This window comes from Brevundimonas sp., assembly GCF_035626535.1.
Classification (GTDB): Bacteria; Pseudomonadota; Alphaproteobacteria; order Caulobacterales; family Caulobacteraceae; genus Brevundimonas.
In genome coordinates this window covers 54892-98152 of the sequence record NZ_DASPNO010000079.1, presented here as the reverse complement: position 1 = coordinate 98152, position 43261 = coordinate 54892, and the positions used below count along the sequence as shown (strand labels likewise).

The 43261-nt window shown below is 69.3% G+C and carries 43 protein-coding genes, 1 tRNA gene and 1 other RNA gene (1 of these 45 cut by a window edge); 31 read left to right on the top strand and 14 right to left on the bottom strand.

Annotated elements, in window-relative coordinates; all coding sequences use genetic code 11:
• Positions 1 to 801: zinc-binding dehydrogenase (locus VEC04_RS12670; protein ID WP_324777350.1), on the top strand; the 801-nt coding region annotated here is incomplete at its 5' end.
• A 14-nt stretch (positions 802 to 815) separates the two neighbouring features.
• The gene (locus tag VEC04_RS12665) at positions 816 to 1268 is read left to right on the top strand and encodes an opioid growth factor receptor-related protein (protein WP_324777349.1); all 453 of its coding nucleotides are present in this window, start codon (positions 816 to 818) and stop codon (positions 1266 to 1268) included.
• 2 nt (positions 1269 to 1270) lie between these two features.
• On the opposite strand, the gene VEC04_RS12660 is transcribed toward VEC04_RS12665, so the two are convergent.
• The 3 genes from VEC04_RS12660 to VEC04_RS12650 all read right to left on the bottom strand — a co-directional run bounded on the left by VEC04_RS12660 (position 1271) and on the right by VEC04_RS12650 (position 3125).
• A complete protein-coding gene (locus VEC04_RS12660; protein WP_324777348.1) occupies positions 1271 to 1663 on the bottom strand; it encodes a hypothetical protein in 393 nt (130 codons plus the stop codon).
• A 116-nt stretch (positions 1664 to 1779) separates the two neighbouring features.
• A complete protein-coding gene (locus tag VEC04_RS12655) occupies positions 1780 to 2784 on the bottom strand; it encodes a DNA topoisomerase IB (protein ID WP_324777347.1) in 1005 nt (334 codons plus the stop codon).
• Positions 2781 to 3125 (bottom strand): hypothetical protein, encoded by a 345-nt coding sequence (locus tag VEC04_RS12650; protein ID WP_324777346.1) that lies wholly within the window; start codon positions 3123 to 3125, stop codon positions 2781 to 2783. The genes VEC04_RS12655 and VEC04_RS12650 overlap by 4 nt, the downstream gene beginning before the upstream one ends.
• A gap of 94 nt (positions 3126 to 3219) precedes the next feature.
• On the opposite strand from VEC04_RS12650, the gene rlmJ reads away from it, so the two are divergent.
• The 3 genes from rlmJ to VEC04_RS12635 all read left to right on the top strand — a co-directional run bounded on the left by rlmJ (position 3220) and on the right by VEC04_RS12635 (position 7340).
• Positions 3220 to 4050 carry a 23S rRNA (adenine(2030)-N(6))-methyltransferase RlmJ gene (rlmJ, locus tag VEC04_RS12645; protein WP_324777345.1) on the top strand — a complete coding sequence of 277 codons (831 nt, stop codon included), beginning with the start codon at positions 3220 to 3222 and terminating at the stop codon, positions 4048 to 4050.
• A complete protein-coding gene (locus tag VEC04_RS12640) occupies positions 4047 to 4748 on the top strand; it encodes a glutamine amidotransferase-related protein (protein WP_324777344.1) in 702 nt (233 codons plus the stop codon). The genes rlmJ and VEC04_RS12640 overlap by 4 nt, the downstream gene beginning before the upstream one ends.
• 63 nt (positions 4749 to 4811) lie before the next feature.
• Entirely contained in the window at positions 4812 to 7340 is a 2529-nt protein-coding gene (locus VEC04_RS12635) for an ATP-binding protein (protein ID WP_324777343.1), read from the top strand.
• Positions 7341 to 7498: 158 nt separating this feature from the next.
• Here VEC04_RS12635 and hemF read toward each other — a convergent pair whose 3' ends face one another.
• Positions 7499 to 8374 (bottom strand): oxygen-dependent coproporphyrinogen oxidase, encoded by an 876-nt coding sequence (gene hemF, locus VEC04_RS12630; RefSeq protein WP_324777342.1) that lies wholly within the window; start codon positions 8372 to 8374, stop codon positions 7499 to 7501.
• Positions 8375 to 8946: 572 nt separating this feature from the next.
• Between hemF and VEC04_RS12625 the strand changes: the two genes are divergently transcribed.
• Entirely contained in the window at positions 8947 to 10203 is a 1257-nt protein-coding gene (locus tag VEC04_RS12625) for a dipeptidase (protein ID WP_324777341.1), read from the top strand.
• Positions 10204 to 10207: 4 nt separating this feature from the next.
• Here VEC04_RS12625 and VEC04_RS12620 read toward each other — a convergent pair whose 3' ends face one another.
• Together VEC04_RS12620 and VEC04_RS12615 are read right to left on the bottom strand one after the other, a co-directional pair.
• Complete coding sequence (locus VEC04_RS12620; protein WP_324777340.1) at positions 10208 to 10639, bottom strand: hypothetical protein; 432 nt, start codon at positions 10637 to 10639, stop codon at positions 10208 to 10210.
• Positions 10636 to 11106, bottom strand: a complete 471-nt coding sequence (locus tag VEC04_RS12615) for a tRNA (cytidine(34)-2'-O)-methyltransferase (protein WP_324777339.1) — start codon at positions 11104 to 11106, stop codon at positions 10636 to 10638. The genes VEC04_RS12620 and VEC04_RS12615 overlap by 4 nt, the downstream gene beginning before the upstream one ends.
• A gap of 195 nt (positions 11107 to 11301) precedes the next feature.
• On the opposite strand from VEC04_RS12615, the gene petA reads away from it, so the two are divergent.
• The 9 genes from petA to VEC04_RS12570 all read left to right on the top strand — a co-directional run bounded on the left by petA (position 11302) and on the right by VEC04_RS12570 (position 20752).
• Positions 11302 to 11838, top strand: a complete 537-nt coding sequence (petA, locus tag VEC04_RS12610) for a ubiquinol-cytochrome c reductase iron-sulfur subunit (protein WP_324777338.1) — start codon at positions 11302 to 11304, stop codon at positions 11836 to 11838.
• 17 nt (positions 11839 to 11855) lie between these two features.
• A complete protein-coding gene (locus VEC04_RS12605) occupies positions 11856 to 13184 on the top strand; it encodes a cytochrome b (protein ID WP_324777337.1) in 1329 nt (442 codons plus the stop codon).
• Between the two features lie 8 nt (positions 13185 to 13192).
• Positions 13193 to 14068: a cytochrome c1 gene (locus VEC04_RS12600; RefSeq protein ID WP_414642677.1), complete on the top strand. Its 876-nt coding sequence runs from the start codon at positions 13193 to 13195 to the stop codon at positions 14066 to 14068.
• A 116-nt stretch (positions 14069 to 14184) separates the two neighbouring features.
• The gene (locus VEC04_RS12595) at positions 14185 to 14763 is read left to right on the top strand and encodes a DUF1579 domain-containing protein (protein WP_324777336.1); all 579 of its coding nucleotides are present in this window, start codon (positions 14185 to 14187) and stop codon (positions 14761 to 14763) included.
• A gap of 80 nt (positions 14764 to 14843) precedes the next feature.
• The gene (locus VEC04_RS12590) at positions 14844 to 16505 is read left to right on the top strand and encodes a M28 family metallopeptidase (RefSeq protein WP_324777335.1); all 1662 of its coding nucleotides are present in this window, start codon (positions 14844 to 14846) and stop codon (positions 16503 to 16505) included.
• A gap of 109 nt (positions 16506 to 16614) precedes the next feature.
• Complete coding sequence (locus VEC04_RS12585; protein ID WP_324777334.1) at positions 16615 to 18243, top strand: M28 family peptidase; 1629 nt, start codon at positions 16615 to 16617, stop codon at positions 18241 to 18243.
• A gap of 5 nt (positions 18244 to 18248) precedes the next feature.
• On the top strand, positions 18249 to 18629 hold the full coding sequence (locus VEC04_RS12580; protein WP_324777333.1) for a RidA family protein: 381 nt from the start codon (positions 18249 to 18251) through the stop codon (positions 18627 to 18629).
• Positions 18630 to 18689: 60 nt separating this feature from the next.
• Positions 18690 to 19115, top strand: a complete 426-nt coding sequence (locus VEC04_RS12575) for a thiol-disulfide oxidoreductase DCC family protein (RefSeq protein WP_324777332.1) — start codon at positions 18690 to 18692, stop codon at positions 19113 to 19115.
• A complete protein-coding gene (locus tag VEC04_RS12570; protein ID WP_324777331.1) occupies positions 19112 to 20752 on the top strand; it encodes an SDR family oxidoreductase in 1641 nt (546 codons plus the stop codon). The genes VEC04_RS12575 and VEC04_RS12570 overlap by 4 nt, the downstream gene beginning before the upstream one ends.
• Here the strand turns inward: VEC04_RS12570 and VEC04_RS12565 are convergent.
• The 5 genes from VEC04_RS12565 to VEC04_RS12545 form a co-directional block, all read right to left on the bottom strand.
• Positions 20749 to 21891, bottom strand: a complete 1143-nt coding sequence (locus tag VEC04_RS12565; protein WP_324777330.1) for a beta-ketoacyl-ACP synthase III — start codon at positions 21889 to 21891, stop codon at positions 20749 to 20751. The genes VEC04_RS12570 and VEC04_RS12565 overlap by 4 nt on opposite strands.
• A gap of 75 nt (positions 21892 to 21966) precedes the next feature.
• Positions 21967 to 22824: a CoA ester lyase gene (locus VEC04_RS12560; protein WP_324777329.1), complete on the bottom strand. Its 858-nt coding sequence runs from the start codon at positions 22822 to 22824 to the stop codon at positions 21967 to 21969.
• Entirely contained in the window at positions 22824 to 23498 is a 675-nt protein-coding gene (locus VEC04_RS12555; RefSeq protein ID WP_324777328.1) for an SDR family NAD(P)-dependent oxidoreductase, read from the bottom strand. The genes VEC04_RS12560 and VEC04_RS12555 overlap by 1 nt, the downstream gene beginning before the upstream one ends.
• Positions 23495 to 24412, bottom strand: coding sequence for an ROK family protein (locus VEC04_RS12550; RefSeq protein ID WP_324777327.1), 918 nt, complete (start codon positions 24410 to 24412; stop codon positions 23495 to 23497). Before VEC04_RS12550 ends, VEC04_RS12555 begins: the two co-directional genes overlap by 4 nt.
• A 21-nt stretch (positions 24413 to 24433) precedes the next feature.
• The gene (locus VEC04_RS12545) at positions 24434 to 24928 is read right to left on the bottom strand and encodes a GAF domain-containing protein (protein ID WP_324777326.1); all 495 of its coding nucleotides are present in this window, start codon (positions 24926 to 24928) and stop codon (positions 24434 to 24436) included.
• Between the two features lie 265 nt (positions 24929 to 25193).
• On the opposite strand from VEC04_RS12545, the gene VEC04_RS12540 reads away from it, so the two are divergent.
• Both VEC04_RS12540 and VEC04_RS12535 read left to right on the top strand, forming a co-directional pair.
• Positions 25194 to 26681, top strand: a complete 1488-nt coding sequence (locus VEC04_RS12540) for a tetratricopeptide repeat protein (RefSeq protein WP_324777325.1) — start codon at positions 25194 to 25196, stop codon at positions 26679 to 26681.
• 15 nt (positions 26682 to 26696) lie between these two features.
• Entirely contained in the window at positions 26697 to 28196 is a 1500-nt protein-coding gene (locus tag VEC04_RS12535; protein WP_324777324.1) for a hypothetical protein, read from the top strand.
• Here VEC04_RS12535 and VEC04_RS12530 read toward each other — a convergent pair.
• Positions 28194 to 28266 (bottom strand) — tRNA-Ile (locus VEC04_RS12530). The genes VEC04_RS12535 and VEC04_RS12530 overlap by 3 nt on opposite strands.
• 203 nt (positions 28267 to 28469) lie before the next feature.
• On the opposite strand from VEC04_RS12530, the gene VEC04_RS12525 reads away from it, so the two are divergent.
• Entirely contained in the window at positions 28470 to 29273 is an 804-nt protein-coding gene (locus VEC04_RS12525; protein ID WP_324777323.1) for an SIMPL domain-containing protein, read from the top strand.
• Between the two features lie 56 nt (positions 29274 to 29329).
• Here VEC04_RS12525 and VEC04_RS12520 read toward each other — a convergent pair whose 3' ends face one another.
• Together VEC04_RS12520 and panD are read right to left on the bottom strand one after the other, a co-directional pair.
• Positions 29330 to 29599 (bottom strand): hypothetical protein, encoded by a 270-nt coding sequence (locus VEC04_RS12520; protein ID WP_324777322.1) that lies wholly within the window; start codon positions 29597 to 29599, stop codon positions 29330 to 29332.
• Positions 29600 to 29643: 44 nt separating this feature from the next.
• The gene (gene panD / locus VEC04_RS12515) at positions 29644 to 30000 is read right to left on the bottom strand and encodes an aspartate 1-decarboxylase (RefSeq protein ID WP_324777321.1); all 357 of its coding nucleotides are present in this window, start codon (positions 29998 to 30000) and stop codon (positions 29644 to 29646) included.
• A gap of 218 nt (positions 30001 to 30218) precedes the next feature.
• Between panD and sppA the strand changes: the two genes are divergently transcribed.
• The 13 genes from sppA to murD form a co-directional block, all read left to right on the top strand.
• Entirely contained in the window at positions 30219 to 32000 is a 1782-nt protein-coding gene (gene sppA, locus VEC04_RS12510; RefSeq protein WP_324777320.1) for a signal peptide peptidase SppA, read from the top strand.
• A gap of 109 nt (positions 32001 to 32109) precedes the next feature.
• Positions 32110 to 32433, top strand: a complete 324-nt coding sequence (locus tag VEC04_RS12505; protein ID WP_324777319.1) for a hypothetical protein — start codon at positions 32110 to 32112, stop codon at positions 32431 to 32433.
• Between the two features lies 1 nt (position 32434).
• On the top strand, positions 32435 to 33196 hold the full coding sequence (locus VEC04_RS12500) for an N-acetylmuramoyl-L-alanine amidase (protein ID WP_324777318.1): 762 nt from the start codon (positions 32435 to 32437) through the stop codon (positions 33194 to 33196).
• Complete coding sequence (locus VEC04_RS12495) at positions 33193 to 33711, top strand: DUF6678 family protein (RefSeq protein WP_324777317.1); 519 nt, start codon at positions 33193 to 33195, stop codon at positions 33709 to 33711. The genes VEC04_RS12500 and VEC04_RS12495 overlap by 4 nt, the downstream gene beginning before the upstream one ends.
• Positions 33712 to 33718: 7 nt before the next feature.
• Positions 33719 to 34098: RNase P RNA component class A (gene rnpB, locus VEC04_RS12490), an RNA gene on the top strand.
• Between the two features lie 310 nt (positions 34099 to 34408).
• Positions 34409 to 34894 (top strand): division/cell wall cluster transcriptional repressor MraZ, encoded by a 486-nt coding sequence (locus VEC04_RS12485; RefSeq protein ID WP_324777316.1) that lies wholly within the window; start codon positions 34409 to 34411, stop codon positions 34892 to 34894.
• Complete coding sequence (gene rsmH, locus VEC04_RS12480; RefSeq protein WP_324777315.1) at positions 34891 to 35841, top strand: 16S rRNA (cytosine(1402)-N(4))-methyltransferase RsmH; 951 nt, start codon at positions 34891 to 34893, stop codon at positions 35839 to 35841. Before VEC04_RS12485 ends, rsmH begins: the two co-directional genes overlap by 4 nt.
• On the top strand, positions 35838 to 36269 hold the full coding sequence (ftsL, locus tag VEC04_RS12475; RefSeq protein WP_324777314.1) for a cell division protein FtsL: 432 nt from the start codon (positions 35838 to 35840) through the stop codon (positions 36267 to 36269). Before rsmH ends, ftsL begins: the two co-directional genes overlap by 4 nt.
• Positions 36266 to 38005, top strand: coding sequence for a penicillin-binding protein 2 (locus VEC04_RS12470; protein WP_324777313.1), 1740 nt, complete (start codon positions 36266 to 36268; stop codon positions 38003 to 38005). Before ftsL ends, VEC04_RS12470 begins: the two co-directional genes overlap by 4 nt.
• Positions 38002 to 39471, top strand: coding sequence for a UDP-N-acetylmuramoyl-L-alanyl-D-glutamate--2,6-diaminopimelate ligase (locus VEC04_RS12465; protein ID WP_324777312.1), 1470 nt, complete (start codon positions 38002 to 38004; stop codon positions 39469 to 39471). Before VEC04_RS12470 ends, VEC04_RS12465 begins: the two co-directional genes overlap by 4 nt.
• Entirely contained in the window at positions 39464 to 40864 is a 1401-nt protein-coding gene (locus VEC04_RS12460; protein WP_324777311.1) for a UDP-N-acetylmuramoyl-tripeptide--D-alanyl-D-alanine ligase, read from the top strand. Before VEC04_RS12465 ends, VEC04_RS12460 begins: the two co-directional genes overlap by 8 nt.
• Complete coding sequence (gene mraY / locus VEC04_RS12455) at positions 40864 to 41973, top strand: phospho-N-acetylmuramoyl-pentapeptide-transferase (RefSeq protein WP_324777310.1); 1110 nt, start codon at positions 40864 to 40866, stop codon at positions 41971 to 41973. Before VEC04_RS12460 ends, mraY begins: the two co-directional genes overlap by 1 nt.
• A gap of 4 nt (positions 41974 to 41977) precedes the next feature.
• On the top strand, positions 41978 to 43261 hold the 5' portion of the coding sequence (murD, locus tag VEC04_RS12450; RefSeq protein ID WP_324777309.1) for a UDP-N-acetylmuramoyl-L-alanine--D-glutamate ligase. It continues 144 nt past the right edge of the window; only the first 1284 of its 1428 coding nucleotides appear in the window; the start codon lies at positions 41978 to 41980; its stop codon lies off the right edge, out of view.

Here is a 43261-nt window from a genome sequence, read left to right as displayed (position 1 = left end):
AGGGTCGGCCAGCGCGTCTCGGGCGAAGGCCATATCATCGACATGGAAAGCGCGGCGGCGCGGGCGGGCGATTTCCATCTCGATCCCAACACGGTCGGGATCGGCGTTAACCGCCAGGGCTGCTTCGCCGAGTACCTGTCGATCCCGGCCTTCAACGTGGTGCCGCTGCCCGATTACGTGCCCGACGACGTCGCCTCCATGCTCGACCCCTTCGGCAACGCCGTGCACACCGCCCAGCAGTTCGACCTTCTCGGCGAGGACGTGCTGGTCACCGGCGCCGGCCCGATCGGCATGATGGCCGCCGCCGTCGCCCGCCACGCCGGCGCGCGCACCGTCGTGCTCACCGACATCAACGACTTCCGTCTCGAGCTGGCGCAGAAGGTCGCGCCGGGCGTGCGCACGGTGAACACCACCCGCGAGGACCTGAAGGACGTCATGCACGAGCTCGGCCTCAAGGTCGGCTTCGACGTGGCGCTGGAGATGTCGGGCTCGCCGATCGCCTTCAAACAGTGCGTCGACACCCTGATCATGGGCGGCGGCATGGCCCTGCTCGGCATTCCGTCGAAGCCGATGGAGACCGACTGGGGCCAGATCATCCTCAAGGCCCTGACCATCAAGGGCGTCTACGGCCGCGAGATGTTCACCACCTGGCGCAAGATGCTGGGCCTGCTCAAGGCTGGTCTCGACCTGACCCCGCTGATCACCCACCAGATGAGCTACGAGAACTACCGCGAAGGCTTTGAGGCCATGCGCTCCGGCCAGTCGGGCAAGGTCGTGCTGGACTGGGACAAGGCGGCCTAGGACCGCATCGGCCCATGACCAAGCGGCCTGTCGTGGCCTTTCTGGAAGGGGAGGGGACGGACGCGCGCGGACGGACCCTGTTCGACGTGCTCGGTTTCGACGACGCGGCGCTGGAGCGGAACCACGATTTCATCCAGTGGCTGTTCCCGCTGCCGGAGCCGTCGGGCGCCGTGCCGGACGCGCCCGTCCTGACCACCGACGACATGCAGGCGATCCACGACTCGATCCCGGCCCAGTGCGCTCTTGCGGCGGCGACGGACCGGATGGAGGCCTTCTACCGCGGCACCCACGCCTGGCTGCGGCCGCACGACCACAACCACCTGCGCATCACCCGCATCATCCGCTCGCTGCGGCTGTTGCGCGGCGACGAGGAGGCGGACGCCTTCCGCGCCGCCATCCTGTCCATGGTCGAGGCGGCGCGGGCGCCGGTCAGCGCCCGCAGCCGCGGCTACTGGTCGACCGCCTGAGCTCAGGCGGCGGCCGCCTCGTCCTTCTTCATCGTCGCCATGAAGACGATGATGACGAACAGCAGCATCGATCCGACCAGCATGAACTCGGAGGCGATCATGATCGGCATGAAGACCGGCCTGCCCAGGATCATCAGGGCCAGCGACGGCATCAGGATCAGGAACCCGATCACCGACAGGGCGAAATGCGCCATGGGCAGCCAGCCGCGTGCGGCCGCCGGGAACACCCGGTAGAAGAGCCCGAACAGCATCATCGAGGCGAAGCCGAGCAGGTTGATATGGGCGTGCACGGGCCGCAGCACGAAGTCCTGGTTCGCGCCCATCCACACGCCCAGCGACATTCCGACCAGCGCCGACAGTACGCCGAGGCGCAGGAAATTGTTCGATACCGACATCATCTTCGGGTCCCTCCGACAAACAGCGCCCGTTGAGCGCCGTTCTCCCAGGGGATCAAGTTACATCCGATTCAGCCTGTGGGCGCAATCGCGGCGCTCAGCCAGCCCGCGCCGCATCAGTCCCTCAGCACCTTGGCCAGGGCGCGTTCGAAGCTCGCCGCCTCCGCCCCCGGCAGCGCCCCGCAAAGCCGGCCCTGTTCGAACAATTCGAACACCCGCGGATGGACATAGGAGCTCCGGCACACCGTCGGGGTGTTGCCCAGCAGCCCCGCCACCGCCTTGACGCAGACGGTGATCTTCCGCTTCGCATCGGTCGCCGTGGCCGGCGGCTCCATGTCGCGCAGCGCCCGGGCCGCCGAAACCGTCGCCGCCCAGGTGCGGAAGTCCTTGGCCGAGAACTGCTCGCCCATCGCCTCGCGGATATAGGCGTTCACGTCGTCCGAGGTGACGGCGCACAGATCGCCGTTGGCGTCCCGGTATTTGAACAGCTGCTGCCCCGGCAGTTCGCGCAGGCTGCGCACCACAGTCGCCAGCCGCCGGTCCCTGACCTTCACCTCGTGTTCCACCCCGCTCTTGCCCTTGAAGGCGAAGGTCAGCGCGGTCCCCTCGAGCTCCAGATGCCGCTTGTGCAGCGTGGTCAGCCCATACGACCGGTTCTGCTTCGCATACTGGGCGTTGCCGACCCGGATCAGGGTCAGCTCCAGCAGCCGCACCGCCGTGGCCAGCACCTTCTCGCGCGAAATTCCCCGCCGGTTCAGGTCCGCCTCGACCCGCTTGCGCAGCTTCGGCAGCGCTCGCGCGAAATCCGGCAGGCGCTCGAACTTGGTCTCGGCCGCGTGGCTGCTCCAGTCGGGATGGTAGCGGTACTGTTTCCGCCCCTTCACATCCCGCCCGATGGCCTGGATGTGCCCCGAGGCGCGCGGGCAGATCCACACATCGGTCCACGCCGGCGGGATGGCCAGGGCCCGGATGCGCTCCAGCACCTTCGCGTCGGTGATCTCCCGCCCCTTGGGGTCATGATAGTGGAAGCCGTCGCCGGCCGCCGTCCGCCGGATGCCCGGCAGTTCGTCGCTGCACCAGGTCAGGCCTTCGGGGATGGTGGCGGGATCGGTGAGCGTCACCCCTGAACCTCGCGCAGCCGGGCGCGCAGGCCGTCGATCCAGTCCCGCCCCGCGTCGCCGCCCCACAGCTGCCAGGCGATGTAGCCCGCCGACGGCTTCGCCTCGTCGGCCCAGCGACGCCCCCGCCTGTCGACCGCGTGGCGGGCGAAATAGCTGTAGATCGACTTTATGTCCCGATCGCTGAGGGTCTCCTGGCCGCTCAGCTGTTCGGCGCGCCGCACCCCCACCTCCGTTCCGCCGCGCCCATGGTCCCCGCGCAGATCGAGACCCCGACGGGCGGTCTCCGCCACGGCCTTCGGCGGCGTACGGTCCTCGTCGGACAGGGCAGGGTGGTCGATCATCGGCGGCGCTCACGGTCGGCCTGCGCAAACGACAGGCGAAGCCGGCGGTTCCTGAGGCCCTTGACCCCGCGCCCCCGGCGAGGGAACAGCGGCCATGAATTATCGCCACAGCTTCCACGCCGGAAACTTCGCGGACCTGGTCAAGCACGCCCTCGTGCTGTGGCTGCTGGAGCGGCGGCAGGCGGACGGCCCCGTCACGGTGATCGACACCCACGCCGGGGCCGGCGTCTACGACCTGACCGGCGACGCCTCCCGCTCGAGGGAGGCCGAGGCCGGCATCGCCCGCCTGATGGCCGCCGCCGACCGCCCGCCGCTGATCGAGGCCCTGGCGGCGCAGGTGGCCAGGCTCAATCCGCACGGCGGCGCCAATCTCTACCCCGGCTCGCCCCTGCTGGTCGCCGGCCGACTGCGGCCCTCCGACCACTACCTCGGCTTCGAACTGAACCCGCCGGTGCTCGATCTGCTGCGCCAGGCGCTGGAGCCCTTCCCCCAGGCTTCCGCCCGCGGCGGCGACGGCTACGACCAGGCCCGCGCCGAGGCCGCCCGCGCGCCCGGCGCCTTCGTCCTCATCGACCCGCCGTTCGAGCGCCCGGACGACTATCTGCGCGCCGCCGACACGGGCGCCGCCATCGTCCGCGCCGACCCCCGCGCTACGGTCGCCATCTGGACTCCGCTCAAGGACATGGAAACCTTCGACGGCTTCCTGCGCCGGCTCGACCAGTCGCGCGTCAAGCGCGCCCTGGTCGCCGAGGCCCGGCTGCGCCCGATGACCAACCCGATGAAGATGAACGGCTGCGCGGTGGTGGTGCTCAATCCTCCCGCCGGCGCCGAGGCCGCCGCCTCCGAAATCTGCGATTGGGTCGCCGACCGGCTCGGCGGGACGGGCGCGAGGTCCGAGGTCTGGATGACCGGAGATCCGGCATGACGCGCATCGCCATTCTGGAGACCGGCGCCCCGCCTCCAGCCCTGGCGGCCCGCCACGGCGACTACCCCGCCATGTTCCGCGCCCTGCTCGGCGACGGCTACGCCTTCGAGGTGTTCGACGCGCAGGCCGGCGAATGGCCGGACCCGGCCGCCTTCGGCGCCGCCATCATCACCGGCTCCTCGACCGGGGTCTACGAAGACCACCCGTGGATCGCCGGCCTGCTCGACTGGATCCGCGCCGCGAAAGGTCGCACCGGCCTGATCGGCGTCTGCTTCGGTCATCAGGCCATGGCCCAGGCGCTCGGCGGGCGGGTCGAGAAGTCCGACCGCGGCTGGGGCGTCGGCCTTCATCGCTACGATGTCGTCTCCGCCGAGCCATGGATGACGCCGCCGGCCGCGGCCGTGGCCATCCCGGCCTCGCATCAGGATCAGGTCGTCGACAGGCCGGCTGACGCCCGGGTCATCCTGACCAGCGACTTCACGCCCTTCGCCGGCCTCGCCTGGGGCGACGACGCCATCACCCTGCAGGGTCACCCGGAGTTCACTCGGGCCTATGCGGCGGACCTGACCGGCGGCCGGCGCGAGCGTATCGGCGCGGCCATCACGGACCGGGCGCTGGACAGCCTGACCCGGCCCGACGACCGGCAACTGGTGGGCGACTGGCTGCGCGCCTTCATCGCCTCTCGCGCCTCGGGCTGACGGGCCGCCACACTTCGGTTCGCTAAACCTTGCGCAACACATTGTGTGCGACGACGGGGCCTCATGTCGCTCTTTCGTATCCTTGCGGCGAGCCTTGTTGTGCTCGTTGTGCTGGCCGGCGCGCCCCGTGGAGCCGCCCAGCCGGCCCCCGCCGCTGGCCCCGTCGCCGGCCCTGCCGCCGGCCCCGCCGCCGAGGGCGCTGCGGATGCGCTGGCCCTCGCCCGCTTCGTCGAGCGGCGCGCGGCGTCCACCGATTTCGCGGCCCTCGAGCGGTTCGGCATGGATGCCCTCCGGCGCACCGACCGGGAAGGCCTGAACCGGCTCTATCACGTCACCTGGACCATCCTGAACCAGGGCGAGTTCGAGCGCGCCGCCGTGTGGAACCGCCGCCTGCGTGACGCCGCCCGGCGCCAGAACGACGCCCGCTACATCGACATCGCCCATCTGAACGATCTCACCGCCCGCTACGACCAGGGCGACGTCGAGGTGGCCGCCGGGATGCACCGCCTCGCCCGCGAGGGCCGCGACTGGTTCGTCCGCGCCCACGCCTCCCGCCTCGCCGCCCTGGCTTTGATGGACGAAGGCCGCGTCGGCCGCGGCCTCGAGATGCTGACCCGGGCCCAGGCCGATATTCCCGACGGCGAGCCCTTCGCCGCGACCGCCCAGGCGGGCATCTGGGAGGTCGTCGGCATGGGGCTGAAGGACCTCAATGACGTCGAGGGCGCGGCCAGCGCCTTCCGCAAATTCGAGATCGACTATTCCAACCCGGCCTATCCCCGGCCTGATTTCGACAGCCTCTACAACCTGACCATGATGGCGGTGAGGGTCGGCGACGAGGCGCGCGCCGCGGACTACTACGCCGCCCACCACCGGCTCGCCCGGCGTTCGGACCTCCCGACGCTGGCCATCTACGACGCCAGTCTGTGCGCCACGGTCGCCGGCGCGCGGCATGCGCCCCGAGAGGTGCTGGCCTGCCTCGAACCCTATGGCGAAAATCTCGGAGCCGCCGCCTTCCTGTCCCGCGACGTCCTGCCCCTGCGGGCCATCGCGCGCGCCCAGACCGGCCAGACCGCGGCCGCGCGCCGCGATCTGGAGGCCCTCCGGCGTCTGGAGGCCGACGGCGTCAACACCGAGGTCCATCACGTCGAGGCTGAGGTGCTGTTCGCCGAGGGCCGCACGGCCGAGGCGTTCCGGATGCTGCGGGCGCACATGCTGCAGAGCGAGATCGCCTCCGCCCGCAGTTTCAGCGCCGGCATCCACCAGGTCACCGGCGACATGCAGCAGCAGCTGACCGAGCGCCGCGGCCAGCTGGAGACGGCCCGCGCCAACACCAACCTGCAGCGCGCCGTGATCGGCATCGGCGTGGTCTTCCTGCTCTTCGCCATCGGCGCCGTCCTCTGGCAGTCGCGCCAGGCGGATCAGCTGCGGACCGCGCGGCGCAAGGCGGAGGACGCCAACCGGGCCAAGAGCGAGTTCCTCGCCAATATGAGCCACGAGATCCGCACCCCGCTGAACGGCGTGGTCTCGATGGCCGACTCCCTCATCCGCCGCTCCCTGGGCGTGCAGGAGCGGGAGATGGTTGAGCTGATCCGCTCGTCCGGGGTGACGCTCGAACGGCTGCTCTCCGACATTCTCGACAGCGCCAAGATCGAGTCCGGCCAGGTCACCCTCGAGCCCGCGCCCTTCGATCTGGAGCAGGCGGTCAGCGACATCGGCGCCCTGTGGCGAGTCAAGGCCGAGGATAAGGGCGTGGCCCTCGAGGTCGACTTCGATGCCGCCCTTTCGGGACTCGTCGATGGCGACGCCGTCCGCCTGCGCCAGGTGCTCAACAACCTCGTCAGCAATGCGCTGAAATTCACCAGCAAGGGCCATGTCCGCCTGACGGTCACGGCGGCGGGCGACCGCATCGCTTTCCGGGTCAGCGACACCGGCGTGGGTTTCGACAGGGAGCAGCGCAGCCGCATCTTCCGCCGCTTCCAGCAGGCGGACGGCTCGATCACCCGCCGCTACGGCGGCACCGGCCTCGGCCTCGCCATCTCCACCGCCCTCGTCGATCTGATGGGCGGCGCGCTGGACTGCGAGAGCACGCCGGGCGTGGGCTCCAGCTTCTGGTTCGAGATCCCGCTGCCGCGCCTCGGGCAGGCGGCAGCGCCCGCCGCCGCCCCGGAACCGGTCGCGCGCGACGTTGAGAAGGTCTCGCTGCGCATCCTTCTGGCCGACGACCATCCCGCCAACCGCAAGGTCGTCGAGATCATGCTCGGCGCGACGGAGATGGAGCTGGTCGCCGTCGAGAACGGGCGTCAGGCCGTCGACGCCTTCATCGGCGGCGGCTTCGACCTGGTGCTGATGGACATGCAGATGCCGGTCATGGACGGGCTGACGGCGACACGCGAGATCCGCCGCCACGAGGCCGCCCAGGGCCTGAAGCGGACCCCGCTGCTGATGCTGACCGCCAACGCCATGTCCGAACACGTCGAGGCCGGTCGCGCCGCCGGCGCCGACGGTCACCTGACCAAGCCGGTCACCATGGCCGGCCTGTTCGACGCCATCGGCACGGCGCTCGAGCCGGTCCGCGAGCTGGAGCCGGCGTAACCTCCCCCGTCACCCTCGGGCTTGACCCGAGGGCCAGACCATTCGGTGCTCCGTCGACCATTGTTCGGGCGCGATCGACAGGCCACCCCGAACGCACAGCCCGGCCCGACCATCCTTGGGTCAAGCCCGGGGATGACGGCGAAAGGGAGGGAGGGGCCTCAAGGCCACTTCACCACCGGCGGCATCGAACTGAGGATCGACTCCACATTGCCCCCGGTCTTCAGCCCGAACATCGTCCCGCGGTCATAGAGCAGGTTGAACTCCACATACCGCCCGCGCCGCACCAGCTGCTCCTCGCGCTCGTCCGCTGTCCACGGCTCCGCCATCCGGCGCGCGACAATCTCCGGATAGACCTTCAGGAAGGCCTCGCCGACATCGCGGGTGAAGGCGAAGTCGCGGTCCCGGTCGCCGCTGTCCAGATGGTCGTAGAAGATGCCGCCCGTGCCGCGCGGCTCGTTGCGGTGGGGTAGCCAGAAATAGTCGTCGCACCACGCCTTGAACCTCGCATGCCAGGCCGGGTCATGCGCGTCGCAGGCCGCCTTCAGCGCCGCGTGAAAGGCGAGGGTGTCGGGATGGTCGTCGCGCCGGTCGGCGTCCAGCACCGGCGTCAGGTCCGCCCCGCCGCCGAACCAGCCCCTGGTCGTGGCGATGAAGCGGGTGTTCATGTGGACCGCCGGCACGCGTGGGCTGACCGGATGGGCGATCAGGCTGATCCCGGTGGCGAAGAAGCGCGGATCCTCGGCGGCCCCCGGAACCGACTTCGCATAGTCGGCCGGGAAGGTCCCGTGCACGGTCGAGACATGCACCCCGACCTTCTCGAACAGCCGGCCGTGCATCATCCCCATGACCCCGCCGCCGCCCTGGGCCCGCTCCCACGGGGTGCGCACGAAACGGCCCGGCTCGCCCGGGAACAGACCGGCCGGCGCCTTGTCCTCCAGCGCCTCGAAGGCCGCGTGGATGCGATCGCGCAAGGCCTCGAACCAGGCGCGGGCCTCGGTCTTCTGCAGCGCGAGCGGGTCGGCGATATCGGTCATGGCGAGGCTTGTAGGAGGTCCGGCCGGGAGGGTGAAGTGCGGTGTTCACCTCCCCATTTGCGAAGGCGAATGGGGAGGGCGCACCGGCGCGCTAGCGACAATCAGAACGGGGCGGCGCGAAAGGCGGAGGGTTGGCGGATCACTGGCAGGCGCCTGCGCCGCCCCCTCCCGGTCGCTGCTCCGCATCGACCGTCCTCCCCATCGGCCTTCGCCGACGGGCAGGTGAACCGTGACGCTGTGCCGGCAATCCGCGGAATTATAGTCCGATTGCGCGGAAACTCTCCGGCGAATTCAGCCACATCGCTTTTCTCGAAGCGACTTTCCAGCCTGAGAAACCAGCAGGCGCATACTGCACCCGTTCGTCCGCCGGTCTTTGACAACTGAATCCCCAACCGCGCCGCCGGGGCGCACCGACGCCGCACGCCATCGGGCGCGATGTAGACTCTGCCGACTCTGCCATAGCGTTTTTCGCAGATGCCGACTCTGCCGACTCTGCCACAGCGTTTTTCGAGTCGGTTGACGCTCCGCCGTCCTCTGCCACTGTCCCGCTTCGCTTTTCGAGGAGCCCCGTCATGATCCGCGCCGTCCTGCTTGCCACCACCGCCGCCCTGCTGACCGCCGCCGCTCCGGCCATGGCCCAGGACGAGGCTGCGGCCCGGCGCATTCTCGAGCGCACGCCGCTCATCGACGGGCACAACGACCTGCCGTGGGCCCTGCGTTCGCAGCACGGCAATGACCCGCACGCCGTCGATCTGACCACCAACCTCGACGCCTCGACGGCCCTCCACACCGACATTCCGCGCCTGCGCGCCGGCGGCGTCGGCGGCCAGTTCTGGTCGGTCTACGTCCCCGCCAGCCTCACTCCGGTCGAGGCGGCGAAGGCCACCTTCGAGCAGATCGACACGGTCAAGCGCATCGTCGCCGCCCACCCCGACGTGTTCGAGCTGGCCACCACGGCGGCGGACATCGAACGCATCCACCGCCGCGGCAGGATCGCCTCACTGATCGGCATGGAGGGCGGCTATTCGATCGACGATTCCCTCGGCCTGCTGCGCGAGTTCCACGACGCCGGCGCGCGCTACATGACCCTGACCCACTCGACCACCACGACCTGGGCCGACAGCGCCACCGACGCGCCGAAATGGGGCGGGCTCAACCCATTCGGCGAGGAAGTCGTCCGCGAGATGAACCGGCTCGGCATGATGGTTGACATCAGCCACGTCTCCGAGGAGACCATGATGGACGCCATGCGGGTGTCCGAGGCGCCGGTGATCTTCTCCCATTCGTCGGCCCGGGCCGTCACCGCCCATCCGCGCAACGTGCCCGACAGCGTGCTGCGCCTGCTGCCCGAGGACGGCGGCGTGGTCATGGTCACCTTCGTTCCCGGCTTCATCAATGAGGATGTCCGGGCGTGGAGCGCCGCCCGCTCGGCCGAGGACGCCCGGCTGAAATCCCTGAACCCCGGCGACCCCGCCGCCGTCGCCGCCGGCCTGCAGACCTGGATCGCCGCCAACCCGGTTCCCCGCGCCGGGATCGCCGACGTCGTGGCCCACATCCAGCATGTCCGCGACGTCGCCGGCATCGACCACGTCGGCCTCGGCGGCGACTTCGACGGGGTGTCGGCCCTTCCGGACGGCGTGGACGGCGTCGACGCCTATCCCCGCATCCTCGCCGCCCTGATGGCTGAGGGCTGGAGCGAGGCCGACATCCGCAAGCTCGCCGGCGGCAACGTCCTCCGGGTCATGCGCGCCGTCGAGGCCGTCGCCGCCAGCAAGCGCGACGAACGGCCGAACCTCGCCCGGCTGCCGGATGCCGACGCCCCCGAGTAGGGCGCTACCTGAGGTCCTCGAACACGCCCGTGAAAGCCGGAAGCCCGAGGCGACGGCGCTCCGCCTCGAAGGCCGCCTCGTCGAACGGTCCCTTGATGTTCTCGGCCTTCAGCCCGCCCGGGCGGTCGTCGTCAGGGGTGCGGATCACATAGTGAAACTCGGTGACGTGGCGCTCCAGCCCATTCGGAAAGGTCCGGGGATGGCGGGCGTAGACGACGTAGCGTTCGTCGATCCCGGCGGCGAACACCGTCGGTCCATGCAGCATGTCCCCGGCGCAGGCGCTCTGCTCCAGCCGGCGGCACAGCGTCATGTCCTCCCAGGCGTCGACCGCCACCAGTCGCCACGGGCCGTCCAGATGCTGGTCGTGCAGGAAGCCTCCTCCGAAGCAGCCGGCCAGCAGCAGGGCTGCAGATCCGATGACGGGCGCGAGTTTCATGGACGGCTCTCTCCGGAGGACGTGAGGCCGGCAGTCTGCCTCAGCCCCTCCCACAGAGCGATCCCGGCGCTGACCGACAGGTTCAGCGACCGCGCCTCGCGACGGATCGGGATCACCACCCGCGCATCCGCCGCCGCATGGACGAAATCCGGCGCGCCGGTTGTCTCGCTGCCGAACAGCAAGGTGTCGCCCCCCTCGAATCGGAAATCGCCCAGCGGCGTCGCCCCCTTCGTCGTGAACAGCACCAGCCGCCCCGGGCCCCGGTCGCGCTGGAAATCGTCCCAACCGGCGTGCCGCGTCATGTGCCCCAGAGGCCCGTAGTCCAGCGCCGCGCGCTTCATCGCCCGGTCGTCGAAACGGAAGCCGGTCGGCTCGATGACGTGAAGTTCGACCCCGAAACAGGCGCCCAGCCGGATGCAGGCGCCCACGTTCTGCGGAATGGCCGGTTGAAAAAGGGCGAGACGCATTCTAGAGCCCTCATACGCGCGGCCCGGGGGCTTGTCGCGGCTCGAATTGCGAGCGTTTCTCACGAGGCGTCAGCAAGTTGCGGCGATGCGCCGCAAAGCCGGGCCGGGCCAGCCATCCGGGATTTCGCTAAGGAACGACAGCGTTGAAACGGCGCGCCGCTCGGCGTCGCCGCCAACGGCTCAGGAGACGAATCGGTGGCTGCAGACCAGGGCGATCCGAACCATCAGGATCCCAATCGTAGAGACTTCATCCACATCGCAGCCGGCGCGGCGGCGGTGGGAGCCGGGGCCATGGCCGCCTGGCCGCTGATCAACTCGATGAATCCGGCCGCCGACACCCTGGCGCTGTCGACGATCGAGTTCGACCTGACCAAGGTCCAGGAGGGCCAGCAGGTCGTCATCAAATGGCAGGGCAAGCCGGTGTTCGTGCGCTACCGCACCCCGGCCGAGATCCAGCAGGCCCGCGCCGACGACCGCGCCGGCCTCAAGGACCCCCAGATCGACGCCGACCGGGTCAAGCCGGGCCACCAGCAGTATCTCGTGGTGATCGGCTCCTGCACCCACCTCGGCTGCGTGCCCACCTTCGGCGCCGGCGACTACGGCGGCTGGTTCTGCCCCTGCCACGGCTCGCACTATGACACCTCCGGCCGCATCCGTAAGGGGCCCGCGCCGAAGAACCTGGCCGTGCCGACCTACGAATATGTGTCCGACACCCGCGTGAAAATCGGCTGAGGACGGGCGAGAGAACGATGAGCGATCACGAATCCACCTACGTCCCGAAGACCGGCATCGAGAAGTGGTTTGACAGCCGCCTGCCGATCATCCGTTTCGGCGCCGATTACATGTCCCTGCCGACCCCGAAGAACCTCAACTACTGGTGGACCTTCGGCGGCATCCTGGCCCTCTGCCTGGTCATCCAGATCGCCACCGGCGTGATCCTGGCCATGCACTATGTGCCGAACACCGAACTGGCCTTCGCCTCGGTCGAGCGCATCATGCGCGACGTCAACGGCGGTGACATCATCCGCTACACCCACGCCAACGGGGCCTCGATGTTCTTCGTCGCGGTCTACCTGCACATGCTGCGCGGGCTGTACTACGGCTCCTACAAGGCGCCGCGCGAGATGATCTGGATCGTCGGCTGCGTGATCTTCTTCCTCATGATCGCCACCGCCTTCCTCGGCTACGTCCTGCCGTGGGGCCAGATGTCCTTCTGGGGCGCGGAGGTGATCACCAACCTGATCGGGGCCATTCCGCTCGTTGGCGAGCCGATCCTGATCTGGCTGCGCGGCGGCCCGGCCATCGACAACGCCACGCTGAACCGCTTCTTCTCGCTGCACTACCTGCTGCCGTTCGTCATCGCCGGCTGCGTCGTGCTGCACCTCTGGGCCCTGCACCACGCCGGCCAGGGCAACCCGGTCGGCATCCTGATCCCGAAGGAGCGGCTGAAGAAGGACACGGTGCCGTTCCATCCGTATTTCACGGTCAAGGACGGCTTCGCAATCGTGCTGTTCCTGATCCTGTTCGCGATCTTCGTCTTCTTCATGCCGAACGCCCTGGGCCACGCCGACAACTATATCCCGGCCAACCCGCTGCAGACGCCGTCGCACATCGTGCCCGAGTGGTACATGCTGCCGTTCTACGCCATCCTGCGGGCCATCCCGGACAAGTTCGGCGGCGTGCTGGCGATGTTCGGCGCCATCGGCGTGCTGTTCATCCTGCCCTGGCTGGATACGTCCAAGGTGCGCTCGATGCGCTATCGCCCGGCGATGCGAACCTTCTTCGTCATCTTCGTGCTGGTCGGAATGGGCCTCGGCTGGTGCGGGGCCCAGCTGCCGGACGCGCCGGTCATCCCCAACATGCCCAGCTTCACCCTCTTCGACGGCGCGCTGAACAGCTACCTGTGGCTGACCCGCCTGCTGACGGCCTACTACTTCCTGTTCTTCCTCGTGCTTATGCCGCTCGTCGGCCTGCGCGAGACCCCGAGGCCGATCCCGGCGACCATCTCCGAGCCGGTGCTGCCGGGCGGGGACGCCATGACCGCCGCCGCGCCGGCCTCGCCCGAGAAGAAGGGCTGAGATCGACCATGACCCTCGAGACTTCGATGCGTTCGATGAAAAAGACCCTGGTCCTGATCGCCGTCGCGGCCGGCCTGTCGCTGGCAGCCCAGCCTGCCCTGGCCGAGGGCGGCGCCAAGCATCCGCGTAGCGGCGGCTTCAGCTTCGAGGGGCCCTTCGGGACCTTCGACCAAGCCCAGCTGCAGCGTGGCTACAAGGTCTACCGCGAGGTCTGCGCGTCCTGCCACAGCATGGACCTGATGCATTTCCGCACCCTGGCCGAGCCGGGCGGTCCGTTCTACGACGAGCATCAGGTCAACGCGGCCGAGAACCGCTTCGTCAAGGTGCTGGCCGCTGAGGTGCAGGTCCCGGACATCGACACCGAGACCGGCGAGCCGATCATGCGCGACGCCGTCCCGGCCGACCGCTTCCCCAATCCCTATCCGAACGCCACGGCCGCGGCCGCGGGCAACGGCGGGGCCGCGCCGCCCGATCTCTCGGTCATGGCCAAGGCCCGCCACGACGGGGCCAACTACATCTACTCGCTGCTGTCGGGGTACCGCGCGGCGCCGGCCGGCCTGAAGGTCGGTCCGGGCCAGTACTACAACCCGTACATGGCCGGCGATCTCAGCTCCTACTGGAGCGGCGACGCCCATCACGTGCCGGAGGGCGGCTTCATCGCCATGCCGCCGCCGCTGCAGAACGGCCAGGTGACCTACGACGACGACGCGCCGGAGACGGTCGACCAGTACTCGAAGGACGTCGCCGCCTTCATCGCCTGGGCCTCGGACCCCAAGCAGGTGCAGCGCAAGCAGTCGGGCGTCGGGGTGCTGATCTTCCTCTTCCTGTTCGCCGGCGTGACCTACATGAGCTACCGCCGCATCTGGAAAGGCGTCGCCCACTAGGAGCCGCTTCCGCCGAATGAAAAACCCGCCGGGGCTGACGCGCCGGCGGGTTTTTTTGGGCTCTTGCCAAGAAGAGAAAAGGACTTTATATCGCAAAGTATATAGGGAGGATGGTCATGTCCAAAGGCTCGGTGATTTCGATCGCGGCGGTGGCCGCGTGCTTGATGCTCGCAACACCGGCGGCGGCGCAGGAGATGCTGCCGGCGGGCACAGCCGAACAACGGCAGGCGATGCAGACGCTGTCGTGGATGGATGGCGAATGGGTCGGCGAGGCGACCATCTTCATGGGTCCGGGCGCCGGTGCGGGCCATCCGCACACCGAGCGTATCGGCCCGATGCTCGGCGGCTCCATCAAGGTCATCGAGGGGCGCAGCGCCGGCGGCCCCGATGGCGCCCCGGCCTTCAACGCCTTCGCTGTCGTGTCCTGGGACGATGCCAACGACCGCTATGTGATGCGCTCCTACGCCAACGGCCACGCCGGCGATTTTCCGCTGGAAGCCACGCCCGACGGCTTCAGCTGGACCGCGCCCGCCCGGGGCGGGGAGGTGCGCTACGTCACGACCTTCAGGGATGGCGAGTGGGTCGAGACCGGACATTTCGTCATGCCGGGACGCGAGCCGATGAAGGTGATCGAGCTGCGCCTGCGCCGCCGCGGGGACACCGACTGGCCCGCGGGTGATCCGGTCGTCCCCTGATCCTCAGCCGCATCGACAGGCGCGGATCGACGCCCTAACGTCCCGCCGGGTCTGATTTCCGGCTGAGGGTGTTTCCGTCCATGCGTCTCCTGTCGACTGCCGCCGTGCTCGCCGCCGGCGCCCTGATCTCCGCCTGCGCCTCGATGGGGAGCGAGCCTTCGGCGCCCGCCGTCGCCTTCGACGCCGCGCGCCTGTCCGAACACGCCCGGGTGCTGTCCGACGACAGCTTCCAGGGCCGCGGCATCGGCACGCCGGCCGAAGACATGGTCGTCCGCTATCTCAGCGAGCAGTACGCCGCCGCCGGCTTCCAGCCGGGCGGTGAGAACGGCGGCTGGACCCAGGCCGTGACGCTCAACCGATTCACCGCCTCCAACATCAGCGCCGGCTTCAAGGTCGGCGGCGAGACCATTCCCCTGGCGCAGGGACAGCAGATCGTCGTCTCCACCCGGCTGCCGGGCCGCCACGTGATGCTGACCGATACGCCGCTCGTCTTTGTCGGCTACGGCATCAAGGCGCCCGAGCGGAACTGGGACGACTTCAAGGACGTCGACGTGCGCGGCAAGATCATCGTCGTGCTGGTCAACGACGCCGACTTCGAACAGCCGGAGTTGAACACCTTCAACGGTCGGGCCATGACCTACTACGGCCGCTGGACCTACAAGTACGAGGAGGCGGCCCGGCAGGGCGCGGCCGGCGTGATCATCGTCCACGAGACCGCCCCCGCCTCCTACGGCTGGGCCACGGTGAACAACAGCTGGTCCGGCCCGCAGTTCGACATCGTGCGCGAGAATGCGGCGGCTGAACGGGTCAAGATGGAAAGCTGGATCCAGCGCGATGTCGCGGTGGACCTGTTCCGTAGGGCGGGTCTCGATTTCGAGGCTCTGAAGACGCAGGCGCGCAGCCGCGACTTCCGCCCGGTCGAGCTGCCGGGCGCCTCCTTCAGCGGCATGTTCGACGTGGCCACCAGCCAGATCACGACCCGGAACGTCATCGCGCGCCTACCCGGCACGACCCATCCCGACGAGACCATTCTCTACACCGCCCACTGGGACCACATCGGCGTCGGCGAGCCCGACGCCAACGGCGACGCCATCTTCAACGGCGCGGTCGACAACGCCACCGGCACCGCCGGCCTGCTGGAGCTGGCCCGGGTGTGGGGCGCGGGACCGCGTCCGGAACGCTCGATCGTGATGATCAGCTTCACCGCCGAGGAGAGCGGCCTGCTGGGCTCGGAATACTACGCCGCCAATCCGGTCTGGCCGCTGGAGACGACGGTGGCCGGCTTCAACATGGACGCCATGAACGTCTACGGCCGCGTCGAGGACCTCGGCGTCATCGGCTACGGCCAGTCTGAACTGGACGAGCTGCTCGCCGCGGCGGCCGCCCGGCAGGGCCGCGAGATCGCCCCCGACGCCAACCCGGCCGCGGGCAGCTATTTCCGCAGCGACCACTTCCCGTTGGCCAAGCGCGGCGTGCCGATGGCCTACGCCGAGGGCGGCGGCGAGTTCCGCGACCCGCCGGTCGAGCCGCGCGAGGCGGCCCGCGACGAATACGGATCCAGGCGCTACCACCAGGCCGACGACGAATGGTCGCCCGACTGGGACCTGGCCGGCCAGATCGAGGATCTGGAGGTTGCCCTCTGGATCGGCCGCGATCTGGCCAACAGCCGCGACTGGCCGGGCTGGAAGCCCGGATCGGAGTTCGGCCCGGCCCGGGCGGCGAGCGCGAGCGCGCGGCGCTGAGAGGGTCGGCCGCCGGCGTCCGCCATGCTGACGACATGACGAAAACTTAACGAGCGGTCTGTCGGGGTCGCCCTAGAGTGCGCCCAAATTCGGGATGGAGCGTCCATACATGTTTCGTGCATTCACCAGCGGCGTCGCCGCCGCGGCGCTGCTGTTCGCCGCCGGATCGGCCCTGTCGCAGGACTTTTCGGCCGAGCGGATCAGCAATGACATCCGCACCATCAGCGCCGACGAGTTCCAGGGCCGCTACCCCGGCACCGAGGGCGAGCGCATGACGCTGGCCTGGCTCCAGGCGCAGTACGAAGCCATCGGGCTCCAGCCCGGCGGCCCCGACGGCCAATGGCTGCAGCCCGTGCATCTGAAGCGCTTCACCCCCGTGGCGGGTGCGGCCAGCGCCAGCTGGACCGGCCCGGACGGCGTCAGCCATCCGCTGACCGTCGGAACCGACGTCACGCTCCGCGCCGTGAGCAACGACGGCCGGGCGTCCGTTCGAAACGCTCCCCTCGTCTTCGTCGGCCACGGCATCACCGCTCCGGAGCGGAACTGGGACGACTATGGCGACATCGACGTGCGCGGCAAGGTCGTGGTCGTGGTCGGCGGCGAGCCCGAGGGTGAGCTGTTCAACGGCGAATACAGCACCAACTACGAGTCCGGCGCCTACAAGGCCGACGAGGCATTCCGCCGTGGCGCGGTCGGCATTGTCACCCTCGTGCCGCAGCCGGCGGATTCACAGATGTGGCGTCGCGTGGCGCAGGGGTCGACCCGCACGCGCACCCTGACGCCCGGCGCGGCCGATCTCGAGTTCTCGATGGCCATCAATCACGACGTGGCGCTGCAATGGGCGACCGCCGCCGGCCTGGACATGAACCAGTTGGGCAGCATCGGCTCGGGCGCCTTCAAGGCGGTGCCGCTGAACGGCGTCACCCTGACGGCCGAGACCCAAGAAACAAGCGAGACCCTCGTCACCCATAACCTGCTGGCCCGCATTCCGGGGACCGAGCATCCGGAAGAGACCATCATCTATTCGGCCCACTGGGATCACGTCGGCGGCGAGGCCCAGCACCCCGAAACGCCGGGCGACGACAAGATCTTCAACGGCGCCTGGGACAATGCCTCGGGCACTGCGGGCGTCGTCGAGATGGCCCGCCAGATCAGCCAGGCCCCGCGGCCGAAGCGCTCGATCGTCTTCGCCCACATGGCGGCCGAGGAGATGGGCCTGATGGGCGCCTACGGCTATGCCGCTGACCCGGTCTATCCGCTGGAGACCACGGTGGCCGACATCAACATCGACATGCTGCCGCTGTCGGGTCCGACGAGGGACATTCCGATCTTCGGCAAAGGGCAGAACGATCTGGAGGCGCGGCTGCAGGCGCTGGCCGAGCCGCTCGGCCGCTACGTCTCGGACGACGGCATGCCGGAAGAGGGCTTCTACTATCGCTCGGACCACTTCCCCTTCGCCCGCATGGGCGTGCCGGCGATCATGCCGTGGCACGGCTGGGACTGGGTCGAGGGTGGTCGGGAGGCCGGCGAGGCCGCCTGGCGCGCCAAGTTCGGCGCCGACTATCACAAGCCGTCGGATGAGTGGTCGGCGGACTGGAACCTGACATCGGCGACCGAGAACCTGACCCTGCTGTATCATTTGGGGCTGGACCTCGCGAACAGCAGGGACTGGCCGGGCTGGAGCCCGACCTCGGAGTTCGCCCAGGTGCGCGCCCGCTCGGACGCCGCGCGCCAGTGACGGCGGTGATACGGCCTCTGACCGGCGACGGCTCGCCGCCGGTCGAGGGGTCGTATCCGCAGGCCGTCGAGGTCACAGGTCCGAGCCGCTGGCTCTATCTTTCCGGCCAGATTCCCGTCGCGCCAGAGGGCTCTCTGGCCGCTGACTTCGTCGGCCAGTGCGAGCAGGTGTGGGACAATATCGAGACCCAGCTGACCGCCGCCGGCATGACGCTGGACAATCTGGTCAAGGTCACGACCTTCCTTTCGGACCGCCGCTACGCCCTTGAGAACCGGGAGGTGCGGGTGCGCCGGCTGGCGGGCCGGCAGCCGGCCCTGACGGTCATCATCACTGGCATCTTCGACGAGGCCTGGCTGGTCGAGATCGAGGCGGTGGCGGCGGCGTAACGTCGCCTTGCCCGCTTGGACCGACCGCCGCAGTGTCTTTCTGATGAAAGCGCCGCACGCATGAGCCGCTGGTCGCCGCGGGACGCAGAGGGCGAGCCCGAGGGGCTGATCCTGTTCGACGGCGTCTGCGTGTTCTGTTCGCGCTGGGTGCGATACGTGATCGACCGCGATCCGCGGGCCCGGTTTAGCTTCATGCCGATCCAGTCGGAGCGCGGGCGGGCGCTGGCGGCGAGGTTCGGCATCGATCCGAAGGCGCCACAGACGAATGCGGTAATCTGGAACGGCCGGGCATGGTTCAAGTCGGACGCGGCCCTGACGGTGCTGGGCGCGCTGCCTCGGACCCGGCGGCTGGCCATCCTGAAGAGCGTGCCCCGCCCGGTCCGTGACGCCCTTTACGATCTCATCGCCCGCAATCGCTACCGCATCTTCGGGCGCACGCAGACTTGCATGGTTCCTTCGAAATCGGACCGGGCGCGGTTTCCGTGACCCGGGTTCTGGTGATCGGGGCAGGGGGCGTGTTTGGCTCGCGCCTTGCGGAAGGACTGCTGCATAACGGCTTCGAGGTGGTGGCGGCCGGGCGCGACGCGGACCGGGCCGAAGCCGTCGTCGCGCGGCTGCGGCAGACTGTCCCGGAGGGCGTGGTCGACGCCGCGGCCCTCGACACGGCGACCCTGACTGCGGCCGACCTGGAGGCGACCGGCGCCACCATCGTCGCCGACGCGGCGGGTCCGTTCCAGGGTACGGACGCCAGGACGGCCCGCGCCGCCATCGCCGCGGGCCTGCACTACGTCGATCTCGCCGACGCCCGGGACTTCGTGGCGGCCTTCCCCGCGCTCGACAGCGCCGCGAAGGCGGCTGGCGCCGTCCTCCTGACGGGCTGCAGCTCGACGCCGGCGCTGTCGAATGCCGTGCTGGATCGGTTGACCGCCGGCTGGCGCGAGGTGGTTTCGGTCGAGGCGGCGATCTCGCCCGGCGCGCGAGCGCCTCGCGGCCTGTCGGTAATGCGGGCCATCCTGTCATGGTTGGGCCGGCCGGTCAGCGTCTTCGACGACGGCCGATGGACGAGACGAACCGGCTGGAGCGGGCTGCATCGGCGCGATTTCGGCGCGGCCGGACGGCGGCGGGTGTCGCTGTGCGAGACGCCCGACCTCGACCTTTTTCACGCGCGATACCATCCCCGGGAACGGGCGCTGTTCCTCGCCGGACTGGAGCCTTGGCCGGCTCATCTGGAGGCGTGGCTGCTCGGGCGGCTCGTGCGGCTGTTCAAGTTCGATCCGCGGCCTCTGGCGCGGGTGCTGCTCCAGCTGTCCGGATGGCATTCCGTATCCGGCTCGGATCGCGGCGCGATGAGGGTGGAGGCGTTCGGCGTTGACGGCGAAGGTCGGGCGGCGCGGGCGATCTGGCGGCTGGTGGCCGAGCCGGGGGCGGGTCCGGTGACGCCCACCCTGCCGGCGCTGGCGGCGATCAAGGCCATCGCGGCCGGGCGCGTGGCGGCGGGTGCTGGGCCCTGCGTCGGTGTTCTGCCGCTGGAGGACATCGTCGCAGAGATGGCGCCGCACGGGCTGGTGATGGAGACGACGGTGGAGCGCGGCGCTATCTACGCCAGCGCGATCGGCCCCGCCTTCGACGAACTCCCGGGCGCGATCCGCGCCTTGCACGAGGCGCCGGGCCGCTCCCTATGGCGGGGCGAGGCGACCACCGAAGGCGCTCATGGCCCGCTGGCCGCCGCCGCGGCGCGTCTGATCGGCTTTCCGAAGGCGCAGCCGGCCTGTCCCGCCGCGGTTGCGATCGAGGCGGACGGGCAGCGGTCGGTCTGGCGTCGGCGGATCGGAGGGCACGCCTTCACCAGCGTGCTGTCGGCCCCGCGCGACGGCGGACGCCTCACGGAACGATTCGGGCCGCTGACCATGGACCTGCGTCTCGAGCCGGAGGGCGGGCGGCTGATCTACCGCGTCGAGGGCTGGCGCTTGGGCCCGATCCCTCTGCCGCGCGCGCTGGCCCCGTCGGCCTGCGCCCATGAGGAGGTCGACGCGCAGGGCCGCTTCGTCTTCGACGTCGAGATATCGGCGCCCCTGATCGGGCGGCTGGTGCGCTATCACGGCTGGCTGGTCCGCGAGAGCTAGTCCCTCTTCCGCACGAACACCGTTCCCGTCGAGTAGCCTGCGCCAAAGCTGCAGATCAGGCCCACATCTCCGGGAGCGAAGCCGTCGTGGTGCAGGTGGAAGGCGATGATCGAGCCGGCCGAGGAGGTATTGGCGTAGTCGTCGAGGATGATGACGTTCTCGTCCGGCGTCGGCTCGCGGCCCAGCACCTTGCGGCCGATGAACTGGTTCATGTTGATATTGGCCTGGTGCAGCCACAGCCGCTTGAGAGCCGTCGGGTCGAGGCCGAGGTCGGCGGCATGGTCGACGATCATGTCCGAAACCATCGGCACGACGTCCTTGAACACCTTACGGCCCTGCTGGACGAACATCTTGTCGGTGAGACCGGTCGCGGGGACCGACTCGCTTCCGCCGGTGGGCAGGGCGGCCTTGTTCAGGAAGCCGAAATTGTTGCGGATGTTATTGGAGAGGACGGTCTTCAGCCGGGTCCCGAGGATCTCCCAGCCGTCGACCGCATGATTCTCCGCCTCGATGATCACCGCCGTGGCGACGTCGCCGAAGATGAAGTGGCTGTCGCGATCCTTGAAATTGAGGTGGGCGGAGCAGATCTCCGGATTGACCATCAACACCGCCTTCACCGAGCCGGAAGCGATGAAGTCGGCGGCGGTCTTGATGCCGAAGGTGGCTGAACTGCACGCCACGTTCATGTCGAAGGCGAAGCCCTCGATGCCCAGCGCCTGTTGCACCTCGATGGCCATGGCCGGATAGGGGCGCTGCATGTTGGAGGCGGCGCACAGCACGGCGCCGATCTCGCTGACCGGCTTGCCCCAGGCTGCGATGGCGTCCTGCGCCGCCTTCACCGCCATCTCGGCGAGCACCGACAGTTCGTCGTCGGAGCGTTCGGGAATGTTCGGCGCCATACGGGCGGGATCGAGCACGCCCGCCTTGTCCATCACGAAGCGCGACTTGATCCCGGAGGCCTTCTCGATGAACTCGACCGAGGAAGGGGTGAGGGCTTCCAGGTCGCCGGCCGCGATGCCCGCCGCGTGCTGCTCGTTGAAGCGCTGCGCCCAGGTGTTGTAGGCCGCGACCAGCTCATCGTTGGAGATGGACTGTTCCGGCGTGAACAGGCCCGTGGCGGCGATGACGGCTCTGGTCATGGGAAGAAGTGCCCTGTCGCTCGCGGCGCGGCCGCTCGCTGGTTGAGGGCCGGCTCAGTTCTGTTTCTGGACGGACTAGATAGGCCCGTCCCGGCGCAAGGTCGAGACGGCGGCATGCCGCGCCAGCAGGCGGTGGGCCGCCTCGAGGTGCAGCCGCTCGACCATCCGGTAGCCGACCCGGATCGCGCCCTTGCCCTCGGCGTCCGCGGCGGCGAAGGCCGCGACGACCTCCTGCGCCCTGGCGACCTCGTCTGGCGACGGCGAGAAGGCTGCATTCGCGGCGGCGATCTGGTTCGGATGGATCAGGCTCTTGCCGTCGAACCCGAAGGCGCGCGCCTGCCGGCACTCGGCGTCCAGCCGGTCGCGGTCGTCGGTGCCGTTGACCACGCCGTCGATGGCCAGCAGGCCGTGCCCGCGTGCGGCGGCGACGACCGCGGCCAGCCACGGCTTCAACGGCTCCCGATCGGGGCCGAGCACCAGATTCATCCGCTCGCCCAGATCGTTGATGCCGAGCATCAGAGCCGCGAGCGGCGCGCCGGCCCCTGCGATCTGGTCGAGGCGCAACACCGACAGCGGGGTCTCGACCATGAGCCACAGGCCGACGCCGTCCGGCAGCCGCGCCGCCACCTCGCGGACCGCCTCCGCTGTCTCGATCTTGGGCGCGACGACGAAGTCGGGCCTCAGGCCGCGCAAGGCCGTCAGGTCGTCCGCGCCCCACGGCGTGTCGAGGCCGTTGACGCGCACGCCGACGCGGGCGCCGAAACCACCCGCCTCAAGCGCGGCCCCGGCGGCCTGCCGGGCTTCCGCCTTGGCGTCGGGGGCCACGGCGTCCTCGAGGTCGAGGATCACCGCGTCGCAGCCCAGCCCGCGCGCCTTTTCGATCGCCCGCGGATTGCTGGCGGGCAGGTAGAGGACGGACCGGAACAGATCCATCAGACCCGGCCCGTGACCGGGATCAGCGCGCCGGTGATGGCGCGGCTCTCCGGCGAGGCGAGGAACAGCATGACCCGGGCGAGATCGGACGGCTGAACCCATTTGGCCGGATCGGCGTCGGGCATGTCCTTGCGGTTCTGTTCGGTGTCGAGGATCGACGGCAGGACGGCGTTCACCGTCACAGAGGTCGACTTCAGCTCCTCGGCCAGACTTTCGGTCAGACGATGCACTCCTGATTTCGAGGCCGCATAGGCGCCCATGCCCGCGGCGCTCTTCAGGGCGGCGTTGGCGCCTACGTTGACGATGCGACCGTCCGTCGACCGCTTGAGGTGGGGCAGGGCGGCGCGCGTTGCGTTCAACGCCGTGGTGAGGTTCAGCGCGAACATACGGTCCCACGCCGGCTGCGGGTCCTCCACCATCTGCCAGACGAAGCCGCCGGCGATGTTGAGCAGGGCGTCAAGCCGGCCGAAGCGCTCGATCACCGCGCTCATGGCCCGCTCCGCCGCCGCCGGGTCCGTCAGGTCGACGCCGCCGAGTTCCAGCACTCCGTCGGGGACGATCTGTCCCTTGGCGTGGTCGATGACGGCGACGTTCAGGTCCTCCGCCCGGGCGGCTTCGAGCGCGGCGCGGCCGAGGATCCCATGGCCTCCGGTGATGACGAGGGTTCGGGTCAAGCGGAGATCTCCTGAGCTGTCGGCGAGGGCCACAGGCGCGCAGCCCCGCGCACACCGGATGAGTCGCCCCAGCGGGCCGGGGCTATGACGCCGTTCCACGCGTCGGTGAAGGCGTATCGTTCGACGACCGGCGGCAGGGTGGGATAGATTTCCCCGACGTTGGACAGGCCGCCGCCGAGGATGAAGGCGTCGGGATCTATCAGATTGACCACCATGGCGATCGCCCGGCCAAGCCGGTCGACGCAGAGGTCCAGTGACCGTCGGGCTTCGGGTTCGCCGCCGCCCGCCGCGGCGACGATGGCCTCGGCCGTCAAGGGCCGTCCGGTGCGCTCGAGATGATCCCGCTGGAGCCCGGAGCCGGAGACCCAGGTCTCGAGGCAGCCATGCAGGCCGCACCAGCAGGCGGGGCCTGGCGCCTCCTCCGCCGAGGGCCACGGCAGGGAGGTGTGGCCCCACTCGCCCGCCACGCCGTTGGCGCCCTCGATCAACGCGCCGTCCACGACCACGCCGCCGCCGCAGCCGGTGCCGACGATGATGGCGAACACCACGCCCTTGCCCGCGCCGGCTCCGTCCACCGCTTCCGACAGGGCGAGGCAGTTGGCGTCGTTGGCCAGCCGCACGGGCCGCTCCAGCGCCCGCTCCAGATCCTGCGGGAAGGCGCGGCCGTTGAGCCACGTCGAGTTGGCGTTGCGCATCAGGCCGCTGGTCGGGGACACCGAGCCGGGCGCCGCCACGCCGATGGGGCCGACGGCGCCCGTCTCCGCCTCGACCGCCGCCACGAGCCGCGCGACCGTCCGGATCGCAGCGTCGTAATCGCCGGGATTGGGCTCGCGGCGTCGCGCGAGGAATGCGCCGTCGTCACCGACGACCGCCGCTTCGATCTTGGTGCCGCCAAAGTCTATGCCGATCCGCATGAGCCGAGGCTTAGCAGATGATCAGGCGGCGAACACCCGGCTCAGCAACCGCTCCAGCGCTGTGGCGTCGACGGCGTCGAAGGCGGCGATTTCCGTCGCGTCCACGTCGAACACGGCGATCAAGCGCCCCGCGCGGTCGAACACCGGCACGACGATCTCGCTGGCCGAACGACTGTCGCAGGCGATGTGGCCAGGGAAGGCGCTGACGTCCTCGACGATCTGCGTCGTTCTCTCTCGCGCCGCCGTACCGCAGACGCCTCGTCCGAAAGCGATGCGCAGGCAGCCGAGCGTGCCTTGGTAGGGGCCGACCACCAGCTCGTCGGCCTTGTCCGGGTCGACGACGTAGAAGCCGGTCCAGAAGAAGGTCGGGAAGGCGTCCGACAGCATCGAGGCGACCGTCGCCATCCGCGCCGTCAGGTTCGGCTCACCCTCGAGCACCGCCAGGATTTCATCCTCCAGTTCGGCGTAGCGGGCCGCCTTGTCGGCGGGGCGATCGTCACGGGCGACATAGGACATCAGGCGGAGATCTCCGGTAATGGACGCCATATAGGCGCCCCGGACCGACGAGGCGAGAGGCTGATTCTTCGCCTCTGAGGGGAATCCCAAGCCGCTGATTCCGGTGGACAACTTTCCGCGAGTCACAAAATGGCCGTGATGCGGCAACGCTTTGTCCTGAAGCGGCGTTAACCTTGACAGACAGTTAACTGGACCGGAGTGTCCCGGTCGCGCAAAGCTTAACGGGCGAGCCGGGGGACGCCCGCTCCAGTGGTGCGAGGGGTTCATGGGCGAGGGCGAGGCGAACAAGACCGACCGCGGCCGGTTTGACCGGTCGCGCGGACCGGTCGCAATCGCCGCGATCGCCGGCGTGCTGGCCCTTACCGCGTTCGGGATGGTGTCCTGCGGCGACCGTGGAAGCGGCATCCGTTTCTGGCAGCGCGCCGATGCGACCTCCAACGCCTGCCCCCGTCCAGCCTCGCTGAGTGGCTCGGAGTTCAACGCCCAGGAGACAGGGCTGCGCGCGCTGCGCCGCGCCGCCTTCCGCGGCGATTTTTTCGCCCAGCTGGAGCTCGGGTCCCGCTACGCCGCCATCCGGGCCACCGACAAGAACATCGAGGACCCGATCGAGAGCGCCACCTGGTACGCCATGGCGCTGGCCAACGACGAGGGTTACGCGCCGATCAACCGCGTCGACCGCGGCGGCTTCGGCGGCTGGCGGCCGCTTTCGAAATACGACGACTGCCGGGCCTTCGAACGGCACATGGCCTACCAACGACTGGACCGCCAGCTTGGGCAGATGACCCGGGAGGAGCAGGAGTCGGTTCGCGACCGCGTCGTCTACATCCTGTCCACCCAGGACGCCGAGGGTTTTCGCACCCTGGCCCGGCTGCATGACGGCCTTTACGGTCCGTTCGGCGAGCCCGAGGACAACCGGGAGGCGCGCGAGGCCTGGGGCCGCGGCGGGTCCTCGGGACCCGACGCCCGCGACCGCCGCCGCCGGGGCTATCTGGCGGCGACCAGCCTGTTCCCGCGCAATGACGTCGACGCCTACCTTTACAACTACCTCGCGGTGCAGACCGGCGATGTCGGCGCCTATGTGCTGATGAAGGATTTCGAACGGTCCGCGCCCAGCCGCGACCAGTACAGCCGCTTCGTCGAAGCCAAGGCCCGGCAGTGGACGCCGCCGTTCGAATTCTATCCGAATGAAGCCCCGGCGTCCGGCGTGCCCTTCTCGGACGAGAGCCGCCCGCGCGGCGACGCCTATGAATACGCCCTGACCCGGATGGGGACCGAACTGCCGTTCGTCCACGTCGGCCGGGCTCTGCGCTACCTCGGCATCACGGAAACCGTGGCGGCGCGGCCGGAGGATCTGTCCAAGCGCCAGATCGAGACTCTCGAGGCCATGCTCGGTCATCCGATGGAGAGCCGGCTGTCCTATCTGGAGCGGGTCCGCGCCATTCAACTGGCCGCAATCAACGGTTCGTCCGAGGCGCAGCTGGTGCTGGCGGTGATGTATGCCGAGGGCATCGGCCTGCCGCCCGATTACGCCCGCGCCTTCAAGTGGTTCGACGAGGCAGCGCGTCAGGGCAGCCCCGAGGCCAAGTTCGCCATGTCGAGCTATTTCGCTCTCGGCGTTTCCGGCGTGGCCGATCAGGACAAAGCCCAGGCCGTGGCCCTGCGCATCGATTCCGCCCTGTCCGGCTTCGGCCCGTCGGCCGCCCGCCTGCAGGCCGTCTTGGCCCAGGTCTCCCGTTCGCAGCAGCGCCGTTAAGGAGGGCGTGGAGCAATGACGATCCGTTTCCCCTTCGGGCGCTTCCGCACCACGATGGCCGGCGTCGCGGTCATCACCGCGGCCATCGCGGGCGTCGCGCTGTCGCAGGGCCCCGCCGCCCATGCCCAGGTCGCGGCCAAGGTCGAGAGCCAGACGCGGCCCAATTTCGGCCTGTTGCTGGACCCGCCGACGCGCAGCTATCGCAACCGCGGCTCGCACCACCGCCGCTACGACTATGGCCGGCATCGTCCCGACTACCACCGGGACCGGGACCACTACCGGCCCGGAGGCGAGGAGATCGTGCTGGTCGACTGCGGCGGCAATCCGGGAACCGGCGCCGTCGAGGACGCCGTGCGCCGGGTTCGCCCGGGCGGCACCCTGGTCATCCGGGCCCGCGCCGGCGCTTGCGTCGGCTGGCTGAACATCGACAAGCCGCTGACCATCATCGGCGAGAGCGGCTTCGATCCGCGTGACTGGCAGCGCACCGGCCATCCGACGCTCCAGGCCCCCGACGGCCTGCCCTGCATCACCATTGCGCAGGGCGTGCGGGTCGAGATTCGCGACATGGTCTTCGCCTCGCCCCGCGCCGGAGAGGCGGCCTGCATCGTCGGCTACGGCGCCGAGATCATCATGAACCGGGTCGGCTTCCGCCACGCCGGCGACGAGGCGGCCATCTACGCCGACGGCGGTCTGGTGCACCTCCGCGACACCATCATAGAAGCCCAGACCATCGCTCCGGCGATCGTGGCGGACGGCGCGGTGCTGGACGCCTGGGAAGTCGTCGTGACCGGCGCACAGTCGGGGCTGGAGCTGATCCCGGGCGCGGGGCAGACCTCACGCATCGTCTCGACCACGCTGAAAGGCACGGGCGCGCCCAATGCCTTCGGTCCCCGCTCCATCGGAATGATCGTCCGCTCGGGCCGCGACTATGGTCGTGTGGAGGTCGAGAACACCGCCATCGTGGGCTACGTCGAGGGCGTGGCCATCGAGGGGGCCTCGGTCGACATCAGCAACAGCCGCATCGGGCGCTCCGACAAGGGCGTGGTGCTCTACAACGGCGAGCTGCGTCTGACCGACAGCCGTATCCGCGCCGCCACGGTCGGCGTCGCCGCGGCCTCCGGTAGCGCGGTGGTGATCAACAACGTCTTCTCGGGCGTACAGGAGGTGATCTACGCCGAGGACCGCGCCAATGTGCAGGCGCGCGGCAACCGGGTTTATTCGCAGTACGTCTGTCGACCGCAGTTCCGCGACCGTTACCGTGGCCGCTACGAACCCTATTGGCGCCCGGGCGACGGCTGGGAATGCGCCTTCGGTTCCTATCCGCGCGACTGGTGGGACGACGAGGATGGCCTGCTCGGCCTCGAGTATCAGGACGACGGCTATTCGCTCGACGGTTACGACCGCTACCAGCGGGGTCAGGGCTGGTATGACCGCGACGGCCGCTACATCCAAGACGACCGCTATCGTGGCGAGGACCGCTGGAGCCGCGGCGGCGGCGGCTTCTGGGGACGGTAGGCGCGGCAGGACTCGAACCTGCAACCAGACCGTTATGAGCGGTCGGCTCTAACCATTGAGCTACGCGCCCTCCGTGGCGGCCTTCGTGGCCTAGCAGGCGGCGCGGCGGCTTGCCAAGCATCATGGTTTCGGCGCCCGCCTGTCGCCGATTTCACGCCGATGAACGGAACCTGCAGACCGGGGCCGTGCGTTGGTTCAGCTGCGAACGGCCAAGGTGCCGCCACGGTCCGCGCCGACAGTCGACGGACCGCCCCGCATCAGGAGATGATCACCATGACCCGCCCCGCCGCTTCCAGAGCCGCAGTAATGCCGGCGCTTTCCAATCGCATCCTGCTGATGAGCGGCGGCATTCTCGCCGCGGCCGCGATCGCCTTCGCGGGCCCCGCCGCCTTCGCCCAGTCGCAGCCGGGGGGTGGCGCGCCCCTGACCATCCAGGCGGTCACGGAGCGCCCGTCGCTGAACCTGTCGGCCTATGGCGAGGTCAAGACCGCGCCGGACATGGCTACGATCAGCTTCGGCGTGGTCACGGAGGCCGCCACGGCCGCCGAGGCGATGAGCCAGAACGCCACCCGCATGAACCAGGTCATGGCCGCTCTGCGCCGCGTCGGAATCGACGAACGCGATGTCCAGACCTCCGGCCTGAACCTTTCGGCCCAGTACGACTATGTGCAGAACGAGCCGCCCCGACTGCGCGGCTATCAGGCCAACAACCGGGTGACGGTGATCATCAACGACCTCACCGCCGTGGGCACGACCGCCGACGCTGTGGTCGCGGCCGGCGTCAACCAGATCGACGGCATCGGCTTCGGCCTCAAGGATCCGACCGCGGCCGAGAATCAGGCGCGCCAGATCGCCGTGCGCAACCTGCAGGCCAAGGCGGCGCTGTATTCGCAGGCGCTGGGCGTTCCGCTGGGCGGCATCCGTTCCCTGACCGAAGGCGGCGGCTATACGCCCCAGCCGCCGATGCCGATGTACGCCCGCGCCGAGATGGCCATGGACGCCGCCTCGACGCCTGTCGCGGCCGGGCAGCTGACGGTTCGCATCGACATCACCGGCGTCTACGACCTGAACCGGTAGTCGGAGCTCGACCGGAGCCGGCGGACCATCCGTTCGCCGGTTCCGGCCCCGCGCGCTCAGTCGGTTTCGCGGGCGAGCATCAGCAGGACGCCCAGGTTCAGGCCATAGCAGATGCCGACGATGGCGAGGGCCGTAACGGGGCCGTCGTCGAAGAAGAACAGCGGCGCACTCCACGGCAGCCCGGCGATCTTCGCCGGGAGGAAGCTGAGGCCGGACTGGCCAAGGAAAGCCACGTCGGCCGGAGTCGCCAGCATCAGGGCGATCCCGCCGGCCACTGCATAGGCCAGAACAAGCGGCCAGCGGAACAGGCGGATGGTGCGCATCATCGGAGATCCTCCTGTATGGAGGAGAGGCCGGGTGACGGCCGGCGTCAAGCCGCGCGCTTGATATCGTTGCGGTCGTCGAGAAGCACCACGGTCGGCGACCATTGGCGGGCTTCCTCTTCCGGCAGCTGGCCGTAGGTCACGACGATGACCTTGTCGTTCTTCTGCACCAGACGCGCCGCTGCGCCGTTGACGCCGACGACCCGGGAACCGCGCGGGGCCTCGATGGCGTAGGTGGTGAAGCGCTGGCCGTTGGTGATGTTCAGCACGTCGACCTGCTCGTGCGGGAAGATGCCCGCGGCGTCCAGAAGGTCGGCGTCGATCGCAATCGAGCCTTCATAGTCGAGATCGGCCTGGGTCACCGTTGCGCGGTGCAGCTTGGCCTTCATCAGGGTGACCAGCATGGGGAGTGCGGTCCGGGATGACGCGGGGCGATCGGCCCCCGCTCGCAGGCTGCTGATATAGGGGCAAGAAGGCCCGCCATCAATCATCTCTGTTGCGCCGCACCATTCCCGTTGCGGCGCATTCGCCTGTTACGTGACGTTCATTTGACGGCAAACCCTGTCGCCCTATGGTCCGGGGTGGCCAACGCCCGGCCCGCGCCCGGACACCGACCCTCTCCATGAAGCAGTTCTTCCTGACGATGCTTGGCGTGTTCGCCGGCCTGGTGCTGTTCTTCGTCATCGTGCCGATCGTGCTGATCACCATCGCCGTCAGTTCGGCGTCGTCGAAGGAGCCGACACCGTCGAATACGGTGCTGGAGCTGGACCTGCGTGAGGGCGTGACCGACCAGGCGCCGACCAATCCCTTCGCCATGTTCGGCGGCGGCGGGCTGTCGACCATGCAGATCGTGGACACCTTGGCCCAGGCCGAGGACGACAGCCGGGTCAAGGCGCTGCTGATCCGCCTGCCGGAGGCCGGGATCACACCGGCCGCCGCCGATGAAATTCGTCAGGCGGTGCGCCGCTTCCGCCGCTCGGGCAAGGTCGTCATCGCCCATGCGCAGGGCTTCCAGCCGGTCGGAACCGCGGTCTCCAGCTATATGCTCGGGGCCTCGGCCTCTGAGCTATGGATGCAGAACACCTCCAGCTTCCAGTTGGCGGGCCTCTCGACGGAGTCGATCTTCCTCGGCCGCGCCTTCGAGAAATACGGCGTTAACGCCCAGTTCGAGCAGCGCTACGAGTACAAGAACGCGGTCAACGAATACACGGAGAGCGACTACACGCCGGCCCACCGCGAGGCGATGGCGGCGTGGATGACCTCCATCTACACCTCTTCGCTGGCCAATGCGGCGCAGGATCGCAAGGTGACGCCGCAGGCGCTGCGCGCCACCATCGAGGCCGGTCCATATTCGTCGGCGCAGGCGCTGCAGCGCCGACTGATCGACAAGATCGGCCAGGTCGAGGAGGCCGAGGCCGAGGCGAAGCGCCGCGCCGGCCGGGGCTCGGAGATCATGGAGTTCGGCGACTACGCCTCGTCGAGGGGCGAACGTGTTGGCACGGGCCGCAACGCCATCGCCATCGTCGGCGGCGAGGGGGCGATCATGACCGGCACGGGCGGCAGCGCCGATCCGTTCGACGGCGGCTCCTCGATCATGTCCGACGATCTGGCCGAGGCCATCTACGACGCCATCGAGGACGACTCGGTGAAGGCCATCGTCTTCCGCGTCTCGTCGCCCGGCGGCTCGCCCGACGCCTCCGAGCAGATTCTGGCGGCCGTCCGCGCCGCCAAGGCGGCGGGCAAGCCGGTGGTCGTCTCGATGGGCGATTATGCGGCCTCGGGAGGCTATTGGATCAGTTCGGAAGCCAACTGGATCGTCGCCCAGCCCACGACCCTGACCGGCTCGATCGGCGTTTTCGGTGGCAAGCTGGTGCTGGCCGACGCGCTCGGCCGCTTCGGCATCGATGTGCGCAACCTGACCGTCGGCGGCGAATACGCCGACGCCTTCTCGCCGTCCGAGCCGTTCGACGCCGCCGATCGGGCGGCCTTCGCGGCTTCCATCGACCGCACCTATGAGGAGTTCATCGCCCGCGTCGCCCGCGGCCGGAACCTGCCCCCCGCCCGGGTGCGCGAGATCGCCCGCGGCCGCGTCTGGACCGGCGCCCAGGCCCGGTCGCTCGGTCTGGTCGACCAGCTCGGCGGCCTCGAGGAAGCGATCGCCAAGGCGCGCCAGCTGGCCCGCATTCCGGCCGACGAGTCGGTGCGGTTCAAACGCTATCCGGAATCGCAGTCGCCGTTCGAAGCCCTGTCCGACGTGTTCGGGGTTTCGGGCGAGGCCGCCCGGGTGCTGATCGGCATCGGCGGCATCATGAACGATCCCCGGGCCGAGACCGCCGTCCGCCGGCTCCAGACCGAGCGTGCGCGGGCCTCGGGCGCCACCATTCTGGCCGATCAGCCCTACTGAACAGCGACAATCGGACACTCGCCTGTGAAGCGGCCGGTCATTGACCGTTCACACCGATGGACCGACATTCGGAGTTCGGCGTTGTTCGCAGCGCCATAGAGGTAACGTCATGACCCAGTCCGACCGCCTGATCTTCGGCCCCGGCCCTTCCGGCCGTCGACCCGCCAACGGGTTCGTCGCGTCCGTCATGTGGCTGGGCGGGTTGATCGCCACCCTCGCCGCCATGGCGATCGGAGCGGTTCTCGCCGTCTTCACCGCCGCCGCAGTGGCCGTGATCGCGGTCTTCGCGGGTGCGCTGGTCTTCCTCGCCGGCCTCGCCCTGCGCGCCCGTCGCACCCTGTCCGGTCGCCGCCGGCGCGGTGACGACGTCATCGAGGCGCGCAAGGTCGACGGGACTTGGGTGGCCTACGGCTGGGAGCGGCCGGGCCGCTAGGATGCTGGTCGTCCGGGACGCGCCGTCGCCCAATTTCGACAAGCGGCGGGCCCCGCCCGACATGCTGGTGCTGCACTACACAGGCATGCGCACGGCGGAGGACGCCGTCGCCCGTCTGCGCGACCCGGAGGCGCGGGTTTCAGCCCATTATGTCGTCGACGAGGATGGCGCGATCCTGCGGCTGGTGGCCGAGGAGCATCGCGCCTGGCACGCCGGTCGCGGCGCCTGGCAAGGCGAGACCGACTGCAACGCCGCCTCGATCGGCATCGAGATCGTCAATCCCGGCCACGAGTTCGGCTACCGGGACTTCCCCGACGCGCAGATGGACGCCGTGATCAGCCTGGTCAGCGACATCCGGTCGCGCTGGACCATCCCCGACGCCCGCATCATCGCCCACTCCGACCTCGCTCCGGACCGCAAGCAGGATCCCGGCGAACGCTTCCCGTGGAAGCGCCTGGCCTCGCTCGGCCATGGCCTGTGGTTCGAGCCGGCGCCGGAACGAATCCACGCCCTCGGCGCCCCGCTGGCCGTCGGCGACGAAGGGCTGGGCGTCATCGTCCTGCGCGCCGGCCTGCACCGGCTCGGTTACGGGCTCCAGCCCGGCGGCGACTACGACGAGGCCACGAAGCTAACCGTTGAAGCCTTCCAGCGCCACTGGCGTCCCGCGAAGGTCGATGGCGTCGCCGACGGAGAGACCCGGGCCACATTGATGGGCGTGCTCCAGCGGGCCACGGCGGAGAGCGTCACCGGAGTCTTGCAGTGACTCTCCAGCCCCCGGGCAGCGAGGCTGAACTCGCGCAGGCACGCGCCGCCAACCGGGAACACTACCTCAAGGTCGTGCTTCCGAAGCTTGAGGCGGGCATTCAGACAGAGATGGACCGACGAGGGCTTGCCTCCTTCATGAATCGCACGCGATGGGCGCCGCTTTGCAAGGCGGTCCACGAGGAACTGCCTTTTCCGCCGCCGTTCCAGATTCAGGATATGACCGGACCCCGGCAGGTCTTGTGGGCGAGCGATGATGTCGACCACTGGGGCGACTGGAGCGCCGAGAGCCTTGAGCCGGTTCTCAGCATTGAGTGGATGCGGATCGTTCCGCGCTACCTCAAACATCGGGGAATGCTGGTTGCTCCCGAGATCATCGACTGCACCACTCAGTTGCGTGATCTGGTGAAGCGTTTGCGTCTGCCTTGGCGGGAAGACGAGCGGGGTATCTGGATTTACGGCTACGCTCCGGCTGATCCGGCGACATTGACCTCGCCGCCCGAAGCCCCCACTTAGACCCCCGTCAGACGGCCGGGCGGTCGCGGCGGGGGTTATGCTCCCGTCGAGGAAAGTCCGGGCTCCACGGTGAAATGGCGGCGGATAACTTCCGCCCGGGGCGACCCGAGGGATAGCGCCACAGAAAGCAAACCGCCTGCTCTTCGGAGCAGGGAAGGGTGAAAGGGTGGGGTAAGAGCCCACCGCGTCGCTGGCAACAGGGACGGCATGGCAAGCCCCGCCTGGAGCAAGACCGAATAGGGACGTCGCGCGGCTTCGGCCGCAGGGTTCACCGCCCGAGGCGTCCGGGTAGGTCGCGAGAACCGGTCAGCAATGGCCGGTCCAGAGGAATGATCGTCGCCGCACTTCGGTGCGGAACAGAACCCGGCTTACAGGCCGTCTGACCTTTCTCCCTTGTACGGCCCGCTGCGGCGGCTCGCTGCTTGAGGCCGATGCCGCCGCAGGGTTCCGGCAGAGCCGCCGTTAACCTTTTGCAGCGCAACATTTATCCACAGCCTGTCTATACTTCCGATGTTCTGTGTATGTTCACAAAATTACAGGCTTCAGCTAGACGGTCGAGGTTAACTTCCGTCAACTAATCCCATTGAGACCCATTTGATCCCATGCTATCCCATAGGCTTGAGTTGGGGTTCGGCGGGCGCGTGGGTGCGCCCATGACGCAGAGGGGCGGATCGAAGGGTCCGAGTTGGGGCAGGGCGTGTTTCTCTCGACTTACGAGAAACAACTGGATGGCAAGCGCCGCCTGCTGATCCCGCAGGAGTTCCGCACGGCCGACAACGGCGCGGAGCACGGCGTCTTCTGCTTCTTCTCGATCGAGTCCGATTGCCTCGAGGCCGGCGGCGACAAGCTGATGGCCGAATACGTCTCGATGATCGAGGAACTGCCCTTCGGCGACGACGTGCGCACGGCGCTGGAGGAGACCTTCTACGCCGGGCAGCGCCCGCTGGCTTACGATGGCGGCGGTCGCATCACCCTGCCGGAACACCTCTGTCAAGACGCCGGTCTCGGCGAGGACGTTGTCATCGTGGGCCTCGGTTCGCGCTTCCAGATCTGGGATCGCGCCCGCTGGAACGCGCGCCGCGACGAGCGTCGGGCGCTGGCCCGTCAGGCGGTGCGCGAGCGGGGTGAGGCGGGGCGCAAGGCGCTGCTCGCCGGCCGTCGACCGGGCGGGGAGGGTGCATGAGTCCGCACGCCCCCGTCCTTCTGGCCGAAGTGCTCGAGGCGCTGGACGCGAAGCCCGGCGACGTGATCATCGACGCCACCTTCGGCGCCGGCGGCTACACCCGCGCCATTCTCGCCACCGGGGCGACGGTCATCGCGCTGGATCGCGATCCAACGGTGCAGCCGCACGCCGACGCCGTCGCCAATGACTTCCCGGGCCGGTTCCGGCTGATCCGCACGCCGTTCTCGGATCTGGCCCAAGCGTTCGCCGAAGCCGGCCAGGCGCGGCTGGACGGCGTCGTGTTCGACATCGGCGTCTCGTCCATGCAGCTGGATCAGGCCGAGCGCGGCTTCTCCTTCATGCGTGACGGGCCGCTCGACATGCGCATGTCGGACGAGGGCGAGACCGCCGCAGACATCGTCAACAGCTGGGACCACGGGCCGCTGGCCCATATCTTCAAACTGTATGGCGACGAACGCCAGTCGGGCCGTATCGCCACCGCTATTCTGCGCCGCCGGGCCGAAAAGCCGTTCAGCCGCACCCTCGATCTGGCCGAGGTGGTGGAGAAGGCCCTGGGTGGTCGCCGCGGCGCGCCGATCCATCCCGCCACCCGCGTGTTTCAGGCCCTGCGCATCGCCGTCAACGACGAGCTGGGGGAGCTCCGCGCCGGTCTGGAGGCGGCCGAGGCCACGCTGACCCCCGGCGGGCGCCTGGCGGTCGTCACCTTCCATTCATTGGAGGACCGCATCGTCAAGGCGTTCCTGACCGAGCGGACCGGCGCCGCGCCCGGCGGGTCGCGCCACGCGCCGATCGCCGTCGATACCCGCAAGCCCAGCTTCACCCTGATTTTCAAGGGCGCGCGCGAGGCCAGCGAGGAAGAACGCGCCGCCAATCCCCGCGCCCGTTCGGCCAAGCTGCGCGCCGCGGTCCGCACCGACGCCCCGGCCTGGGGGAGGATAGCGGCATGATCGCGGTCGGAACCCTGAAACGCGTGTTCGACTGGAAGGTCCGCGGCGTCCGCTGGATCGAAATCATCGGCCTGGTGCTGGTCGCGGCGATGATCTTCTCGGTCTATCTGGCCAAGGCCGCGGCGGCGAGCGAGAGCGCCCGCATCGCCAATCTGGAGCGGCAGATCACCCAGAACGGCCAGCGCGTGCGCCTGCTGCGCGCCGAGGTCGCCCGCCTGGAACAGCCCGGCCGGCTGGAAGCCCTGTCGCGGGGCGCGGGTCTGGGGCCGGTCGACGTGCATCGTCAGGCGACGGTGGCCAGCCTGCCCGAATTGGCGCCGATCCCCGAACCGCCGCCCGCCGTGATTATCGCCCCGACGCTCCCCGCCGCATCGGAAGCGGCTGAAACGCCAGCCGTTGCGGCCGCTTCCGCGGAGCCGGCGCAATGAGCGTGCACGACCCGCAGGCTTGGGATCGCCGCGCCCCCGGACGCTCCGGCGGCCTGTCGCTGTCGTCGTGGCGCTGGCTGACCGAGATCATGTGGCGGATCGAGCATTCCTTCGGGCGCGCCCGGGCCGACGCCCGGCCCGAGGAGGACACCCGGGTCCGCATCTTCGTCATCCTGTCGCTGTTCTCGGCCGTGTTCGTCTGCCTGGCCCTTGGTGCGGTCAACGCCGCCCTGCTGGCGCCGAAGGGCGGCGTCGGTTCAATCGGCCATCCGAACGCCGTGTCGAGAGCTGACGTGGTCGATCGCAATGGCGCGCTTCTGGCCACCAACATCGTCCACTACGGCCTCTACATCGACCCGGCCGAGGTCTGGGACCGACGCGCCGCCGCCATCCAGATCAAGCGGGTGCTGCCGCGGATTTCCATGACGCGGTTGAACCGCGTGCTGTCTGGCGACCGGCGGCTGATCGTCATGCCCGGCCTGACTCCGGGGGAGAAGGCGGCCGTGCACGGCCTCGCCCTCGGCGGCGTCAGCTTCGAGCCCGAGGATCGCCGGGTCTATCCGCTGGGCGCGTCGGCCACCCACGTGCTGGGCGTCACCGACACCGGCGGCCAGGGGCTCACCGGAGCGGAACTCGCCTTCAACCGCGAGATCCGCGACGCCGGCGCGCGCGGCGAGAACTTCCCCCTGTCGATCGACCTCCGCATCCAGGGCGTGCTGGAGAATGAACTGGCCCGCGCCGTCGCCGAGAGTCAGGCCAAGGGTGCGGTCGGCATCATCGCCGACGTCCAGACGGGCGAAATCCTCGGCATGGCCAGCTGGCCGACGACCGACCGGCTGAACCGCGCCACGTCCGCCCACTACGAAATGGGCTCGGTGTTCAAGACCTTCACTGTCGCCGCGGGCCTCGACACGGGCCGGGCCGACATGAACACCCTGTTCGACGCTTCGCAGGCCTTCATGATCGGCAACCGCCGCATCACCGACTTCCATGCCACCAATCAGGTGCTGACGCTGGAAGAGGTCTATCTGCACTCGTCCAACATCGGCACCTCGCGGCTCGCGGTCGAGATGGGGCCCGCGACGATGCGCGACTATTTCACCCGCTTCGGCCTGCTCGACGCCGCGCCGATCGAACTGCACGAATCCGCCAGGCCCCGACGGCCGAACAAATGGGACGACTCGACGCTGGCGTCGCTGTCGTTCGGCTATGGCATCATGATCACCCCGCTGCAGATGTCGGCCGCCATGGGCGCGCTGACGAACGGCGGGCGGTTCATCCCGCTGACCCTGCGCAAGGGTGGTCTGCCGAACGCCGATGTCCGCCAGGTGGTCAGCCCCGAGACCTCGCTGACCCTGCTGGACCTGCTGCGCCGGAACGTGGTGCGCGGGTCTGGCGGCCGGGCTGAGGCGCCGGGCCTGCGCGTCGGCGGCAAGACAGGCTCGGCCAACAAGCTGGTCAACGGCCGTTACGATCCGACCCACGCCGTCGGCACCTTCGCTGCGGTGTTCCCCGCCGACGGCCCGGTCAACGCCCGGCGCTACTCGATCCTCATCCTGATCGACGAGCCGGGGACCTTCCCGCGCACCGGCGGCTTCGTCGCGGCGCCGGCCGCTGGCCGCATCGCCGATCGCATCGCGCCCTTCCTCGGCATTGAGCGCCGCGCCGACCAGTACCGCACCGCCCTCGGCGAGCGCATCCCCGCCTTCGAGGACGTCGAGGGGGACGGCCGATGAGCGCGGTCCGGCCTGCCGCAATCAAGCTGTCCGATCTGCTGCGCCGGGACGTGCCCGCTGACCCGGTGATCACCGGCGTCACCGCCGACAGCCGCAAGGTGGCTCCCGGCAGCTTGTTTGTGGCCCTGCCCGGCAGCGCCGCCGACGGTCGAGCCTTCATCCCGCAGGCCTTGTCGCAAGGTGCGGCGGCGGTGCTGGCTCCCGTCGACACCGACGCCGCCCTGGCCCCCGTCCTGGTCACCTCCGGCGATGTGCGGCGCAGTTACGCCATCGCGGCCCGCAGCTTCTACGGCATGCAGCCCGCGACCTGCGTGGCCATCACCGGCACCAACGGCAAGACCTCGGTGGCGGCCTTCTGCCGCCAGATCTGGGCCTCGCTCGGACTGTCCGCCGCGAGCATGGGCACGCTTGGGGTTTTGAAACAGACGGGTAACGTTAATCAGGCGTTGACCGGCCCCGGCCTGACCAGCCCCGACGCCGCCGACGCCGCCCGCCTGCTGGCCGAACTGGCCGCCGGGGGCGTGACCCATCTGGCGCTGGAGGCCTCGTCGCACGGCATCGACCAGCGGCGTCTCGACGGGGTCTCGCTCAAGGCGGCGGCCTTCACCAACCTGACCCAGGATCATCTCGATTACCACGGCGACATGGAGTCCTACCGCGCCGCCAAGCTGCGCCTGTTCGAGACCCTGCTGCCGCGCGGGCGGACGGCCGTGTTGAACGCCGACTCCGACGCCTATTCCAGCTTCGCCGCCGCCTCGATCATGTCGGGGCTGGGCGTCATGGGTGTGGGCGAGCGGGGGCGGGACTTGACCCTGGTCGCCCGACAGGCCGTGCCCGAAGGCCAGCGGCTGACGCTGGACGTGCGCGGGACGGTGCACGAGGTGCTCCTGCCGCTCGCCGGCGCCTTCCAAGCTTCGAACGCCCTTGTCGCCGCCGGCCTGTGCATCGCCGCCGGAGAGAGCTCCGAGCGGGTGCTGGCGGGGCTCGAAAAGATCACCGGCGCTCAGGGGCGGTTACAGCGCATTCCGGGTCCCGGCCGCGGCGAGGTCTACGTCGACTACGCCCATACGCCGGACGGGCTGGAGACGGTGCTCAAGGCCCTCCGCCCGCACGCGACCGGGCGTCTGATCGTCGTGTTCGGCGCCGGCGGCGACCGGGACCGGGCCAAGCGCCCGCTGATGGGCGAGATCGCCGGCCGGCTGGCCGACGTGGCCATCGTGACCGACGACAACCCCCGTTCGGAAGACCCGGCCGCCATCCGGCGAGCCGTGCGGGAAGGTTGTCCCGACGCGCAGGAGATCGGCGACCGCCGCGCCGCCATTCGCCACGCCATCGAACAGATGCGCGACGGAGATGTGGTGGTGATCGCCGGAAAAGGGCATGAGCAGGGACAGATCGTCGGTGGAGTGACTCACCCCTTCGACGATGCGTCCGAAGCCGCCGAAGCCCTGCGTATCCATGCCTGAGACTGCTCCCCTCTGGACTTCCGCCGAGATCGAGGCCGCCACTGGCGGCAGGCTGGCCGGCGCGCCGTTCGAGGTCGCTGGCATCACCTACAACAGCCGTGAGATCGTCCCCGGCGACCTGTTCCTCGCCCTGAAGGGCGCGCGTGACGGGCATGATTTCGCCCCCTCGGCCTTCGCGGCCGGTGCGGCCGGAGCGGTCACGGAGCGCCCGGTCGAAGGCGGGCCCTCCGTAGTCGTCGCCGACACCTTGCGGGCGCTGGAGGACATCGGCGCCGCCTCCCGGGAGCGCAGTCCGCACGTGCGCCGGGGCGCTGTCACCGGTTCGGTCGGCAAGACCAGCGTAACCCAAGCGATCAAGGCCGGGCTCGATCTGGCGGGGCCCGCCCACGCCTCGATCAAGAGCTACAACAATCACATCGGCGTGCCTCTGACGCTGGCGCGGATGCCGCGCTCGACCGCCCGCGCCGTGTTCGAGATCGGCATGAACGCGCCCGGCGAGATCGCGCCGCTGTCGAAGATGGTGCGCCCGCACGCCGCCTGCGTGACCACCGTCGGCCCGGTCCATATCGAGGCCTTCGCCAACGGCGAGGCCGGGGTCGCGGCCGAGAAGGCTTCGATCTTCGAGGGGCTGACCCCTGGCGGCGTGGCGGTGCTCAACGGCGAGGTTGATTTCGCGGTGGTGCTGGACGCCGCGGCCCGCAAGGCCGGCGCCCGCCTGGCCACCTTCGGAACGGCGGCCGGTCACGACGCCCGCCTGCTGGACTTCCTGCCGGCCGAGAATGGCGCGCGGGTGAAGGCGGAGCTGTACGGCAAGCCGGTGGACTTCGTCCTCGGCCAGTCCGGATTCCACTGGGGCCTGAACAGCCTGTGCGTGCTGCTGATGCTCGACGCGCTCGACGTGCCGCTGGAGACCGGCCTCGCCGCCCTGGCCGACTTCCAGCCGCTCGCGGGCCGCGGTCAGACCACCGTGGTCAAGGCGCCCGGCGGCGCCTTCACCCTGATCGACGAGAGCTACAACGCCAATCCGCTGTCGATGGCCGCCGGCTTCCGCAGCCTCGGCGCCAAGCCGGTCGGGCCGGGCGCCCGCCGCATCGTCGTGCTGACCGACATGCTGGAGCTCGGCGACCAGTCCCGCGCCCTCCACGAGGGCCTCGCCGCGCCGCTCGCCGCCGCTGGCCTCGATCTGGTCCACACCGCCGGGCCCGAGATGAAGCGGCTGCACGACGTCCTGCCGCCGCCCCGCCGCGGCCTCTGGCGCGAAACCGCCGCCGAGCTGGCCGCCGAGGCCGCCGAACTGGTTGCGCCGGGCGACATCGTCATGGTCAAGGGATCGAACGGCTCGAAGGCGTCGCTGGTCGCGAAAGCCCTTGCTGCTCTGGGAGGAGCCGCCTGATGTTCTACCTGCTGTATCTCCACTACGCCGACATCGCGCAGGACTATCCGCTGCTGAACCTGGTTCAGTACCAGACCGTGCGGGTGGGCCTCGCCATGGCGACGGCCATGATTGTCGCGGTGGCCATGGGAAGCCGCTTCATCGCCTGGATGCGGGTCAAGCAGGGCAAGGGCCAGCCGATCCGCGCCGACGGCCCGGTCTCGCACCTGTCCAAGGTCGGCACCCCGACCATGGGCGGGCTGATGATCCTCGCCGGCATCGCCGTGGCCGTGCTGCTGTGGGGCGACCTAGCCAATCCCTACATCTGGATCGTCAGCTTCGTCACCGCCGCCTTCGGCGTGCTCGGCTTCATCGATGACTACGCCAAGGTCTCGAAACAGACCTCCGCCGGCCTGACCTCGAAACAGAAGCTGGTCGCCCAGGTGATCGTCTCGGTCATCGCCGGCGTGCTGACGGTGCTGTGGATGACCCAGTCGCCGACCTCGCCCAACCTCGAGACGTCGATCGCCTTCCCCTTCTTCAAGGCGGTGCTGCTGAACGTCGGCTGGTTCTACGTCCTGTTCGCGGCCTTCACCCTGGTCGGCTTCTCCAATGCGGTGAACCTGACCGACGGGCTGGACGGTCTCGCCATCGTGCCGGTGATGATGGCGGCCGCGGCCTTCGGCATCATCAGCTACCTGGTCGGCAATTTCATTTTCTCGGATTATCTCGGCGTCCACCACGTGCCGGGCTCGGGCGAGCTGGCCATCTTCTGCGCGGCCATCATCGGCGGCGGCGTCGGCTTCCTCTGGTACAACGCCCCGCCCGCCAAGATCTTCATGGGCGACACCGGTTCGCTGGCGCTGGGCGGCGCGCTCGGCGCCATCGCCGTGGCCACCAAGCACGAGCTGGTGCTGGGCATCGTCGGCGGCCTGTTCGTCATCGAGGCGGCCTCGGTCATGATCCAGGTCGCCTACTTCAAGGCTACGAAGAAGCGCATCTTCCTGATGGCCCCGATCCACCATCACTTCGAGAAGATGGGTTGGCCGGAATCGACGGTCGTGATCCGCTTCTGGATCGTCTCGGCCATGCTGGCCTTGGCCGGCCTCGCCACCCTGAAGCTCCGATAGAGCCATGATCCCCGTCCCCGGCTTCGAAGGACGGAGGATCGCGGTCTTCGGCCTCGGCAGGTCGGGACTGACGGCCGCGCGCGCCCTCAGGGCCGGCGGGGCCCTGCCGGTGCTCTGGGACGACAGCGTCTCCAGCCGCATGCAGGCGGAGGCGGAGGGCTTCGGTGTCGAGGACCTGACCACCGCGGACTTCACCGGCTTTGCGGCGCTCGTCCTGTCCCCCGGCGCGCCGCTGACCCATCCGAAGCCGCACTGGACGGTGGCCAAGGCTCGCGAAGCCGGGATCGAGATCATCGGCGACATCGAACTGTTCGCCCGCGCCCTTGCGGCCCTGCCGGGGGACCAGCGCCCGGCGGTCGTCGCCATCACCGGCACCAACGGCAAGTCCACGACCACCGCCCTGATCGGCTGGGTGCTGAAGCAGGCCGGCATGACCGTCCACGTCGGGGGCAACATCGGCATCGGCGTCCTCGCTCTGCCGGCTCCGACGCCCGGTGCGGTCTATGTGATAGAGGTGTCGAGCTACCAGCTGGACCTGACGACCAGCTTCGCGCCGAACGTGGCGATCCTGACCAACATCAGCCCCGACCATCTCGACCGGCACGGAGGCATGGAAGGCTACGTCGCGGCCAAGAAGCGGTTGTTCCAGAACCTGCCGGGCCCGGGCGCGGGTGCGATCATAGGTATCGACGAGCCGGAAGGAGCCGCCATCGCCGCGGAGCTGAAGGCGCGAGGGGCGACTGTCGACCGCGTCAGCGTCAAGGCACCGCTGGAGGACGCCCTCGGCCTCTATGCGATCGGAAGCACCCTCTACTACAACGCCCCTGGCCCGGTAGCCCTGGTCGATCTGGAGCGGGCGCTATCTCTTCCCGGTCGGCACAATGCCCAGAACGCCGCCTTTGCGCTGTCGACGGCCATCGACCTCGGAATTCCCACAGAGGCGGCCGTGGGGGCTCTCCTGACCTTCCCCGGCCTCGCCCACCGCATGGAGCATGTCGGCACCCTCGGCCGTGTCCGCTTCATCAACGACTCCAAGGCCACCAACGCCGACGCCGCCCGTCAGGCGCTGTCTTCCTACGGCCGTAGCTTCTGGATCGCCGGCGGCCGGGCCAAGGCCGGCGGCATCGACGACCTCGAGGATCTGTTCCCGCGCGTCGCCGAGGCCTTCCTGATCGGCGAGGCGGCCGGGCCGTTCGCCGCCCGGCTGGGCGACACCCCGCACCGGATTAGCGGCGACATGGCTACCGCTGTAAGGCAGGCCGCCGAGGCCGCCGCCGCGACCGGGCGC

Excerpts from the sequence above, each read along its gene's own strand:
- VEC04_RS12640 (WP_324777344.1), top strand. The coding sequence starts at position 4,047 with ATGACGCGCATCGCCATTCTGGAGACCGGCGCCCCGCCTCCAGCCCTG.
- VEC04_RS12550 (WP_324777327.1), bottom strand. The coding sequence starts at position 24,412 with ATGCGGATCGGCATAGACTTTGGCGGCACCAAGATCGAAGCGGCGGTC.
- VEC04_RS12500 (WP_324777318.1), top strand. The coding sequence starts at position 32,435 with ATGCTGGTCGTCCGGGACGCGCCGTCGCCCAATTTCGACAAGCGGCGG.
- VEC04_RS12520 (WP_324777322.1), bottom strand. The coding sequence starts at position 29,599 with ATGATGCGCACCATCCGCCTGTTCCGCTGGCCGCTTGTTCTGGCCTAT.
- VEC04_RS12600 (WP_414642677.1), top strand. The coding sequence starts at position 13,193 with ATGACCCTCGAGACTTCGATGCGTTCGATGAAAAAGACCCTGGTCCTG.
- VEC04_RS12540 (WP_324777325.1), top strand. The coding sequence starts at position 25,194 with ATGGGCGAGGGCGAGGCGAACAAGACCGACCGCGGCCGGTTTGACCGG.
- VEC04_RS12505 (WP_324777319.1), top strand. The coding sequence starts at position 32,110 with ATGACCCAGTCCGACCGCCTGATCTTCGGCCCCGGCCCTTCCGGCCGT.
- VEC04_RS12590 (WP_324777335.1), top strand. The coding sequence starts at position 14,844 with ATGCGTCTCCTGTCGACTGCCGCCGTGCTCGCCGCCGGCGCCCTGATC.
- VEC04_RS12535 (WP_324777324.1), top strand. The coding sequence starts at position 26,697 with ATGACGATCCGTTTCCCCTTCGGGCGCTTCCGCACCACGATGGCCGGC.
- VEC04_RS12620 (WP_324777340.1), bottom strand. The coding sequence starts at position 10,639 with ATGAAACTCGCGCCCGTCATCGGATCTGCAGCCCTGCTGCTGGCCGGC.
- VEC04_RS12665 (WP_324777349.1), top strand. The coding sequence starts at position 816 with ATGACCAAGCGGCCTGTCGTGGCCTTTCTGGAAGGGGAGGGGACGGAC.
- VEC04_RS12615 (WP_324777339.1), bottom strand. The coding sequence starts at position 11,106 with ATGCGTCTCGCCCTTTTTCAACCGGCCATTCCGCAGAACGTGGGCGCC.
- panD (WP_324777321.1), bottom strand. The coding sequence starts at position 30,000 with ATGCTGGTCACCCTGATGAAGGCCAAGCTGCACCGCGCAACGGTGACC.
- VEC04_RS12465 (WP_324777312.1), top strand. The coding sequence starts at position 38,002 with ATGAGCGCGGTCCGGCCTGCCGCAATCAAGCTGTCCGATCTGCTGCGC.
- VEC04_RS12660 (WP_324777348.1), bottom strand. The coding sequence starts at position 1,663 with ATGTCGGTATCGAACAATTTCCTGCGCCTCGGCGTACTGTCGGCGCTG.
- rsmH (WP_324777315.1), top strand. The coding sequence starts at position 34,891 with ATGAGTCCGCACGCCCCCGTCCTTCTGGCCGAAGTGCTCGAGGCGCTG.
- VEC04_RS12560 (WP_324777329.1), bottom strand. The coding sequence starts at position 22,824 with ATGGATCTGTTCCGGTCCGTCCTCTACCTGCCCGCCAGCAATCCGCGG.
- VEC04_RS12575 (WP_324777332.1), top strand. The coding sequence starts at position 18,690 with ATGAGCCGCTGGTCGCCGCGGGACGCAGAGGGCGAGCCCGAGGGGCTG.
- VEC04_RS12595 (WP_324777336.1), top strand. The coding sequence starts at position 14,185 with ATGTCCAAAGGCTCGGTGATTTCGATCGCGGCGGTGGCCGCGTGCTTG.
- VEC04_RS12525 (WP_324777323.1), top strand. The coding sequence starts at position 28,470 with ATGACCCGCCCCGCCGCTTCCAGAGCCGCAGTAATGCCGGCGCTTTCC.
- VEC04_RS12585 (WP_324777334.1), top strand. The coding sequence starts at position 16,615 with ATGTTTCGTGCATTCACCAGCGGCGTCGCCGCCGCGGCGCTGCTGTTC.
- VEC04_RS12470 (WP_324777313.1), top strand. The coding sequence starts at position 36,266 with ATGAGCGTGCACGACCCGCAGGCTTGGGATCGCCGCGCCCCCGGACGC.
- sppA (WP_324777320.1), top strand. The coding sequence starts at position 30,219 with ATGAAGCAGTTCTTCCTGACGATGCTTGGCGTGTTCGCCGGCCTGGTG.
- VEC04_RS12650 (WP_324777346.1), bottom strand. The coding sequence starts at position 3,125 with ATGATCGACCACCCTGCCCTGTCCGACGAGGACCGTACGCCGCCGAAG.
- VEC04_RS12635 (WP_324777343.1), top strand. The coding sequence starts at position 4,812 with ATGTCGCTCTTTCGTATCCTTGCGGCGAGCCTTGTTGTGCTCGTTGTG.
- VEC04_RS12460 (WP_324777311.1), top strand. The coding sequence starts at position 39,464 with ATGCCTGAGACTGCTCCCCTCTGGACTTCCGCCGAGATCGAGGCCGCC.
- hemF (WP_324777342.1), bottom strand. The coding sequence starts at position 8,374 with ATGACCGATATCGCCGACCCGCTCGCGCTGCAGAAGACCGAGGCCCGC.
- mraY (WP_324777310.1), top strand. The coding sequence starts at position 40,864 with ATGTTCTACCTGCTGTATCTCCACTACGCCGACATCGCGCAGGACTAT.
- VEC04_RS12605 (WP_324777337.1), top strand. The coding sequence starts at position 11,856 with ATGAGCGATCACGAATCCACCTACGTCCCGAAGACCGGCATCGAGAAG.
- VEC04_RS12565 (WP_324777330.1), bottom strand. The coding sequence starts at position 21,891 with ATGACCAGAGCCGTCATCGCCGCCACGGGCCTGTTCACGCCGGAACAG.
- rlmJ (WP_324777345.1), top strand. The coding sequence starts at position 3,220 with ATGAATTATCGCCACAGCTTCCACGCCGGAAACTTCGCGGACCTGGTC.
- ftsL (WP_324777314.1), top strand. The coding sequence starts at position 35,838 with ATGATCGCGGTCGGAACCCTGAAACGCGTGTTCGACTGGAAGGTCCGC.
- VEC04_RS12545 (WP_324777326.1), bottom strand. The coding sequence starts at position 24,928 with ATGTCCTATGTCGCCCGTGACGATCGCCCCGCCGACAAGGCGGCCCGC.
- VEC04_RS12625 (WP_324777341.1), top strand. The coding sequence starts at position 8,947 with ATGATCCGCGCCGTCCTGCTTGCCACCACCGCCGCCCTGCTGACCGCC.